We start from the raw sequence: 57,671 nt of genomic DNA on the forward strand, positions 1-57,671 counted from the left end.
CAGTGGGATCATAAAGGCGCCCGCCCTCATCGAGATAAAGCGCATTCATGGTAAAATCCCGACGCAAGGCATCCTCTTGCCAGTTCTTGCCAAAAGCAACCTCGGCGTGGCGTCCATCCGTCTCGACATCGGCCCTGAGGCTCGTCCACCTCAAACGACTGCCCCCTCGATGACCAATGTCACCGTTCCATGCTCTATCCCGGTTGGAATGGCTTGAACCCCCGCCTCTGCGGCCCATTTCACGACAGTGCCCGGATGCGCCGTTGTGGCACAATCGATATCGGAGACAGGCGCACCCAAAAGAGAATTGCGCACAGCACCACCGACCACACGGACCTCTTCTCCATCACGGTTCAGAAGGGCAAACACTGCTTGCAGTTCAGGCATCCGGCGCCAATTGAACGCACGATCCCCGTCGGTAAGAAAGAACCGGTCATCCATGGCTATTTTGCGTCCTTGATCTGGCCGGGAATGACTTTTCCATTCTCCTCGTGAGCAGGAATGTAAGTACCATCAAGTGAGTGATTATTGACCAGCGACATGACGATGAAACCGGCGAGCGAAAGCCCAAGTCCGGCAAGAACGAGCCAGTACCGCGGAGCATCAATCCAGGCTTTGCGGTGCATTTTGTTGGTCAGAAACAAATAGCCTGCATAAACAAGAAATGGCAGCAGAAAGAGGATACCTTGAGTGATGAAAACTCTAATCATGAAGAACAGACCGTTTCGTACAGGTTGTGCAAAATGCCAGCAGTAACACCCCAGATATAATGGTCTTCATAAGGCATTGCAAAATATTCGCGGCGTTTCCCGCGCCATTCTCCAACTTTACGCTGATGATTCCCCGGATCCATCAGAAAACGCAAAGGCACTTCAAAAATATTTTCCACTTCGCAAGGATTTGCCACAAGCTCAAAACCGTCCCGAACGGCTCCAAGAACCGGAAAAATCCGATAACCGGTGGCAGACACATAAGGCCGCAGCTGACCGAAAACATCGACAAATTCAGGTTTGAGACCAATTTCCTCCTGCGCTTCACGCAAAGCCGCAGCGATGGCATTTTCATCCCCCTCATCGAGTTTGCCACCGGGAAAGGCGATTTGCCCCGCATGCGAGGGAAGATGACCGGTCCGCAGGGTCAGGATGACGAAAGCCTCCCCACCCCGATCAACAATGGGAATAAGCACAGCTGCGTCTTTCAAATCCGAGACTTCGCCATCATGCCATGCAGGATCTCTTATTGGAGCCTGATCGGAGAGCACACCGCCTTGTGCCTCATCGCGAGCAAGAACATCCGCAACATGGGCTCGGAATTGGGAAGCGGAAATATGTTTCATTGACTTGCCTCGGATGATGAAATGTCTTCGAGGGCACAGATGGGATAGAAATGACCCGCACTATAAAGACCAAATTGCCCTCTATGGTCCCCCTCCCCCTCACTGGCCAGAGCAACCAGATCATACATCAGGGCGCGGGATAACAACGCTTCCAACTGCCCGCGGACCAGCAGATAGGCCTTGAAGCCATCTGTCTCCTTGTCGATTTCAAATCGCAAGCCTTGCTCGGACTGAAGTCGGACAACATCCCCCACATTGGTCTTGAAAACAAACACCCCATCGCGCCTTGTGTCACCGTCAACCACCATTTCCGACGCCAGAAAAGGTGCATCCTCGACCTCGATGCCAATTTTCTCGACCGGGGTGACAAGATACGTGCGACCATCGGCATCCTTGCGCAGGACGGACGCGAACAGCCGAACCAGCCTTTCCCGACTGATCGGCGAGCCAAGATAGAACCAGCGACCGTCCCTCGCTATCCGGATATCAAGATCACCACAATAATCGGGTTGCCAGGTCTCAACGGGAGGGAGCGCCTTTTCGTTGCTGTCTGTCATCAGGGCTTGCAAGCTCGCGGGAAGACCGGGCATGGCTCCGCCAACGTCTGTTTCATTTGCCTTTTCGGGCATGTCAGATCCACTTTTTTCACTGCTCATCCCGTCTTCAAGGCTCCCCTTTCATCAAACGGGACACATGAGAGACAGATAATCCTGTTCCCACGTCCCAGCTCAAATATAGAAGGCAGACGCTGTGGTGCAAGACAATTCATTTGATTGCAAAATGCAGGTCACCCGAAACAGGCAAAAGCCCTAGGCCGTTACGTGCCCCTTGCAGGCAGAGGCCTTGTCTTCATCAAGCGGCAGGATCAACAGACGCTGAGGATCGACGGGTCCGGGCATCGTAATCTGCCCCATGGGCACGACCTGAAAGCCGAATTTTGCGTAATAGTCAAAATCACCCACCAGCAGAATGGCGCAATAATCAAGCGTCTTGGCCTCTTTGACAGCCCGCTCCATCAACAATTTGCCAGCCCCCTTGTTCTTGAAATCAGGGTGGACAGCAAGCGGGCCGAGAAGAAGGGCCTGACAGGAACCAATCTTGATCGGCGAAAGGCGCACAGACCCGGCAAGATATCCGTGACTGGTAGCGACATAGCTCAGGGACGGAACAGGATCGACCTTTTCCCGCACGCGAAATGCCGTTCTTGCAAAACGACCCGGCCCGAAGGCATCCCGATGCAACTGTTCGATTGCGCTGACATGAAGGGGAAGTTCGCGTTCAAGAGTGAAGTCTAACCGGCACATTCTGGAAATTCCATTTCTCGCCACTTCATTCAGTTCAGCGTGGCGATCCAAAAAGACATGCTGTTGGGGTTCGTATTTCAGCCATCAGCCTCTCCCGGGCATCATTATACCCAAATCATGAGAGCATGCTATTGGCAGCACCTCGGTTAAAGTCCTCGTCGCAGCATAGTCGAGAGCCTCTTGCATCAAAGTTGCCCTGAGCTATCACACTCAGAATAGCCTGTCGATGCATTAGATTATGTTACAAACAAGTTTGACACAGAAATTTATACCGAATTCAACCGATATTCGGCATTAAATTTCATAAACAGCCATTTCATATCGGAGCCCAGAAATCCGATGCCGGCTTGTTCTCAAACAGCTCTTCCAGCCTTGCACGGGTCGCCGGAGTGACATCCTGGGGCAGACGATCAAACGAGAAGAAACCGGCATCGATAATTTCCCCATCCTCTGAGGCAGCAGGTGGCTGCATCCCGTCTTCACTGTCCCAGCGCCAGTCGCGCACGATGTAGCAAGCGATATAGTCTGGAACCGAAAGCGTGTGATTGAAATAGAGCCCGAGAAGTGCGGGTTCTCCAGTAGCAACCATCTTGGCTTCTTCCCTCATTTCACGCCGAGCTGCCTGTTGAGGCGCCTCTCCACGCTCAACACCACCACCGGGAAAATACCATCCCTTCATGTAACTATGTTTGACTAAAAAAACCGCACCGTCTGCACGCAAAATAATCACCCTCGTGCCCAGCAAGATTCCCCGTGTCCCCGACTGAAATCTCAAAGCCAGACTTATCAACCACTTTGGCAGAGAAACTTCGAGACCCGTCTTTCGTAAAACACTGAGAAAAAGAGATTTTTTGACCATTGCATTTTTCTCTTAACTGCCATGCAACATTACGACTATCTTCCTATTGGATAATTAGGAATATGGGCGCAAATTTTAACAAAGTGCTGATTATTTCAGCATAGAATGATCAAAAATTCATCAGATTGGAGCACGGCCATGATGAAATTTCTGAAAAGAGGAAAAAAAGCAGCTCGTTTTCACTGGCGTCCCGCAGTGAACATGTCTGATCGTCGGGTTGTCAATACCCTGATCAATCCAATGAGCTAATTTACAGCCCTTGCCTTTCATCGATCCCGGATTGATGTCAGCTGCAAATGCGGTATCAAAACGGCTGGAGCACATGGATGCCCCGGCCGTTTTTTTGTTTGCCTGCCCTCTTTGCTCCAGATCGAGGGACAAAACACGCCTCCCAATTCCACGAAAAAGAGAATACGGGCTGGACCTGCGCAACAAAAGCAACTATGCGCTATATCATGTTTAAACTGGCCCACATTTCCGATCCTCACCTTGGTCCTCTACCCGACCCAACGGCATGGCAGTTGGCCAGCAAACGCGTCTTTGGCTATGTCAACTGGCGTCGCAATCGCAAGGGAGCCCTGACGAGTAATGTGTTGGACAGGCTGGTCGAGGATCTATGGACACAAGATCCGGATCATCTGGCCATCACCGGCGACCTTGTCAATCTGGCGCTACCGGCAGAGATTGCAAATGCAAGACGATGGCTCAACGAGCTTGGCGCTGCGCGGGACATTTCGATCATACTCGGCAATCACGATGCCTATGTACCAAACTCACGGTTCAAGGCCGAAGAGGCTTGGAAACCCTATTTGCAGGGCGACGAAACTGATCCTGACCTCCAGCATGCTCCATCGTCCTTTCCGTTTCTGCGCATCCGCGATACTGTCGCGCTGATTGGCGTGAACTCCGCAAAGGCGACCATGCCACTGATGGCCACGGGCTATTTCCGCAAGGCGCAGGCAAAAAAACTGGCAGCCATTCTCGATGAAACCAGAGCGCAAGGCCTGTTTCGGGTTGTGATGATCCATCATCCGCCCAACAAGAACGCCACGCACTGGCATAAACGCCTCATTGGTGCGTCCCTTTTCCGCCATATCCTGCAATCACACGGTGCCGAGCTGGTCTTGCACGGACATACGCATCTGGACACCAAGCAAAGCTTGCCAGGCCCTCAGGGATCAATTCCCGTCATTTGCGTGCCAAGCGCCTCTCAGGGCTTTGGAAGCCACAAGCCACCGGCACGGTACAATTTGTTTGAGATAGACAGACAGCAAGGAAACTGGCGATGTAGCCTGACCGAGCGCGGCTATGCGCCGGAGAGCCATAAGATCGAGCAAATCGCGCAGCAGGACCTCATAATCCCCTGACGCTGGCAACACAAGCCGATGGGATAACTTGAGAGAGCGATGCCTTAGAAATGGGTCGGCAAAAACCAGGCATAAAGCACAAGGCCGATCGCGCCAGCCAGAATACCGAAGAAGAACCACCAGACCGCCCCCACGCCTTCTCTTTGCCGTTTGGCCTTGCGTGCATCTTCCGCAGCTTTCGGATTGATTGCCGTTTCAGACATTTTACTGAGCAGATAGTCCGACTCCATCGCCTTCTCACGCTCGATGATACGCTCCGCAAGATAATGCGTAACGGAATCGGCGACATCATCGACATCCTGACTTTCCGCCAACACAACCCGACCAAGCTTGGTATCCTTCAGAAAACGATAGGTTCGCTTGTCGCGAGCCATTTCCACGAAACTTGTAATATCGACCCAGAAGCGCGGTTTACGGCCCGGAATGATTTGCAAGGTGAGCATTTCCATATCGTCAGGCATTTCCTTGACGACATCTTCAAGCGCCTCATTAAGGATTTCCAGTCTGGCCCGTTCGGTATCCCCAAGCTCGACGACGACGCTGTTCTGCTCTACATCAGCGATGCGAACTTCGCGAATGGCGCGACCAAGACTCCGAGCCTGCTCTGATTTAATTTGCTCATCCATTCCGAAACACCGTCCATTTACCCAGCCCTGAAGAGCAAGTCATCGACAAGCCTCAGGCTTCACACTGCTTGGCCAGGACATCGTTCAAGCAATCGTCCCATCTCGTACCACTTGTGCACGAAGCATACGCCCTGTCACCAAAAAGAAGACACGCTTCAATATAGGCTCAGAGATATAATTAAGCAAATGTTAACAGGGAGGCATGGCAGAACATGGTAAATTCGGCGAGCCCACCTTTACCCGCATAAATGAGAGCAGACATAACAGCACACCCTCATGAAAGGGTGCAGAACAGCGACAGATCAGATTTCCTTTCTATCGCCCCGCCCTGACATTCTGCCGAATGAGCGCCAGTGTCGCGCGCGGTCTTTCCAGATGCACCATGTGACCGGCATCCCCGAATAAATGAACCCCGAACATCTCCGGCAGCTCATAAACCTGCGACACCGGGATCACCCGGTCCTTACGGCCCCACAATATCTTGAGAGGAAAGGGCAACGCGGCAATTTCCTCAAGGGGCAACCGCTTCTGACCTGTCCCGTCAAGAATGGCATCAACGGTCTTGCCCAAAGCTGCCAACGCATCAGGCTGGCGCCGATAGGATGCCACATGGTCAGCAAGAGCACGTGGCATCCTGAAGGCCGGGCCAAAAAACTGCTCCAGCAATATGGAGATGGCATTGACGTCTTCAGCGACTGCATAACGTCTTAGCAAAGCCTGATTGATTTCAACTCCGAATCCGCCCGGAGACAGAAGACACAAGGATTTCACCAGGTCTGGACGCTTCAGCGCAAGAATGGCAGCCGCCGCACCGCCCATGGAATGGCCGACAAGATGAACCTTGTCCATTCCAAGAGCCTCAATCTCCTTAATGACAGCCTTGGCCGCGACAACGGCATTGCATGTTTCGGGATACTGAAGCGAGCCGCCATGCCCCGGCAGATCGAAAGCGATGCTGCGCATTGAGCCGGCCAATCCGACCTGAAGATTGGTCCACCCAATCAAGTCACCGGCAAAGCCATGGAGAAAAAGGACCGTCTCCTCAGCCTCCTCAGGCCCCATGGCAACAAAATTCAGCCTTGCTCCATTCTCGCCAGCATCTTCAGAAGTCATAGGGCACCATCAACCTGTCCATTATCGAGTTGCAGGCAATAGTCCCAGATTCTCGAAAAGTTACAACCATTGAAATGGAATAAGGAAGGAAACGGGATGGCGGGTATGTGATGGGTTCTAGCGAATAGGCGGATGCTTGCCGCCCGAATGGCACTCACAAGGAGCACCAGGACTTCGGACGGCGAGCCACTTTCTCGCCTTGACAGCCTCAACCTTGGAGAACGAAGCGGGAGAAATTCAGAGACTCCCGAGCATCATCATCCATCTTCTGCTGATCGGCATTATTGCTGAGATCGCGCCAGACACGAATATCCTTGCCAACCTGACCACCCGATTTCACAAAGGGCTCCATGACAACGGCACCCGTATAGTTGACTTCACGCAGCGCGGTTCCGATCTCATGCCAAGGCAGACGCCCCTTGCCGGGCACGCGCCGGTTTGCTTCCCCCGTATGGAAATGACCAAGAAGTGGCCCGGCTGTTCTGATGGCGGCACCAAAACTGTCTTCCTCGATATTCATATGGAAAGTGTCGAGCATCACCTTGACGTTTGACTTGCCCGTTTCCGTGACGAATTTGACACCCTCTTCTGCGGTATTGATCACATGATTTTCAAACCTGTTGAGAACCTCGATGCACAGATTGATGTCGAGATCAGCGGCAAAATCAGCAAGGCTGGCAATGCCTTCAACACCCCGTTTCCAATCCTCGGTCTTGTCGAGAGGCTTGTTGAAATCAACCGGCCAATAGGAATGCAGCGCTCCGCCGATAATGTGAATGTCAAGCTTGGCGATATTTTGCAGCGTTTCCTCGAAAAAGGCCCGCCCTGCCTTGCGCACATCCGCGTCCGCAGAAGACAGGTTGCAGGCTTCCGAAGGCCCTAGACCTGCGGTCAGGAGTATGCCGTTATCACGCGCGCAACGACCAATCTCATCAAGATGAGAGGCACTGTAATTGTTCAAATGATGCGCGGCAATTTCAATCACATCAAATCCGAGCTTGGCCACCCGCTCAACATATGGAAGGCAATCCGCACTCCATTCTTGTTCCCAGTAGGAATAGTAAATACCAAACTTCATCTGCTTCTCCTTATGATCGGCAATCCCGGCCGTTATTGCTTTTGTTCATGCTTATGTGCGTTGAAAATGACATCTGCGGACCTGCTGCCATGCATGACCAGTTGCCCATTTGGCAGGTCGTTCCCTTCCAGTTTGTGCAGGATCTCACGCTCGCTCAGCCCCAGACGGGTCCATCTTTGACGCAAGCGGCAACGCAATTCCTCTTCAGGAACCTCGACAAACACCGTGAGATCAAAAAACGGAGCAAGGTCTTTCCAGGGGCTTTGATCGAGCAGCAGATAATTGCCTTCGACAATGACCAGATCGACATCGCTCGCAATGAGACGGGCACTGCCTCGGGAAATCTCCAGCTCGCGATCAAAGACCGGCACAGCGATATTGGCCTCTGAACCCTCTCTCAGACGGCCCAGAATGGAGCGCAAACCGCCAACATCAAATGTGTCTGGTGCCCCTTTCCAGGGCAGCCGCTCCATTTGACGCAAAACCGCGTCATCGAAGTGGAACCCATCCATTGGCAAAATGGCAATCCGGCCCGGATAGGCTTGATCAAGCTTATTGAAAAGAGCGTCTGCCGTCGTGCTTTTTCCAGATCCCGGCGCACCGGCGATAGCCAGAAAAACCCGTTTTCCGCTCTCTTTCATCGCCTCACTGGCAATTGTCACAAGATCGGCAAGACGATCAATATTCCTAGGCATTCTTACGATCACCCTTTTCAATTCCGGTCCAGCTTTAGAAAAGGGATGCAGAAGAGCATCTGAGCGCTTTTCGGCACCACGAATATGGCCGCTGAATGAATCCAGCGGCCACGGTGAGTGAACTCTCTGTTCAGGTCTTCCTCACATAACTTGCAAAGGTCCGCACAAGATCCGAGCGCATGACCATGACCGCAATCAGGAAAAGCCCCCAAACCGCTGTTGCAAGATGCTGATTGGCCCCAATCAGGTTGAGCCCTGAGGACAAGATCTGAAGAATGAAGAGAGAGATGATGACCGGTACAACCCGACCCTTGCCACCGAATGGATCGATCCCGCCAAGGAAGCAGGCGAGCACCGTAATCAGCAACAAGGCCTCTCCATGACCGACACGCACCGAATTGAAGCGAGCAGCCATCAGGATCCCGGCAACTGAGCACAGCAGACCTGAAAGGGTGTAGATCAAAACGAGTGTACGCTTGGTATGAAGCCCGGCATATTCAGCCGCCAAGATATTGGAGCCGGTCATATAGACCGAGAAGCCATGTTTGGTGCGCTTGAGCAGAATATGCCAGATGACGGCAACAATCCCGAACAGGATAAGCGGCACCGGAATGTAGAACAACGTCCCATGCCCGATCACGCGCATGTAATCAGGGAATCCCGAGATATCACCGCCTCGCGTCAGAAACTCGCCCAGCCCTTGCAGGAAGACCATCATGGCAAGCGACACCAGAATAGGATGCGCTCCGACATAGGCAATGATCACCCCGATAACGGCACCTGCCAAGAGCCCCACAAGCATGGCTGCAAGGCATCCCAGGATGAAAGCGCCGATCCCGGCATCAGGACCACCAAACTGGATGAGAATCCAGGCGAGGGTAAGCCCCGACATATTTGCCGTGAACACCACCGCAAGGTTGAACCCTCCCGAGACGATTGGAGCCAGCATTGCGAGCGTCAAGAGCCCGAGCAGGGGCATCTGGAACCCCATACTTTCCAGATTGGCCATTGTCAGGAATTTGGGCGAGGAAAAGCTGAACGCAACAGCAACCACGATCAGGATCACAGACAGGCCCGAAGTTTCAGAGCCCAGGTTCTGCAAAAAGGCAAATCGACTATTTTTCATTGTCCACGCTCCTGACGACGCCCGGTCAAATCCGAGAAATTCATGTTCGAAGTTGAGATCGCAACAACGATCGCAGCACCAATGATCATCTGGAATGCAAACGGTGAAACACCGAGCAGGTTGAGGCCATTCTGGGTGACCGCAACAAACATCACACCCAGAATGCAGCCAAGGATCGACCCCTTGCCACCGCCGAGCCGGGCTCCGCCCAGAACAACCGCCGCAAGCACATCCATATTTCGGGTAAAGAGTGCATTGGGCACGACTTCCTGAACGATGTTGATTTGCATCAGCCCCGCAATACCGGCCATCAAACCCATCCAGCCAAAAGCAATTGCCTGCATGGCTGCAAGATTGACCCCGGCCCGCCTGGCACCTTCGGGATTGTCACCAAAGGCATAGAGCTGACGCCCGAGATTGGTGCGACGGATAAGAAACCATGTGGCAATGACACAGACCAGCATGACCCCGACAGAGAGATTGAGCTCGGCCCAGGATCCATCCGCTGCCTGATGTTCGAAAATGAAGATACGGTCCGTCACCCAGTCGGGCAGATCATAGATCGAGCGTCCCCGCGTGAAGAACATCAGAAGCCCGAAAAAGGCGTTGTATGTTGCAATCGTCACAACAATCGTGACGATATTGAAGGTATGGATGAGGATCATGTTGATGAGCCCCAGCCCAATCCCGAGCAGGCCGCAAATCAGGAAACCGAGAACCCAGTTGCCGCCCCCCATACTGAACAGCAGCTCCATGCCGACATACTGCACGACAGACGATGCCACAGCGAAGGAAATGTCGATCCCGCCAGCGATCAGAACAACCAGAAGGCCGACAGCCCAAATCAGGTTGATTGCATTGTTGTTCAACAGCGAAGTCAGATTGCTCAGCGTAAAGAAAGTATCAGTGCTGACAGACAACCCGATGCAAATCAACAACAGCACGACGGCAATACGAAGTTCGATTTTGTTGTCACGAATAAAGCTACGCATAGATCCGTTCCTCAAGCTGATGCACGGTCACGTCATGTGGATTATATTCCGCCACAATCTGTCCCTCTGCCATATGAAGGATACGATCTGCGTGGAACATCACTTCTGTCACCTCATCGGAGATCAGAAGGATCGCCAGACCATTTTCCGCCAAATCACGCACGATTTTGAAAATACCGGCACGCGCACCGATATCGACACCGACCGTTGGACTGTCCAGAATGAGCAACCGGGGCTCCGTGGCAAGCCACTTGGCCAGAACGACCTTTTGCTGGTTGCCACCTGACAGGCTTGAAATGGGATCATCCTGATGCCCGATCTTGACTCCCAACTCGTCAATCCATTTGGAGACAAGCTCTTCCTTTTTTGCAAATGAAAGCAGTGGGAAGCGAAAAAGCAGCTTTTGCAAAACAGAAATGACCGTATTGTCGCCGATAGACTGCTTTTGAAGCAATCCAAGGGTAAGACGATCCTCCGACACATAGGCAAGCCCCTTGCTGATGGCATCGCGTATGGAGGAAGGTTTGTAAGGAGTATCATCGAGTTTCATGGATCCGGCACTAGCCGAGCGCATTCCCATGAGAACATGCGCCAATTCGGTTCGACCCGAGCCGATGAGCCCGGTCAGACCGACCACTTCACCCGCGTGGATCTTGAAACTGACATCTTCGAAATCGCCAGGTCTGCTGAGACCACTGATTTCGAAAACCGGTTTGGCCGCGCTCATGTCACGTGCATTGACCTCATGCTCGATCAGCTTGCCGGTCATCAATTCACCGAGATGGGCCTGGGTCATCCCTTCGGTTTTATAGACACCAACAAGTTTGCCATCGCGCAGAACCGTGACGCGAGACGCAATATCGAGCACCTCTGCAAGACGATGACTGACAAACACCACCGCGACACCATCAGCGGACAATTTGCGAACGATCTCGAGCAATTTGTCTGTCTCTGACTTCGTTAGCGATGCGGTTGGTTCATCCATGAAGATGAGGCGGGCGTCATTCATCAAAGCCCGAGCGATCGCAACCACCTGACGTTGCGCGATTGCCAGATCTTCCAACGGTCTGGTCAGATCGATTTCCACGCCAAGACGCTTGAGAACCGCAGCCGCCCTCTCCCCCATCTTGCGAGACTGCAACGGGCGAAGCTTGAGACCGACCATATCGTCGAATGTAATATTGTCCTGAACACTCATGTGAGGGAACAACGCCAGATCCTGCCAAATGACAGACACACCCAAGGCACGCGCCCTGGTTGGCGAAATGGTAGTGAGTTCTTCGTCAAAAAGTTCGATGAGATCAGCCCTTTCGGGTTGATAAACACCTGTTATGACTTTGATAAGAGTGGACTTGCCGCATCCATTCTCTCCGGCGAGGCAATGGACTTCACCTGCCAGAACTTCGAAATCGACATTATCAAGCGCTTGAAGTCCGCCAAACGCCTTGGATACGCCTTTCAGGCGCAGAGCAAATTGCTCCGTGTTGGCATTCGTCATTTTTTGGAACCTTCGAGATAATTGGCGTGCGAACGTGAGTTCGCCAGTCCGCACGCCAGCTGGGAGGATTGGATTACAGGCCCATATCGGCCAGTCCGTCCACGGTATCGTCGTTCACTTCAAGCAGGTTGTCAGTGATGATGTCACGACCTTCGAAGTCAGGATTGATGACACCAAGGCCAGGGATATCAAGGCCTGCCTTGATTTCTTCGCCATTGGCGAGCATTTTGCCCATGGTCACGAAGACTTCACCAGCCTGTGCAGGGTTCCACATAAAGCCACCGGTCAGAATGCCTTTATGAACCATTTTGCGGCCCTGGCCCGGAGAGAATGGACCAAGCACAAAGATTTCGCCGGTTTTGCGGCGTTCTTCAATCGCACGGGCAGCACCAATCGGTCCCTGGCTACCGAATGCCAAGAAGCCTTTGAGGTCCGGATTGGCAGCAATGAGATCAAGCGCGGTTGAGCGGCTGTCGTCAACATTCTCCGCAACGCCATAACGTTCGCCGACCAGTTCAAGGTCAGGTCTGTTGGCTTTCATCCAAGCGATTGCAGCATCAGCCCATGCATTATGCAATGGAACAGTCAGGGAACCGACATAAACAGCATATTTGCCTTTGCCAGGAACTTTTTCTGAAAGCAATTTGGCGTGAGCCTCACCAAAGCCTTTGGCAGAAGCCAATTCGAAGTTCCAGTCAACATTTTTCAGGCCCGGGCCTTCATGCGAAATGACCAGGATGCCAGCGTCGAGCGCTTTTTTCAGAACAGGTTCCAAAGCGGATTCGTCATTTGGCACAACGCCAATCACATCCACGCCCTTGGCGATCAAATCTTCAATAGCCTGAACCTGAAGTGCAGGGTCAGCGGAAACCGGACCGATCATTTCAGCGTCGACGCCGATTTCGGCAGCGCGTTTCTTGATGCCCATTTCCATGGCATTGAACCAAGGAATACCACCGATCTTTACGACAACCCCCATTGTAGGTTTATCGGCAGCCCCTGCGGCGCTGACCACGCCTACAGCCATAGCGATGCCAGCGATGCATCCTATCAGTTTGTTCTTCATAGTTTCCTCCCAAGGAATAAGTAATTTCCCTTAATGCGATCGTATAATCGCAATCGATTGTGCAATTCGAAACATCGATAACAAGCCAATGTTTAGCTTGTTTTGCTCGAAAAACTTTATCTTCCTGCACAATCGATATTTCACATGAAGCCAAAAATGAGCTAGGATGTCAATATTGTTTTGATTGCAATCGTATTTAAGGCTAAGAAGTCAGACATGAAACGCACGCCTAAAAGAACAATCTACGACATTGCACGCGTCGCCAAGGCCTCCCCCTCAACCGTTAGCGCGGCCTTGAACGGCACATGGAAAAACAGACGGATAAGAGCAGAAACAGCCGAGAGAATTATCGAAATTGCGCGAGAATTCGGCTATTCAACGAATCTGCAAGCCAGGGGCCTGCGCACGGCACGTTCCGGGCTCACGGCACTATTGATGCCTGACTACAACCGCTTTTTCTCAAACCTCGCCGAGGCCTTTTCCACAAAGGTCAGACAAAAGGGACTGTGCCCGGTCATCGTATCAACCGACCGCGACTATGACGAAGAAATCACAACGGTTGAAAAGCTCGCATCCTACGCAGTCGACTCGCTTTTCGTGGCAGGTGCCGCCTGCCCGGAAGAAATCAGCCAATATTGCCACAAGGCCCATATCGACCACGTCTTCATCGACCAGCCCTGCTCACTCGCCCCCTCGGTTGTCACCGACCACAAGAACGGCGCACGCATCCTCACAGAAGAGATGCTGGCGACAAGACGGGAAGTCGGCGACAAAGAACGGGACAGGCCCTACTTTCTAGGTGGTGACTGCCACTTGCCTGCAACAGCCCAGCGCATCGAAGGGTTTCGCGATATCGTGCAGCAACAGCTCGGCGAATTCCACGACGATCAAATCTTTGCCAACAGCTATAACCCAGACTATGCCGAAGAGCAGATCCGCGCCCTTTACGACCGTCTGGGTGGCCTGCCAAGTACCCTGTTCGTCAATTCGATTTCATCCTTCGAGGGAGCCTTGCGATTCTTGCTGACAATCCCGGAAGAAGAAGTCAAAACCTGCTCTTTCGGCTGCTTCGACTTTGAGCCCTTCGGCAAGCTCCTGCGCTTCCCGGTTCACATGATCAGGCAGCGCCACAACGTCCTGATGGACCAGGCCTTTGCCTTGCTCGAAGACAAGGCCGAGCCGGGAACCCTGATCACGATCAAACCCGAGCTTTACAGTGCCCGCGACAGCAACAGCAATATCATCATGAAAAAATGACCTGATCGAGCAGGCCATTTTCAGTAGTCAGTTCTTGTCCTGTGGCATAATCACGTGACATGGAGGACTGAAGGCATCCCGTGCCTCATCCGCCGAGGCATAAAGACCAGCACCCGTGAGCGCAAACATCGACGCTCCAAGCACAGTCGTTTCAGGTTCATCCAAGACATTGATGGGAATTCCAAGGGCATTGGCCTTGAGCTGGGTCCAGAACTGATTGCGCGTTCCGCCACCGACCATGGTCAGTTGTGAGGCCTTGAAATTGCCCACCTGTTCCAGAATTGCCAGACCCTTCTTCAACCTTGTCACCATACCATTGAGCGTAGCCCGCAGCAGGATCCCCCGATCAACATCAAGCGAAAGCCCGGAGATAACCCCCCGCCCGACCAGCATGTCAGGATCAATGATCACTCCGTTACAATCCTCGGGAGCCGCCATCGCTTCCCTGATCATGCTCTCATAAAGCTCAGCCCCCGAAAGTCCGGGATAAAGAAGCCTCGCGAACCATTCGATCACCGCAGAAGCAACATATTGATAGCCAGGATTGAAATAGCCTTTGCAAACATCCCACTCACACGTGAAGGGCTCTTCGAAAAACTCTTTTGACGGTATGTCGATACTTGGACACCGCGCCATCAGAATTTCCCAGGTCCCCGATGACAGAACCGGCTGCTCTGGCGTAGCCCCGGCACCAAAAATGGCGAACTGCGTATCATGACCGGCAGAAATCACCGGCGTCCCGGAAAGAAGCCCCATCGCATCGGCGCTTTCCTTGAGAAGAGGACCAACGACCTCACCGGGGAAAATTGTTTCGGGAAACAGCGAAGCGTCGATTCCGACCGCATCGAGAATCTCTTCGCTGAAATCCTGAGTTTTCAGATCCGTCATCTGCGATGTACCGACAAGAGTGGCATCATTACTCAAGCGCCCGGTCAGGCGATGAGTAAAAAGGGAACTGACAAACAGAAAATGCCGGGCATTATGCAGAATTTCGGGATGATGCTCCCGGAACCAGATAAATTTATTCAGGGTATTGAAGGAGAAATGACCGACACCGCTAATCTCCGTCACCCGGTGGGGATCAATATACCGCTCCATATGCGTTTGGGATTCTATGGTGCGCGTGCATTTCCAGCTGATCACCGGATAGATCAAGTCTCCCGAAGCACTCAGAAAAGTACCATCGCCGCCGAAAGTCGTCACGGTTACCGCACGGATTCGCTTTGCCGATATCGTATCGGTCACCTGCCTTGCGCAACGGAAAAGCTTTTCGCACAAGCCTTCGAAAGACCAGTAATGCCAGTCTTCATGTCCAGGCTCGGAAAAGGTGGCATTCTTTTCAGTGGCGCGCGCAATCACCTTTCCGCTTTTGCTGACAGCGATCGCCCTGACATTTGTACTTCCGCAATCCAGCACGAGGACGGCATCTTCCTCCAGTTCCTCCCTCATTTCTCCCCCTCTCTTTTTTCGATAAACCTCTTGAAACAAGTGTATTTTCCAAAATCACCCGACCTGATCAGGCATCGCGATGCAGCCCCCCATACACCCCATCTTCATCCACGCGGCAGTGAATGAGGCTGCTCTCGTTGATCAGAATGAATCCACCGCGCCCAACCTTGCTCTTGTCACACAGAAGCGCATGCGTGCGTGTAGAGCGCAGCATCGCTTTCTTGACACCCGCATTGAGATCATTGCTATCCCAGGCACCACTTTCGGGCAGATATCCCGCGCAGGAGAGGAAACAGATATCGGCATGAAAATCGAGAATATGACTGACCGTTATAGATCCCAGAAAGGCACCATATTTCTCGAAATATCTCCCTCCGATACCGATGACCTTGATATTCGGCTTCTGTACCAGATCAAATAGAATACGCACCGAGTTGGTCATCACGGTCAATGGCATATCGGGCAAGGCACGGGCCAGATACCAACAGCTGGAACTGGGGTCGAGCATCAGCTTGTCCCCTTCCCGAACAAGCCCGACGGCATGTTCGGCCATCTTCATTTTTGCATCGGTATTCTCAGACTGGCGCGAACCGAAGGCCAGAACCTCATCATTGTCGAGCAGGGAACAGGCTCCACCATGAATGCGCCTGAGATATCCCGCCTCCTCCAGACTGCGCAAATCTCGCCGGATGGTCTCCACCGCCACGCCAAACTGCTCTGACAAATCAGCGACACTGACAGACCCCAGATGATCGACTCGATTCACAATGGCTTGCAGGCGGCTTGGCAACATAGGCTTCTCTAAACGGTCAAAATCGGACCAAAACAGATAGTGGACATGGCTTTCTTCATCCATCACACTGCCAGCAAAAGCAGGATCATTCAATTGGAGAAAGGTAATAGTGGCAAATAATTACCAGATTTGGCGGAAAATTCGCATCAATTCTCACATTTTCCAGAAGTCCCAACCAGACAAGCAAAACCTTGCGCCCAACCGTCACCAGTGATAAAACGGGCATGAACGGGCAAGTCCAAGCCTTTGTAATGAGGAACCATCATGCGCGACACTTTAGAAATTCGGCAAAGCATCATCGACGCCTGCATTGAAATGAATGCATCGGGTCTAAACCAAGGCACTTCGGGAAACATCAGCGTTCGGTGCGAAAACGGCATGCTGATCACGCCATCGGGCGTTGCCTACGATCAAATGAAGCCTGAAGACATCGTTTTCGTCAGCAATGACGGCGAATATGGACAGGACCAGGTACCGTCCAGCGAATGGCGCTTCCATCTCGTCTCTTACAAAGTGAGACCGGATGCCAACGCGGTGGTGCACAATCATGCGATCAATGCGGCAACAGTCGCCATCCTCAACCGTCCGATTCCCGCCATTCATTACATGGTAGCGGTCGCAGGCGGGCATGACATCCCATGTGTCGACTATGCCACCTATGGAACACAAGCCTTGTCGGATCTGGTTGCTGGGGGTCTCAAAGACCGGGCAGCCATTCTCCTGCGCCATCACGGCATGATTGCAACCGGCGACAGCCTCGCAAAAGCAATGTGGCTCGCAATCGAAGTCGAAGCCCTTGCCAAAATGTATCTGAACCTTCTTCAGATCACCGATCAGCCACCATGCCTGCCTGACAAGGAAATCGATATCGTTCTTGGCAAGATCCAGAATTACGGCCTGAGAGAAAAAAGCTGATCGCGCAACGCCAATCATGACGCACAAGGAAAAGCCTGCCGGTTCACCGAGACCGACAGGCTTTTCATATTTGGAAGGTCTGACGCCAATCGCTAACGATCGGCAAAAAAGTCCAGAAGCAAGACAACAGCCGTGAGCAACAGCACGCCATAGATGACATAGGAAGCATACCTGTTTCGTCGATATGCCTTGCGCCTCTCTTCCTCAGAAAGGAAAAGCTCAGCTTCAATCTCGACGGCCGCAGGCACCCCCTCAAACTGCCCGACAACAGCCATCGACCGATGCGCGAGCGGCGACCCGTCCCATAGAGCAACAGCGCCGGGCAGGACAAGCAACAACAGCGCAACAAGATTGCCGGGACCATCAAGCAAAAAAGCCAACACCCCGCCTGACAGGACCAGCGCGGCCCCGGAAAATGCCTGAACCCAGCGACTGCGTTCCGACTCGATCAATATCTGATAGCCGCAAAAATCACAGCAAAACAGAAAACGGACAGCCTGCCCGCCCCAACTGCCACCCCGCGTCGCCCTCTGCGCCTTGAGACCCGCCTCGTGACAGTGTGGACAACGCCGTATCTCTTGCGGCAAATGAACAATATCCATCTCGCTTCCCTTGCAATGCCCAGGCCCAGCCATTGGCCATCACCCCTTTACACATACTGTCACAAAGCTTCAGACTTGGAACCAATATAATGAAATCAAACAAGAACAATCGATCATAGAGAGACATGTGTAGCAAGCAATTCATCAAATCATGCTAAGCATGTCGGACAATCCCGTGCGGACTGAAGACAAGACCAACCGATCAGACAGGTCGCATTGAAGGTCGCATTGACAAGAACAGTCTTCACGGGCAAACGGACATCAGTCAAAGCAGTCAACAAACAAGGCCCGTGAGGGCAAACCTGAAGTAAAAAATTCCATGGCGGACATTCGCAAAATCGCTGAACTTGCAGGTGTTTCGACCGCGACAGTTTCTCGCGTGGTAAACAGCCATCCCCATGTCAACAGCAAAACCCGCGACAGGGTTCTGAAGGTTATTCAGGATCAAAACTATTACCCGAATGCCTTGGCCGCCAATTTGCGCCGAAAAACATCAGATATCATCGGCTATCTGCAATTTGGAAGCCCCAAGCTCGTGGACAGTCGCATGGCCCAGATAGCGGAATCAATCCTGTTCGAGGCTGGCTTCAAGACATTCATGTGCAACGCGGATGAGGATCCCGACAGAGAACAGTTCTTTCTTGACGAAATGATCGGGCGCCGTGTTGCAGGTGCAATCCTCTGTCCGCAAGGACGTGACGAGCGGGCCCTGAAGGCTGCGATACGCCTGCAACAAGCTGGCATCGCAACTCTCCTGCAAAGCACATCTTCAACGAATCCGGGCGTAAGCTCCGTCGCAGTCAATCAGGCGCAGGGTTGGCAAGTCGGCATCACCCATCTCATGGCACTCGGCCACAAACAGATCACCTTTCTCGGCCATGCGCCAACGAACGCGGAAAGGCAGCAATCCATCCTTCAGCCGATGACAGAGATGCACATTCAGCACCTCTGGCTGCGGACAGACAAACCATTCAAAGAGAGCATTGGTCTGGCCATCGACCAACTTCTGAACACCCCGAGCACCGCCCTGATCTGCGCCAGCGAGCAGATTGCAGCCACGGCCATTCAACAGCTCCACAAACGCCAGATCAACGTTCCAAAGCAGATTTCGATCATGTGTTTCGGCGGCAGTGATTTTAGCCGCATGATTCTGCCGCGGATCACGGTCATAAGCCTTCCGGTTGAAGATCTCGGCCTCCTCTGTGCGCAGCAAATGCTCAATCTCATATCAAGGCCAGATGCTCCGGCCAGAAATATCCTGATCGAGAACCAACTCGTCATTGGCGACACCACCGCACATCCTCAATGTCAATAAATTGCAATAAAAGCTGTAATGCTTTTCAAGAAAAGCGCGATATGAAAACAAGAGAAAGAATTTTCATACACCCGCGACAGATCGCCATACCTGCAATGAAAATTAGCGCACTCCATTGAAAAAATGAAGTTTCAATTCCCAAAATCGGCAATTCCCGCAAGTTTATAACCACGAAGTGTCATAAAAGTTTCGCGAAAATTTGCACATATCCTGAAAAGCTTTTCAAGCCCAGATCCTCTCCTCGGGACTATCAAAAGGACGCGTCAGATGACTCGCAAATCACTCCTTCTTTCCGTCGCGCTGGCTGGCAGCATGATTGCCAGTGGTGCCTTTGCATCAGGCCAGTGCACTGCCTATAACGAATCCCCAATCCTCAAAGACGCCGTTGCTTCAGGTGCTCTGCCCGCTGTTGCAGATCGCCTGCCAAGTGAACCTCTTGTCATTAAAGCCAAGGAAATCGGCACGTATGGTGGCACGCTGCGCGACGTTTATTCCGGTGGCCGCCTTGCCGACTATCGCGCCTATGGCTACGACCCGCTTGTCCGCTGGTCCGTCGATGGCTCCGAAGTCGTGCCAAACGTTGCCAAAAGCTGGGAAATTTCCGAAGACGCCACCACCTACACCTTCCATCTGCGCGAAGGCATGAAATGGTCTGACGGCGAACCGTTCACCGCCAAGGATATCCTCTTCTGGTGGGAACATGTTGAGACCAATTCGAAGGTCCTGAAAAAGCCACGCAAGATCTTCTTCGTTGATGGTGAAGCGGCCAAGGTTGAAGCCCTTGATGACTACACCATACGCTTCTCATGGTCCAAACCGAACGGCAACTTCCTGCTTGACATGGCCAGCCCATACGGCCAGCGCGTCGTTCAGTTCCCTGCTCATTATGTTGCCCAGTTCGACATCGATCTGAACCCGGAAGGCGTCAAGAAGATGATGGCCGAAGCCGGTGAAGACAATTACATGAACTGGTGGACCAACCGCGTCGGTTCCTACGGCAAACTGGCCGAACAGAACGACCCGAAACGCCCGACTATTCTGGCCTGGAAAACCGATGCTCCTTTCATCGGTAAACAGCATTTTGTCCTCTCCCGCAACCCTTACTATTTCAAGGTTGATGCGGACTGCAACCAGTTACCATATATCGACAATCGCGACTTCACCGAAATGAAAGAGCCGGAAGTTCTGCTGCTCAAGACCATGGCCGGTGAATTCGATATCTCCGAACGATCAATCTCCACCTCGACTAACAAGGGCGTGTTCTTCGAAAACAAGGAAAAAGGCAAATATCATTTTGTTGATGCAAAAAGTTGCAACTACAACAACATGTTCATCGAACTGCCTTTCAACCATCCGGATCAGAAAATTGCAGACTTCTTCTCCAACAAAGATGTCCGCATTGCCCTGTCCATTGGCATTGACCGTCAGGGCATGATCGATACGGTTTATCTCGGACAAGGTGAACCTTATCAGGCCGCGCCTCGCCCCAACTCCCCATATTACAACGAGCAGCTTGCCCGCCAATATACCGAATATGACCCGGACAAGGCCAACGAGATCCTTGACAAGATCTATCCAAACAAGGATGCCGACGGCTTCCGCCTGTTTGAAGATGGCAGCCGCGTCAGCATTCGTCTCGATGCTGGCGAATTCCGTCCTGAATGGTCTGACCTTCTCGAAATTCTGACCCAGAACTGGGCAGACCTGGGCATTGAACTTCACGCGGCCATCGCTGGCGATGCCTACGAAGTTCGCCGTCGTGAACGTGATCGTCAGATGCTTGTCTGGGTTGGTGAAAACGGGTGCGGCCTGTTCCCGGCCATCAGCCTTACACGCCTGCTGCGTTACCAGTCCAACTGGGACAACTGGATGAACTGGGTTACCAAAATCAACCCTCAGTCCGAAGTTGTTGAAGCAGACGCCAAGGAACCGCCCGAAGCTGTCAAACGCCTTTATGAACTGACCGCGATCATTCCGACCAAGGCGGGTGATGACCGGACCAAGCTAATGGGCGAATTCATGCAGACAATGGCTGACGAGTTCCTCAATATCGGCACTGTTCTTCCAGAAGGCAACTATCGCGTCGTTTCTGATCGCCTGGGCAACGTGCCTGACACCCTGATCGAAGGCTGGCTCTATCCGGGGCCTGCTCCTGCAAACTATTCCGCTTTCTACATCAAGAAATGATGGTGAAACACCTGTAACGAATGACTGCGGGGAGGACTTGTGCCTTCCCGCATTTTCTAAACAACAACCTGTCGTCAATCATCGACAGGATCAAAGGACCACCAGACTATGGGGCGATTTATCCTGAACCGCATGTTGTGGGTCATCCCCACCATGATTGCCATATCCATCGTTGCTTTTGCCATCATCACCCTGCCGCCGGGAGACTATGTCGACCGTTATGCTGCGGTTCTTGCCGCTCAGGGCGACTATATGGATGATGTGCGCAAGGAGCAGATGCGCGAGCAATATGGCCTCGACAGGCCCTGGCCGGTTCAATATGTCAACTGGATCTCCGACGCCGTGCTTCATGGCGATTATGGCTGGTCGTTCGAGCAGGAAAGACCCGTTTCCGAGGTAATCTGGGAGCGATTGAGCCTTACAGCCATTCTCTCGCTATCCACTCTCTTCTTTACCTGGATTGTCGCCATACCCATAGGCATCTATTCGGCTGTGCGCAAATATTCTCTCACTGACTATCTGTTCACGACCCTTGGCTTTGTCGGCCTTGCCCTGCCGAATTTCCTGCTGGCGCTGGCGCTGATGTATATCACCTACCTGATAAGCGGCGAAGCGGCTGGCGGATTGCTGTCACCACAATATCTCGACGCACCTTGGACATTGGGAAAATGCGTCGACTTGCTTAAACATATCTGGATCCCGATCCTCGTGCTTGGCACCGCAGGCACCGCCTCCATCATCCGCACCATTCGTGCCAATCTGCTGGATGAGCTGCGTAAGCCTTATGTCCTGACCGCGCGAGCCAAGGGTGTGCCGGAGGCGAGAGCACTCATGAAATATCCGGTACGCCATGCCATGAACCCCTTCGTCAGCGGCCTCAATGATATCTTCGTCAACATCATCTCAGGCGAGACCATCGTCGCCATCGTTCTTGGCCTGCAAACGACAGGTCCCCTGCTCTATCAGGCGCTGCGGGCAGAAGACAGCTTCCTTGCAGCGACTCTCATCATGTTTCTCGGTATCCTCGGCATGATCGGCACACTCTTTTCAGACATTTTGCTGGCCTGGCTCGATCCGCGTATCCGCCGCCAATTCACTCGACTCGGAAAGGCAGGCTGATGACTGACACGACAGCGACAGCGGCCATGCAGCCGACACAAATCGAACGCCGCAGCCAGTCCGCCCTGATCTGGAAGCGTTTCAAACGGCACAAACTCGGTCTCATCGGCCTGTGGGTTACGCTCTTCATCTATCTGTGCACCCTGTTTGTCGAAATCCTTGCCCCACAAGGTGCCACTGCCTATTCGACAAAACATGCCTATTACCCACCCCAGCGCATTCATTTCTTCACTGAGAACGGCAGCTTCAAACCGCATGTTCTGGGTTACAAGGTGAAATTCGATTATGACACCGGCAGTCGATCCTTTATCCCCGATCCGCGCAAAGTCATCGCGCTCGGTTTCTGGGTGAAAGGTGACAAATATAAATGGCTTGGCCTGATCCCCGGTGATCGCCATCTGTTCGGACCGATCAAGCCGCGCGAAAAAATGTTCCTTGTTGGAGCAGACCGCCTCGGCCGCGATGTCCTGTCGCGAACGATCTATGCCTCCCGCATTTCCATGACCATCGGACTGGCAGGTGTCGCCCTAAGCCTTGTCCTGGGCATCGCCATCGGCGGGCTGTCCGGCTATATGGGCGGCTTCACCGACCAGATCATTCAGCGCTTTATCGAGTTTCTCCAGTCCTTGCCGTCCATCCCCCTCTGGATTGGACTTGCGGCTGCAATTCCGGCCGAAACGCCACCTCTCGAGACCTATTTCCTGATCTCAATCGTTCTGTCCGTCTTGGGCTGGACAGGCCTTGCCCGTGTAGTACGCGGGCGGTTTCTGGCCTTGAAGGAAGAGGATTTCATTCGCGCGGCAACGCTCGACGGTTGCAGCACCTCGCGCATTCTCTTCCGTCACATGCTGCCCAACTTCACCTCGCACATTATCGCCGTTGTGACCCTTGCCATTCCCGGCATGATCCTGGCGGAAACAGCCCTGAGCTATCTCGGCATTGGCCTCAGAGCACCTGTCGTCAGTTGGGGTGTGCTGTTGCAGGAAATTCAGAATATCCGCTCCATGGCAACCGCTCCATGGCTCTTTTTCCCCGGCCTCATCGTTGTAATAGCCGTCCTCGCCCTCAACTTCCTCGGCGATGGCCTGCGCGATGCCGCCGACCCGCACGAACATTGATGAGAGAGTGAGAATAACCAGAATGACAAATCTCTCGAACACCACCGGCACGATGCCAAAGAGACCAGAAGACAACGGAATGGGCGTGAGCGACAATCTGCTCTCCATGCGCAACCTCACGGTCAGCTTCAAGACAGACGACACCAAACTGACAGCCCTCAACAAGGTCAGTCTCGCAATTCCAGAAGGCAAGACCTTATGCCTGGTCGGCGAATCCGGCTGCGGCAAATCCGTCACCGCAAAGGCAATCCTGCGCGTTTTGGCCGAGAATGCCTCGATCGACGAAGGCGAAATGCTGTTCCGCACCAAAAGCGGAGCCATGACCGATCTCGCAAGTATCAGGGATCGCGGTGAAGCGATCCGCAAGCTGCGCGGTGACGAGATCGCCATGATCTATCAGGAGCCGATGACAGCAATTTCACCTCTCTATTCCATTGGCAACCAGATTGTCGAAGCCCTGCGCTGGCACCGCAACATGAGCGAGAAGGAAGCTCGGCGCGAAGCACTCGAAGTCCTCAGGCAGGTTGGCATGCCTGCCCCCGAAAGGCGGATCGACTCCTACAGTTTCGAATTGTCGGGAGGCCAACGCCAACGCGCCATGATTGCCATGGCGCTCATCTGCCGACCAAGATTGCTTATTGCGGACGAGCCGACCACAGCTCTCGACGTGACCACTCAGGCCGTCATTCTCGATCTTCTGCGCAAGATGCAGGAGCAGGACAAGATGTCGATGCTCTTCATCACCCACGATCTCGGCGTTGTTGCCGAAATCGCCGATGAAGTGGCCGTGATGTATATGGGCAATGTTGTGGAACGTGGCCCCGTCGAGCGCATTTTGACCGACCCCGTTCATCCCTACACCAAGGGCCTCATAGCCTCCCTGCCAACACTGAGCAAAAAGGCAGGGGAATCCCTGAAAACCATCCCCGGCTCGGTGCCCCATCTAAAGGACCGGCCAAAGGGCTGCGCATTTTCCAATCGATGCGAGCTTTTCATCGACGGCACCTGCAACCAACTGCCCCCTCTGGAATATGGCATAGCGCCAGACCATGAAGCCTATTGCCATGCACTTGCTCGATGCGATGCGAGCCCGCAGACAGACGCAGCCATCACCAGCAAACTCGCACCACGGAAGAACGAGCAGGACAGCTCCCGCAAGGGTGGACCCGACTATAACGCAGACCCGATCCTCAAACTGCGACACCTCAGCAAGAGTTTCACTCAAAGCAGCGGCTTTTTTTCCAAAACACGCCATATCCATTCGCTGAATGGAGTCTCTTTCGACCTGTGGCCCGGCGAGACGCTGGGACTTGTGGGGGAATCCGGCTGCGGCAAGTCAACCCTTGGCCAAACAGTTCTGGGCCTTCACAAACCGACATCGGGAGCGGTGGAAGTCCAGACGGAAGATGGCTATGTCGATCTTGCGCAACTGCCACGAAAGCAGCTGAAAAAGCACTGGCATGACATCCGCATGGTATTTCAGGATCCGGACGGTTCTTTCAATCCTCGCCTCACGGTCTTCGACATCATCGCCGAAGTTCTGCGCATGGGAGGTCAATCGCTGACAGGCAAAGACATCACGAAGCGGGTCGAGGATGTCATGCAGATGGTGGGCCTCGACAAGGCATTTCTTGACAGATACCCCCATGCCTTCTCGGGTGGTCAGCGCCAGCGCATCGGCATTGCCCGCGCTCTTGCGCCGCAGCCGCGCATCGTCATCGCCGACGAACCGGTCTCGGCCCTTGACGTTTCCGTTCAGGCGCAGGTTCTCAATTTGCTCAAGGATCTTCAGCGTGAGTTGGGGCTTGTCTATCTGTTCATCTCCCATGATCTGAGTGTGGTAAAGCATATCAGCGACCGGGTCGCGGTCATGTATGCCGGTCAGATTGTCGAGATTGCACCTGCCGACGACTTGTTCAATCATCCAAAGCATCCATACACCCGTGCATTGATGGCTGCCTTGCCAGAACCGATCCCGCGCAGCATGCGGGAAACAAAGCCTCACCACATTTCCGGCTCGGTTCCCGATCCTGCCAATTTGCCAAAGGGCTGCCCGTTCCATCCTCGATGCATGTTCGCCACGGATAAATGTAAAATCGAACGCCCGGAAATTGATGCAACGGGATACCAACATGCTGTATCATGTTTTTTTCCTCAACTATCACCAGCAGCGGCCGAATCTGATATTCAATCCCATGCTCATTGAAGAATGGTAGTCCAAGAAAGCCATGGCAGGAATTAAAGATGTAGCCCAGCATGCTGGTGTATCGATCTCGACCGTTTCGAGGGTCCTGAATGGCCACGAGAATATTTCGCAAGCCAAGAAAGAGGCTGTGCTAAAAGCCGCAGAAGCCCTCGGCTATAGCCCCAACGCAGTCGCAGCCAGCCTGAGACGCAAAAGCTCCAACGTTGTTGGTGTCCTCATTGCCAACCAGAGTTCCCCCTTCGGATCGACCTTGCATACCGCGATTGAAGCCGCTCTTGCAGAAAAGGGCTATCTGGCAATGGTGTGTTCCACCCTCTCCCAGGTGAAGCGGGAGAGGGAATATATCCGGGTTCTGATGGAAATGCAGGTCGGCGGCGTGATCATACGTCCGGCATCCGGCACGCTGTCCAACACCGCGCGCCATGCAGCCTTGCTGCAACGCGCCGGCATTTCCGTTGTCTATGTCGAAACGACACCGACCAAGAGCCGCGCCACCAGCTCAGTCATTTCCGGCAGCTTTAGCGGTGGCCAAATGGCCATCCGCAAGCTGTTCGATCTGGGACACAGGGACATCGCAATTCTGATCAGAGGATATGACCGCAGACATACCAGCACCAATCCCGTTACTCTCAGGCTGAAAGGTGCCTTGGAAGAAGCGCGCCGATTGGGCATTTCGAATCGTATTCTGATCAAGGAAGGCTTCCCGGGTCAGCGGTTCGATTTCGGGCACGGAGCCATGGCCTCGGTGCTGGAGACAGACCCGCAGGTCACCGCAGTCTTTGCCTCGACAGATCTCATCGGAATTGGGGCCATATCAGCCATTCGCGAAGCTGGCCTTGACGTACCAACGGACATTTCCGTCATAGGCTATGACGGCCTTGCAATTTCGGAAATGACCTTGCCCGCCATGACAACCATCTCACAACGGATTGATGACATGGGGCAAAAGGCTGTTAATCTGATGATTGAACCATTTGACCAACAGCGCCGCCAAGCCACAAGAAATCATCCTGGAACCACAGCTGATCGAGCGAGAAAGCACAGGCTTTGTTCCAACATGTTAACACCAACAAAGAAGCAGGATCCAAAATGAAAAGCCAAGGCCCAAACAAGACACCCAACTCAGACAATTCAACCGGCCTGGGATTGGATCAGCTGCCTGAAAAGCTGGACGCCCAAACGGCCCTTTTGGCTCGACAGCTCGCGCCCATTTTGCTTTGCGACAAAAACGAGCCCTTCAAACCGGTTGCCGTTGGCATTACACACCTCAGACCCGGTCAGCCATCTCCGAGCTTCGGCCACATCAATCCTGCAACCCAGGCCCCTACGGGAACCGACAGCATTCTTGAATATGAAATCTGGTGGGATGGCGACATTCAGCATCTTTATGAACTGGAGCATGTCTGGATCTATCTTGACGAAAACAACGCCGCCATTCATGTCACGGCCAGTGCACACGGCAAGATGCTCGACATGAGCCAGTCAATCTGGCAAGACCGGCAAGTTCGCCTCTTTTGCGAGCCCGGCAAACATGCCCACAGCCCCACATCGGCGCAAGTCATCGAAAGACGGGAAGCCCTCGACAAGGCCTGCTCCGATCTGGAAGGGGTTGGAGACATTCTCGTGCAGCCTTTCTTTGCCCAGCAACTGGCTTTTCTTTGCCCTTATGACCACTATCTGGCCTTTGATCACCTCAGAAATCTTCGCTTTAAGCCAACCTACAGCTTTGAGAAAAGCTTCGATCTGTCCCCATCTTCCCTTCATGAGCTGGCGTGAGCTCAACAGCTACATCCCGCGCTATCTGCGCGAACAGACCGAAATGCTGCGCCGGACGAAAAAGGGCGTAAAAGCGATATTTGTCGATAGCGGCGACACTCTGATCGACGAAGGGTCACAGCTATTCAGTGAAGACAGAAGCGATCTGGTGCTCTCGGCTCGGCCCATCGACACCAGTCGCCAACTGATCAATGAACTCAAGGAACGCGGCTATCTGGTTGCGCTTGTGGCCGATGGGCTGGAACAGAGTTTCCGCAATGTCCTGAGAGCCAATGGCTTCTGGGATCATTTCGACGCCATGGCGATTTCCGAGAATTGTGGTGTCTCCAAGCCGCATCCACGCATGTTTCAGGAAGCGATGCTCGAACTTGGACTAAGACCGGAAGATGCCGAAGGCATCATCATGTTGGGCAACAACCTGGCCCGGGATATTCGGGGAGCCAACGCGCTGGGGCTGACAAGCGTCTGGATCGACTGGGTTGACCGGTATGACAAAACGCCAAAAGACGATATTGAAAAACCCGATTTCACCATATCCAAACCTATCGAGCTTCTTGAGGTCATCGAAAAAACTGGAGCAATAGGACCCGAGCTTCTGACCACATCATTGCCTGTTGGCTTTTCCCAGAGCCAGCAGGCCCCTGCTCCATCGCGTGGCAGAGCCGAGTATCAGTGCCCGTTTTCGGAAAATCAGGTAAAAGAAAGGCGTAAAACTGATAGCAGACGAAAATTTTTAATAAAAAAATATCCTCTTTGTGGAATAAACCAACCACCTACCGGGTAACTTCCCTTCTATTTGTTATAAATTAGTCGATGTCATCCCCTAATACCCAAAAATGATACAGGTTGTATCGTATTATGGGTTGATCTTTTCCCGACTTCTAATTACTTGTAGATAAGATGAACATCATAGCGGAATCGTCATGTCTTCAAAAGAAAAAGAATCAACCTCTCGTGGCGGAATTCAAGTCATCGCAAGAGCAGCGGACATTCTTCGTGCATTAAAAACAAGTCAGTCCGGAATGAGCCTTGGGCAGATTGCCCAACGGGTCGATCTGCCACGTTCGACCGTTCAGCGCATCGTCAATGCCCTACAGCATGAGAATTTCATCATCACCGACTCTCAGGGCGGCGGACTTCGTCTGGGGCCGGAACTCAACGCATTGGCAGAAGCAACGCGTTATAATATTGTCGAATACTGCCGACTTTTGCTGACCGAGCTGACCCAGTCAACCGGCGAGACCTCTGACCTGTCCGTTTTCAGAAGAGATGCCATGATCTTTCTGGATCAGGTTCCCGGAACCCATCGTTTGCGCACGGTTTCTGCGGTTGGAGAGGCCTTTCCTCTTTCCAGCACGGCAAATGGCCGCGCCTGCCTCAGCTTGATGGAAGAATACAAGGCACAGCAACTGATTGCAGGAGAATGGGAACGCTGGGGTGTGATCGGCGACATGGACGCCATGATGGCAGACTTGCGCAACATCAAGGCCGATGGTCTTGCCTTTGATGAAGACCAGCATACACCAGGCATTTCCGCCATTGGCTTTGCGTTCCGCGACTGGTTTGGTGATCTTCATGCCATTTCGGTTCCCGTGCCCTCCTCCCGCTATGCCGACAAGAAGAAAGAAATCGACGAGGCATTGCGCAAGACCGCTTCTCACGTCAAAAAACGAATGACAAGACGGAATTCCTGATTTCCATCAATTGTTTCCTATTGAGCAAAAGCCCTTCAGATGAGGGCTTTTTCTTTTGCCAAACCATAGGACAATATCATGCCGTTACCGCTCTGGTTACTATCGCCCGAGTTTTGTGCTTTTCACGGGATTTCAGGCAAATTGTCCGTGGAATTGCCGCTAGGCACATTGACCGCATAGTGGTTCTATTGTACCGTTATTTGGTGCAAAATAAGACACAACTCGGCGACATAGCCAAAGACACAGTATGTGTTAAAGCCGGAGGAGCAAACCATCATGACCAACGTAGTTATTGCGTCCGCAGCGCGTACCGCTGTGGGCAGTTTTTTAGGTTCTTTTGCCAATGTTCCAGCCCATGATCTGGGCGCTGCCGTACTCAAGGCAGTTGTGGAACGCGCTGGCGTAGACCCCGCAGAAGTTTCAGAGACCATCTTGGGACAGGTCCTGAATGCCGCACAAGGACAGAATCCGGCCCGTCAGGCACATATCAACGCAGGATTCCCCATTGAAAGCGCCGCTTGGGGCGTAAACCAGGTATGTGGATCAGGCTTGCGCGCTGTTGCTTTGGCTGCACAGCATGTCATGCTCGGCGATGCCAAAATCGTCGTGGCCGGCGGTCAGGAATCCATGTCCCAGGCTCCCCATGCAGCCTATATTCGCCAAGGCCAGAAGATGGGCGATCTGAAAATGATCGACACCATGATCAAGGATGGTCTTTGGGAAGCATTCAATGGCTATCACATGGGCCAGACCGCTGAAAATGTTGCCAACCAGTGGGGCATTACCCGCGAAATGCAGGATGAATTGGCAACCGCTTCGCAGAACAAGGCCGAAGCAGCTCAGAAAGCCGGTAAGTTCGATGATGAAATCGTGCCTTTCACCATCAAACATCGCAAGGGCGACATTGTTGTCGACAAGGACGAATTCATTCGTCCAGGCACAACCATTGAAAATCTTCAGAAACTGCGCCCGGCATTCACCAAAGACGGCACGGTCACCGCAGGCAACGCCTCCGGTATCAATGATGGTGCTGCTGTTACCCTTTGCATGACAGCTGAAGAAGCCGAAAAACGTGGCATTGAACCTCTTGCACGCATCGTCTCCTATGCCACAGCGGGCCTGGACCCCAAAATCATGGGCGTGGGCCCTGTTTATGCGTCCCGCATTGCGCTGGACAAAGCAGGCTGGACCGTTGACGATCTCGACCTGATCGAAGCCAACGAAGCGTTCGCAGCTCAGGCTTGTGCGGTGAACAAGGAAATGGGCTGGAACCCGGACATCATCAACGTGAATGGCGGCGCCATCGCAATCGGCCATCCAATTGGTGCGTCCGGTTGTCGCATTCTGAACACTCTGCTGTTCGAAATGAAACGCCGTGACGCCAAAAAAGGCATTGCAACGCTTTGCATCGGTGGTGGCATGGGTGTTGCCCTGTGCGTTGAACGTCCGTAATCTCTTGGAAAATTTGGCAAGACTGGTATAAACCTAGTCGCGTTCTCTATACAGGCGGGTCTCGAAGAGAAGGTTCGAGATCCGCCATTTTCATATGTATCCAGACTGTTATGACCAACAAAGCTGGATCTACAAATGAGTCCCACCATGCACCCCTTTCGGAGCATCAAAGATGTCAGATCAATTCATATTTGAAAATAAGACCTACGACGAAGTCCAAGTAGGCGACACCGCCAGCCTGACAAGAACGGCAAGAGAAGAAGATTTCCTTGTCTTTGCCAATGTGTCAGGAAACCTCAATCCCTACCACCTTGCAGCCTATGCCCAGGAACAGGAAGGCCTGCCAGAAACTTTTGCTCCGGGCCTTTGGGTCGGATCATTGGTCTCCGCAGTACTTGGCAACCATCTGCCCGGCGCAGGCACAATCTATCGCAGCCAGCATCTGAAGTTCCATGACATGTGCCGCGCAGGCGACGAGCTGTTTGTGGAGGCCAAGGTTATTGCAAAATTGCCGGACAATGTGGTTCGCCTAGACACCAAAGTCGTCAGAAAATCCGACGATGCGCTGATGATGTCCGGTGAAGCGGAAGTTCTTGCACCAACCAAAAAACTTCGCTTTGATGCCCTGCCCGCTCCAGAGCTGATCCTCGACCATCATCCACATTTCGAAACCATCATCGAACAGGCTCAGAAACTGGCTCCAGTCACCACCGCAGTGGTTGCGCCTGAAGAAGAGAAATCCCTGGGCGGTGCCCTGCTGGCTTACAAAAAGGGGATCATCACTCCGATCCTGTTTGGTTGCACGGAGAAAATCAGAGCAGCGGCAGAGAAGATCGGCATGTCCCTTGACGGCATCGAAATTGTCGAAGAGATGGATCATGCACGTGCAGCAAGCAAGGCTGTCGACTGCATCGCCGATGGCAAGGCTGGTGCCTTGATGAAAGGCCACCTGCACACGGACGATCTGCTGCGCGCCGCACTGCGCAAGGAACGTGGCCTGCGTGCCGGACGCCGTTTCACTCATGTATTCGTGCTTGATGTTCCTGGCCTCAACCATCCGCTTCTGGTAACCGACGCCGCGATCAACATCCAGCCGGATCTGAAAACCAAGGCCGACATCGTCCAGAACGCTATCGAAGTCGCCATCTCCATCGGCATCGAAGTGCCCAAAGCCGGTATCCTTTCCGCCGTCGAGACCGTCAATCCGGACATTCCATCATCCATGGATGCAGCTCTGCTCTCCAAAATGGCCGAACGCGGCCAAATCAAGGGCGGGATTGTCGACGGGCCTCTCGCAATGGACAACGCGGTCGATCTTGCAGCAGCTCATACCAAGGGCATCACCTCAGAGGTGGCAGGCAAAGCCGAAATCCTGGTTGTTCCGAACCTTGATGCCGGGAACATGCTGGCTAAAGAGCTTGCTTACATTTCCCACGCAGAACCGGCAGGTCTCGTTCTTGGTGCCCGGGTTCCGATTGTCCTGAACTCCCGCTCGGATGGGGATTTGGCTCGTCTCGCATCTTGCGCAATCGCTTCCTTGCATCATGCCCGTATTGGCAAGAAGGGCTGCTAAGAGCGCGAGCAGATTTGCAAATTGAAAAGCCTCCTGCCAGATCTGGCAGGAGGCTTTTCTCATGTCTTTTTCAATATGCGCTTAGACGCTTTGCCCGAGGGGCTGACTGCTAACCAGTCAGCCCCAAACCAATACGCTCACCACGCATAATCCAAATCAGGATATGATCTAGAAATTGACCTTGTCGCCGCCCTTGAGATCAAGCATTTCACGAGCTTCATCAGGTGTTGCGACTTCGCAGCCCAGATCCTCGATGATCCGGCGAATTTTGGCAACCTGCTGAGCATTGCTTTCAGCCAGTTTGCCGCGCGAAATGAAGAGGCTGTCTTCCAGACCAACGCGCACGTTGCCGCCCATCTGGGTCGCAGTGGTACCAAGAGACATCTGAGCATTCCCGGCACCCAATACTGACCAGCGATAGTCATCGCCGAACAAACGGTCAGCGGTGCGTTTCATGAAGATCAGGTTGTCAACATCAGGACCGATACCACCCAGAATACCAAAGATGAACTGAATGAAGATCGGAGCCTTGAACAGACCGATATCCATGCAGAATTTCAGGTTGTAGAGGTGGCCGACATCATAGCATTCATGTTCGAACTTGATGTTGTGCGGAGCCAGCTGAGTTGCGGCATTTCTGATATCGGCAAAGGTATTGCGGAAGATATAGCCTTCGGAATTCTCGATATATTCTTTTTCCCAGTCGAACTTGAAACTGTCATAGCGCTTTGCAAGGCCATGGAAGGAAAAGTTCATGGACCCCATATTCATCGAGCACATTTCCGGAGAATGAGCCAGAGCCGGAGCAATACGTTCGTCGATGGTATTGAGAACACTGCCGCCGGTGGAGATGTTGATCACGGCATCGGTTGATTGCTTGATGCGTGGCAGATAGGTAGCGAAGTCGGCTGGGTCAATAGAGATATAACCATTTTCCGCTTTGCGCGCATGGCAGTGCAGAATAGCTGCACCGGCTTCAGACGCAGCAATTGCTTGGGCAGCCAGATCATCTGGCGTATATGGCAAAGCATCGGACATGGTTGGCGTATGAATGCCGCCGGTGATTGCGCAGGTAATCACAGTTTTCTTTTGACGTGCCATTTTCGGCTCCCTTTCAATCTCGATTTCCATTGCGATCCGTCAGGATGAATGGAAACAGTTCATTTAGTCTGGCTGATCGGCCTTCATTCAAAGGAATTGGCAAATCCGGTCGATCAGCGGATTCAAGGATCCCCCTCCGGGAACGGTACGACCCGGAGGGGGTAGATGACTTTGCAGTCACTTAAGATAGTCTGAGGAGGGGGACTGCAAAGCCGGGGAAGAGCTGGTTTCGAATGGAAACCGTATCTCTTTTGGGACCATGTCCGGGCCTAGCTTTTTTTGCGACCTGCTCTGACAAAAATCCCGACGACGATGACGGCGGCATAAACAACCATCAGGCCCATGACCATCATCATCCAGTTAGCTTCAAGACCCATGACTTTCTCCTCCTGTTTTGGATGCATTTCCGCGTGAACGAGAATACGCAGATAGCCCGGCACCGACCAGCATGACTACGACAATGATAGCCAGCGTTTGAATGAACAAATTCCAGAATAACATGGTATTCACTCCCTATTCTGCTGCAAGTGCGTCAGGCACAGACAAAGCGTCGCGGTCTTTGAACAGTCCCGGTTTACCCGGCAGAATGGCCGTCAGGACAATGCCAAGGCCAAGGCCGACGATGAGGCAAGGATAGACGTTAGGCTGTCCCTGCATTCCAACCATTGCTGGCAGTTCGGTAAAGCTCCAAAGGGAGTTCACGATCCAGGTAACAGCCAGGGTAATGGTCGCTGCGGCAGAAGAGCGTTTCCAGAACAGACCGATAATGATCATCCAGAAGACCGGAGTCATCCAGGCGAACAGCCAGTTCATGGCTTGCACGATTGGAGGCAGATAAGCCGCAACCATGAAAGCAGCAACACCCAGAATAATGATCATTGTACGGGTGACGACACGTTCTTCTTTTTCACCGGCGTCCGGATTGAAGAAGTTTTTGTAAATGTCGATCGTGAAGATGGTTGCAGGGGCCATGACAGCCATGGCAAAGCTGGACAGAACGGCAGCAAGAAGAGAAGCCATCAGCCAGGCTACGAGCCAAGGTGGCAGGGTCTGAAGCAGCATGGTCGGAGCGGCCAGTTTCGGACCCAGTTCGTTGAAGGCCGGGTTAGCTTTTGCAGCCAGACCGATCGAGGCGATGAACACGCAGAACAGGCCGTTCAGAGGCACAGCCAGCCAAAGCGTTTTACGGATGGTGCTTTCACTCTTTGCAGACATTGCAGGCTGGATCAGCTGCTGGCTGATAGACTGACAGAATGTCGTTGACAGAATGGTTGCCAGAGCGAAAGAGATCAGGAGTTCAGGACTTGCGAAAATCGACAGCATTTCTGCTTTGTCCTGATCGATGTAGAATTTGGAAACCCCTTCCCAGCCGCCTTCAGGCAATGCACCGGTCATGAAGACCATGGTCAGGATCAGACCAACATACATGATCGCACAGTTGATCAGGTTGACCCAGCCGATTTCTTTCATGCCGGCAAGGATCACATAGAGGATACCAAGAATCCCGCCGATCACTGCACCCTGTTGAATGCTCACACCGGTAACAGTCGCAAAGACGATACCAATACCCTGAGATTCCAGAGTCAGAATACCGAAGATCAGACCGGCCATAACGCAGCCGACCATCAGCCGAGGCGTTTCACCAAAGATCAAGGAAATGAATTCCGGCATGGATGTGACATGCGCACGACGAGCCCACAAGGCCGTCGAGGTAATGGCCACCACAAGCAGCACAGCATGTGCGATACCAAACCAGATAGCATTAGCACCCAGGAACCACGTCATTTCGAACACGCCGAAAATATGTGGTGTACCGAGCACGGTCAAAGCAAGCGTAACAGCAACGACGGCAACCGGAAGGTCGCGGTTGGAAAGCAAAAAGCCTCCCTCTTTCTTTTGATGTTCTTGCTTACGCGCGAAATATAGCCCCAAGCCTACGATCAACAGCACCTCGTAGGCCAAAACGCCAATGAGAATTCCCCAGTTCACTTTAAATCCTCCTGTTCCCTGAGATCATCTATTATGAGCAGGACGAGAAACAGACCCGGCCAGCCTAGATTTTGTCTTGGAGCGAAATGCCTGGCACCACGCTCCAAATTTTTCCGGCCGATGTCCAACACCTGCCAAGGTCCCTGCCCGGAACCTTAATCCTCCAGAATTCCCTCAAGCTTGCGTAGATGGCTCGCAACACGGTTACGCACCTTGTCCGCTTCTTCCGGAGTCCATTTGCGGAAGCCCTCTCCCGTCTTCATGCCGAGTTTCCCCTCAGCAACGAGCTTTTCAAGATAGGGCGATGGTCCCTTGCGATCCTCGAGGTCCGCAAGAATTGTTTTGTGAATATCAAGCGTCAGATCGGTACCGACCAGATCGGCATTCTCCAGCGGACCCAAAACCGACAAGCGACGGCCAAAACAGGACTTGATCACGGTATCGACGCCCTCGGCATCGCAAATACCCTTCTCGACCAGACTGACAGCCTCACGCCAAAGGGCATGCTGCATACGGTTGCCGATAAAGCCCGGAACGTCCTTGACGACCAACACAGGCGTTTTCCTGGCATCCTTGAGCAGGGCCATCATGGCCTGCGCGGCCTCATCCTCGGTCCATTCGGTTTTGATCACTTCCACCAACGGGATCATGTGAGCCGGATTCCACCAATGTGTCCCCAGCGCACGACCCTTCAGTTTCAGATTCTGCATGATGTCTGTAATCGGAATAACCGATGTGTTGGACGCCAGAATGCAATGCTCTGGCGCATGTGCTTCGACCTCAGCAAAAATCTTCTGCTTGAGTGGCAGCTTTTCAGGGGCTGCTTCAAACACAACATCTGCATCGGACACCGCGTCAGCCATTTCCGCAGCAACAGAAACGCGCGCGGCAGCAGCATCGATCTCAGCCGCCTCCACACCCATTGCCTGTAAGCTCTGACGAATCCGATCGATGACTGAAGCAAGCGCTTCAGCCACCGGATCGGTGATAACGACATCATATCCGGCACGAGCCATCGTCAGGGCAATTCCATGCCCCATCAGGCCGGCGCCAATGACGGCTATCTTGCGAATAGTATTTGCCATTGATTAGCCCGCCGTGTATCCGCCGTCGGCATAAAGGATATGCCCGGTATAGAAATCACAAGCCTTGGAAGCCAGGAACAGCAAAGGACCGGCAAGGTCTTCCGGTTCGCCAAGGCGACCAATTGGCACGCGAGACAGGAAGCCTGCACGAACGGCGTTTGCATTTTCGTTGTCTTCGAACATCCATGCGGTCAGCGGAGAACGGAACACGGTCGGAGCAATCGCATTGACAGTGATACCGTCTTTGCCCAATTCGCAACCAAGCGCCTTGACGATACCGTCAACGGCAGATTTGGAAGCGCAATATGCGGTGTAACCGGCAGGATGACCAAGAAGGCCACGAGCAGAAGACATCAGCACGATTTTGCCGCCGTCACCCTGCTTTTTCATCTGAGCGGCAGCAGCGCGAGAAAGCAGCCAGCTCTGATTGACGTTAGCGTCCATCACAGCCTCAAAGGTGGATGGTTCCATCTCGGTGATTGGAGCAACCTTGTTCATGCCGGAAGCGACAACAAGGATATCAAGGCGACCATAGGCATCGACAGCCTTCGCAACCAGATCGTTACAGACCTCTTCCGTTGTCGGACGAGAGTTGATCGAAGTGACATCAGCGCCCATTTCAGTGCATTCTTTGGAAATTTCATCCAAAGCGGTCTGGTTCCCAGCAACAAGAACCAGCTTGCAGCCAGCGCCGGCAAGAATACGAGCAGCAACCATACCGAAAGCGCCCGAAGCACCGGTAATCAAGGCCACATTGCCTTTCACATCGAACATGGAAAGTGGATTAGCCAATACATTCATAATTTCAAGCCTCCGGAGGATAAGGAATAACGACCATCATCTTTGCGGTCATGTTGGTACGGTTTTCGAGCACGCGAACCTCGCCGGGCTGAATAACGCAGGAATCAAGAGCTTTCAGAACAGTTTCCTGGCCATCGATAATCAGGGTCATTTCCCCTTCAATCATGATGTAGACTTTTTCGAATGGAGTAGAATCCGGCCCAGCGCCACCACCGGGGAAAAACTGACTAAAGCCAATCCATTGATTTTTGGGACCATTCTCCTCAAAGCCCTGAAGACGCAAACCGTAACAACCAAAATGGTTTGGCGCTTCATAGGCCGGAGCATCTGCGAAACGTTTAAGATGCATAACCTTCCTCCACGAGTAGTTTTTAAAAGCCTTCGCAGGAGCGAAGGCGACCCAATTTCTCACCATCCGTCTGGACCAGTGAGAGAATTTCAAGGACAGTCTCCCGTCAGGCAAACCTCTAGCGTTCACCGGCCACGCCGATGCGCCCATAGTCGAGATTTGTAAGGACGGAACCTCCCCTCCTGTTCCATATTACGGTACAAGTACGCTCACAAAAACTCAAGCAATTGTCCCGGATTGCGATACACAAATACTACATCATAGGAGAAAAGTTCACTAGATTTTCTTTTGCATTGCACATAACCTAACTAGAACAGCGACTTTACAGGTTTTTACTTACAAAACCAAACCGCATTCATTGTATCACAATATGATACAATGAGCGAATTGTGCCCACTTGCTGTCCCATGAGGCGAACTCAATCCTGTCGAACAACCAAATTGCCTGCAAAAACCTCCCTTCGAGCAATCGATTGATAACACGCACCCCAAGAAAAACCCCGATCCTGAAAGTTCGGGACCAGGGTTTGGAAGTTTGTCTGCAAACTATTTTTGACTATCTTGCAAGCTTTTAAAGTGGAATTGCCTTAAAGAGCCATCTGTTTGACATCATCAGGAATGATCAACTTGGCAGCTGTTGCCTCTACTACTTGCTCAACAGTTGTATCTGGCCCCAACTCGCGAAGCACCAGTCCTTCGTCCGTCGGCTCAATAACAGCCATTTCGGTCACGATCAGCGAAACGCGACGGGCTGCGGTCAATGGCAACGTGCATTCAGGCATGATCTTCGGATTTCCTTTGGCGGTGTGAACCATGGAAACGATCACCTGCTTGGCACCGGCAACAAGATCCATTGCGCCACCCATGCCGGGCACCATTTTGCCGGGCACCATCCAGTTGGCGAGATATCCGCGTTCATCAACCTGCAAACCGCCAAGCACGGTCATGTCAAGATGGCCACCACGGATAAGACCGAAGGAGACAGCCGAGTCGATTGAGGCGGCCCCCGGTATAGCGGTGACTAGTCCACCACCAGCATCGGTCATGTCCTTGTTTTCAAATCCTGGCATCGGGCTACCACCCATTCCGACAACGCCATTTTCGGCCTGAAACATGACACTGACATCAGCCGGAAGAAAGTTTGCGACCATACTGGGAAGGCCAATACCAAGATTCACCAGCATGCCGTCTTTGATTTCCAAAGCCACACGGCGGGCAATGATTTCCTTAGCGTTCATATCAAAGCTCCCGTTCCAGAATGTGATCAACCAAAATACCAGGTGTTTTAACCGCATCCGGTGGGATTGCCCCGACAGGAACAATCACTTCAGCCTCTGCGATAACGGTTTCCGCAGCCATAGCCATGACGGGGTTGAAGTTGTGAGCTGTCAGCGAATAGTCAAGGTTGCCCAGATAATCAGCCTGTTTGGCTTTCACCAATGCAAAGTCGCCTCTGATGGGCTCTTCAAGCAGATATTTCTTGCCCTGCACTTCAACGATCTGCTTGCCTTCTTCGACCGGAGTACCGATACCTGTTGCAGTCAGCACGCCGCCAAGGCCCACGCCACCTGCGCGGATCCGCTCGACAAGCGTTCCCTGAGGCACGAGTTCGACATCGATCTCGCCTTCAATCATCTTTTTCTGGGTTTCCGGGTTGAGGCCGATGTGACTCGCAATGACCCGTTTCACCAAACCCGCAGTGATCAGCTTGCCGATACCGCAACCAGGCAAGGCCGTGTCATTCGCCACGACAGTAAATCCGCCAACCCCACGTTCGACCAATGCATCGATCATGCGCTCCGGCGTTCCGACCGCCATAAATCCACCAATGAGCAGAACTGCTCCCTCGGGGATCAGAGCAGCAGCATCTGCTATTTTCGTTGCTGTCTTCATCGGCAACTCCTATTTCCTCCGCTTCAGCATTTTCGCCCTTTGGTTCTCATGCCAATGGCAACCGGCTAGGGCATCCGATTCGACCGTTCGTTGTTTCAAAAAACCTTCATCACACCAACTCGGCCAAAAAATCCACATTACGGTACAAGCGAACCACAATTCGGTCAACTGGGTAAAATGGTGCAATTGCCGGCAATTCGCCTAAAGGCAGGTACCACCGACATTTTTTACCTCAGTTTTTTATTGGATAATTGTCGCACAACTATCGTCTATGGAACCAGCTAGCCGCATCGTGGGCAAAATCGCGATCGCCGTGCCGGATTCTCAGTCTTTGTTGGCGTCAAATGAAGACTTGAAACGAAAGGCTTTGCGGTATTCTTTTTGAGCTTCGCCATGCTTGAATTGCCGAAACCTTTTGGCAATTTTCGCGCGTCTTCTCTCTTTGCGCATTTGCAAGGCATCAATCAGAACGATGATGGAAGCTTGCATTTCCTTGCGCCTTCCAGAGCCATCTTCGGCTTCGAGCGTCTTGATGAATTGCTCCAGATAGGAGATCTGCACCGCACAATCATTAAACCGACCCAAAGCATCAAGAAGGCGCTTAACCGGCTTCACAAGATGATGATAGTCGGATTTCGGAAAACCTGACGCGACGAAAACCATGAGATACCGAAGCTTTTTGCATTGAATTCGAAGGGCATGCAGCTTCTCGTCCGCCTCGTTCAATCCAGTCTCAAAACCAAGCTTGCAGAGGGCTTTATAGCGTTTCCAGATTTGAGAACAGATGAAAGACCGTGCAGGCAGATCGGCATTCTTCCCCTTGGCCAACAAAGGCTGGCCGCTTAGCAAGCGATCAAGATCTTTGATCTCATCGAGATAGCCGACACTACAAAGATAGTCGGACAGACGAACGGCTTCCGCTTCGCGCCGATTGCCAACGCGCTCAAACATCTCGTCAAGCCCGTCGCGGAAAGCCTCGGGAACCAGATCGCGCACCATGTGCCTTTCCAGAAGAAAGACATCAAGATCTCTCAGTCCTCCCGTTCGCGCCATCAAGGCAGAAAACCGCTTCTTGAGCATCTGGACGTCGTCCTCGCCCAAAACACCCTTGAAGAGACTCAAAACAGACCGGATCTTACGCAAGGCTATGCGATAATCATGTAAAGACTCGGTGTCTATATCCTCGATCACACCCCGCTCGTGACCGCGAGCCAGAGCAAGATTCCGCCGCATGAGTTCGAGTGCCACCTCATATGCGCTGTTCTCGTCCGTCAATTTGATTTCGGGGTTTGCAGCGAACTCGGATGAAGCTTTTGTGGTTCGATAGAATGCGCCCATGCCACAATGAGTAGACCCCAACTCCGCCAGCATATTGAAGAAGGCTACACACCGGTCATCGGTAATGTCGCCTTCACATATCGAGACAATAAAACCCCGCCCACCATCGTTTCCTTCCACATCGATCAGCCGCAGACCGAGTGCAATCTGGCCAGCTTCGTCAAGAAGCGCCACATGCCTTGAGGCTTGACGAAAGCGAGTAAGGTGCAACAGCATTTGAGAAGCCGAGAGTTCTTCCAGCGCAGTCCTTGTGGGGCCTTGTGGCATCTCATGGACAGATCCGCCCGAGATCTGCCCTGCCTGAACGTGGCGCACGCCTCCCGGCAACAATAGTTCATACTGATGCTCATGAGCCAACAGCAGCCCTCGCGAGCGCAGCAAAGCTCGGTCAGCCAAATCGAGCAGACAAACCGTCTCGAAAGATGTCCTGGCGGAAAAAATCGGCCGCAACGTGCCGAAAGCCTCCCCCAGCAAACAGTCTGACGAGCGGTTCGGAATAAAAATCAGGTCAGGAGCGCTTTGTTTCATGCGGTATAGTCTTGCAGCAAATGCCTTATGACGCAATTCAGCAATAGGCGCACAATGTGCATATACACAAATGGACAAAAAGCCTGTCGCCAAATGTCACCAGATACAAAAATGCCCGACAGACCTGCCGGGCATCTTGGCAAATGGATTCTCCTGTCCCCTTCAGGTGACAGCTAAAATCTCGATACCGTCAAAATCGCCTAATATGCTCTTGTTGAAAGCCTCAAGAGCCGACTTCTCCACCAGAGCCACAACCGAGCCGCCCCAGCCTCCGCCGGTTTGCCTTGCACCAAGAGCCCCACGTGACAGGCAGGCTTCGACCATGGCATCCGTTTTCTCGACCGTTATCTCATAATCATCGCGTTGCGAACCATGGCTATCATGCATCAACTGACCAAATCGGACCATGTCATTCTTGCGCAAGGCATCAACGCCCTCCACGACACGCTGATTATCCATGATCACATGCCGCGCCCGTCGGTTCAAGGGTTCGGCAATCTGGTTGACCCGGTCAAGATCGGCAACACCCAGATCGGAAATTTTTTCAACACCCAACGCTTCGCAAGCAGCCAGACATTCAGCCACACGTGTTGCATAGCCATTTTCCGTATGCTGATGGCTCACACCCGAAGCGATAATGACAAAGGCATAATCCTCTGGTGTTGCAACCAGTTCATAATCGAGGCTTCTCGTATTGAGGAACATCGCAACACCCGGATCGCCAACCGAGGATGCAAACTGATCCATGATCCCGCAAGGCATACCGATGAAGTTATTTTCGATGGACTGGGCGAGAATTGCCACATCAACCGGATTGAGCTTGCGCCCGAAAAGCTCGAGCGCGCCCTTGAGCGAAACGACCTCCAGTGCCGCCGAGCTGGAGAGCCCCGCCCCCATGGGCAAGGTCGTCGCCAAGGCAACCCGCAGACCAAACTCTTCCACTTCCTCATACACGACAGCCTTGAGACAGCCGAGCAGATAATCCGTCCAGCGCCCCTGCCGCACGTCCTCTATCGAGCGAGTCTCGACCTCGTCAAACGTATCCGAATAGGCCTTGATAACACCCGGCTCATCACCCTTTGCAAGAGCAATGGAAACACCCAGATCCCTCAAGGCCATCGGCAGCACATAGCCACCATTATAGTCTGTATGCTCACCGAGCAGATTGACGCGTCCCGGAGAATAGGCCGTCACCTCAGGCTCAATACCGAACTGTTTGAGAAAGGCATCAGCAACAGCCTTTGTTTCAACCACTTCACTCATCGACTTCTCTCCCTAAATCGCCGACTTGAAATGAATATCCGGCAAGGAACGCAACCGTTCCGCTGCCGACTCCGCAGTCAGATCGCGCTGTGCTTCCGACAGCATTTCGTAGCCAACCATGAATTTGCGCACAGTGGCGGACCTGAGCAATGGCGGATAGAAATGAGCATGAAGCTGCCAGTGATCAAAGCTGCCGGCTCGCGTTGGTGCACCATGCCAGCCCATTGTGTAGGGAAATTCGGTTTCGAACAAATTGTCATATTTGGTCAGCAGCCGCTTGAGCGCATCTGACAGACCGTTTCGTTCCCTATCGGAAAGATCAGGCAGGCGCAAAACATGGCGTTTTGGCAACAGCAAGGTCTCGAACGGCCAGGTTGCCCACCAGGGCACAACAGCGATCCACTCATCATTTTCAACGACAACGCGATCCTGCTTCTTCGACTCTTCCGCCGCATAACGGACCAGCAGAACCTCGCCATGTTCATTGAGGTAGCGCGCCTGATGTTCGTCTTCGGTCGTCACTTCATTCGGCAAAAAGTTCGAGGCCCAGATCTGTCCATGCGGATGGGGCTGCGAGCAGCCCATGACGGATCCCTTGTTCTCAAACACGGCAACCCAGTCATAACGAGCCCCCAGATCGACGACCTGATCGGCCCAGGTGTCGACAACCTTGCGAATCGCATCAAGCGGCAATTCCGGCAAAGTCAGATCGTGACGTTCCGAAAAGCAGATAACCCGAGCCGTGCCGCGCACATTCTCAGCCCTGAACAGGGGATCGCCAACGGTCCCACCTACAGGCGTATCTTCCAGCAAAGCGGGAAAGTCATTGTCGAACACATAGGTGCCTTTATAGTCAGGATTGACCGCACCGGAGTTCCGCTTATTGCGTGCGCAAAGATAGCAATTGGGATCGTGCCGGGGCTTTTCCTCCAGAACCACCTTTTCTTGCTGCCCCTGCCATGGACGTTTGTTCCGATGCGGCGAGACCAGAACCCACTCGCCCTTGAGCGGATTGTAACGTCTGTGAGGTGCATCGGTAGAAACGGAAAGGTCTTCCATTTGCCAATTCCTTATTTTTTTGACCCGGCGAAGGGACCATATTTCGGATCGTGATGCCAACGCCATGCGGTTTCAATGATGGTTTCGAGGTCGTCAAACTTTGGCTTCCAGCCAAGCTCGGACTTGGCTCGAGAACTGTCGGCAACAAGCACGGCGGAATCGCCCGCCCGCCTCGCCGTCATCTCATATGGAATGTCGTTGTTGGTCAGTCTCTTGGCGGTCTCGATCACTTCGAGATTGGTGAAGCCGTTGCCATTGCCGAGATTGAAGCTGTGAAACCCTTCATGGCTGTCCATATAGTCAAGCGCCAACAAGTGAGCCGAGGCCAGATCGAGCACATGAATATAATCGCGAATGCAGGTTCCATCCCGCGTTTCATAGTCACTGCCGAAAACCGAAAGCTTTTCACGAATACCCATGGCAGTGAAAAGAACAAGCGGCACAAGGTGGGTTTCCGGATAATGCGCTTCACCGATCAGCCCGTCAGGATGTGCCCCTGCCGCATTGAAATAGCGCAAGGCGACGGAACGAAGACCGAAAGCCGTGGCATAGTCGGCGAGGATCTGTTCGACCATTCGCTTTGACCAGCCATAGGGATTGATCGGTCCCAATGGATGGGTTTCATCAATGAGTTCCGATTGCGGATTGCCAAAAACCGCTGCCGTGGACGAAAAGACAAGTCGCTCGACCCCGGCCTTGCGCATGGCATCAAGCAGATTGAGCGTACCCGTGACATTGTTTCGATAGTAAAGATCGGGTCGTTCGACTGATTCTCCCACAGCAATCAAGGCCGCAAAATGAATGACTGCATCAATTTTGTGCCGTGCAAAAACAGCCTCAAGATCTTCGGGGCGCAACAGGTCGCCACGCTCCAGCACCGCCCCCTTGATCGCCTCTTCATGTCCCGAGGACAAATTATCAAAAACAACAACATCATGACCCTCTTCAAGAAGAAGCTGAACCATGTGCGAACCAATATATCCGGCTCCGCCACATACCAAGATTTTTCGTTTTGTCATTCCAAATGTTCCCTCGCAAAACGCCGCCATGACGATCAGATGGCGCATCCTGCACCTCGCATCAAAACCATTCCGGCAATTAGGGATCCTAACTGAAAATTTGTTCAAAGTAAATATTTACTACATAATTATCTTAATCTATACTCTCACTTGTCAATCCGCGCCTGCCCGGCAGAATTGAGGCCACGAATGCACTCCTCACAAGTCGGGAGAGTCAGGCCCGGAGTGACTTGAAGGGAAAAGAGATGGCGACAATCAAGGACATTGCAAAACGAGTGGGTGTCTCTCCGACAACGGTCTCACGCGTGCTCAATTATGACGCCAGCCTGTCCGTCTCGGAAACCAAACGCCGCCAGATCATAGAAACGGCGCAAGAGCTGAATTACGCGCCGCCCCGCATGCGCGGAAAAAGACATCAGGCACCGGAAGTCGCCCCGGTCTCGATCACCCTCATGCATGCCCTCGACCCGGCCGAAGAGCTCGCCGATCCCTATTTCATCACCATACGCCACAGCATTGAAAAGCGCCTCAGCGAAGCGGGCATGAAGATTGATACGCACCTCAGCGCCATAAGGGAGATGCCCGAGGATCTGCTGCAAACGACCGGAGCGGTCATCATTGTCGGTCCGCATGGCAGGAAAATCATCGACGCACTAGTTGCCGCCGGGCTGCCCTTCGTCTGCGTCGATTTTCCTTCGGACAGACCAGACGTCGATTGCGTCTACCCCGATCTGGAGCGGGCAACACTTGATCTGCTGGACGCGATCTGGGCCAAGGGCTTCAGAAAATTCGGTTTCATTGGTGCTCTGTCCGGCGAGGAAAATCCCCGCCGCCCCTATCCTGACTTGCGCAATAGAAGTTTTATGCAATGGTTCAGCCAGCGCGACCTTGATGCCCCTGCCAATGTCCGCTTCGAGCGCCTCACACCGATCAGCGGCTTTGAACTGACCCGCCAATTGCTGGAAGCAGACTCCCCGCCCGAAGTGATCATTGCCGCCAACGACACCATGGCAATCGGGGCCATTCAAGCAGCCTCCAGCCTTGACCTGAAGGTTCCGGACGACATTCGAATCGTGGGGTTCAATGACATCCCGGCGGCCAGCCTTATCGAGCCAAGCCTGACCACGGTCGCCATCCCCGCCGAGGAAATCGGCAAGACTGGCGTCGAACTTCTGCTCGAGCGCCTCAATGGTCGCTCCTTTTCAAAAAAGGTCGTTCTGGGCACTCATCTGTGCTGGAGAGAGAGCTGCTGACGCAGCCTCCCATCTGGAAGCCTTGATACAGAAAAGGCTGGCCAAGTGCGGCCAGCCCTTCAGTCATCTTCATGCTCGAGAGCAAAACCGACCTCACGACAAGGCCGGCAGATCATCTGCGCTTCAGGAAACAGGCGTGATGTCGGTCGCCCCACCATGGGCACCCGACCATGCGAGAGGATCATTGAGGAAACTCTCGACCCCATCCAGTGTCTTGGTATCGAAATATCCATTGGCCTTGGAAACCTCAAGCACATCCCGCCAGGTTGCGAGATAATGCAGATTGAGATCGATCTTCTTCATGTTTTCCAAAGCTTCCGGGAAAATGTCGTAATAGAAAAGAACGATTGTGTCCTTCACCTCTGCTTCTGCCTTGCGCATGGCCTGTACGAAATTGATCTTGCTGCCGCCATCGGTCGTCAGATCCTCGACCAACAGGGCACGCTTGCCCGCAATGGGAGCCCCCTCGATCTGGGCGTCCCGACCATAGCCCTTTGGCTTCTTGCGCACATAATTCATTGGCAGAGCGAGCTTGTCTGCGATCCAGGCCGCAAAGGGAATACCGGCCGTTTCACCACCGACCACCACATCGATACTCTCAAAGCCGATATCACGCATGATGGTTGCTGCGCAAAATTCCATCAGGCTATTGCGGATGCGTGGATAGGAAATCAGTTTGCGACAATCGATATAGGTCGGGCTGGCAATACCGGATGCCAGTTTGAACGGCTCATCGGTACGAAAATGAACGGCCCCAACTTCGAGCAGCATTTTCGCGGTCATTTCAGCCATCAACGCACGATCAGGAAAAGAAGAAGTGATCATAAAGCTATCCTTCTGATGCAAAGAGCTGGAAACCCAGCTCAATCGGTCACGGCTTCATGCCGCCAGTAAAGTGGAAATCCGGGATCAAACAAAACAACGCTGTCCTCTCCCACAGCAATCTCGCCGGGGAACTCAACAGGATCGGCACCCTTGAAAAAACGAACGCGGTCTTCATTGAGAGGCAAGCCATAAAAGGACGGCCCATTGAGAGAAACAAAGGCTTCAAACTGATCCAGAGCCCCATCCTGCTCAAAGACGTGGGCGAGACAACTCAATGTGTTGCTGGCACTGAAAATCCCGGCGCAGCCACAAGGAGACTCCTTGGCAGAAGCCAGATGCGGTGCCGAGTCTGTGCCGAGGAAAAACTTGCCATCCCCCGAGGTTGCCGCTTCGCGCAGGGCAAGACGATGTTTCTCACGCTTTGCCACCGGCAGGCAATAATAGTGCGGTTTGATGCCACCGACCAGAATGGCATTCCGGTTGATAATCAGGTGATGAGTGGTGATGGTGGCGGAGGTCCGATGACCGGCCCCTTTGACGAATTGAACCCCGTCTTCGGTCGTCAGATGTTCCATCACGATCCGCAAATCAGGAAACCGTTCCCTGATAGGTGAGAGGACGCGTTCGATGAAAACCGCTTCCCTGTCGAATATGTCTATCTCCGGATCGGTCACTTCACCATGCACACAGAGGGGCAAGTCAATCTCGCTCATTTTCTCAAGCACCGGATAAATGGCCTCGATGCTACGCACGCCGCTTTCGGAATTGGTCGTCGCCCCGGCAGGATACAGCTTGAGCGCCTTAACAAGACCTGAGCGCGCCCCTTGCTCGACATCATCCGGATCAGTGGTCTCGGTAAGATAGAGCGTCATCAATGGCTCGAAATCGTGATCACCGGGCAACGCGGCCATTATGCGCTCACGGTAGGCGCTGGCATCCCGGCATGAGACCACGGGAGGAACCAGATTGGGCATGATGATGGCACGGGCGAAATCCGCACTGGTTTGCGGAAGAACGGCTTTGAGCATCTCGCCATCACGTAGATGCAGATGCCAGTCATCGGGGCGGCGAATGACAAAATCTGTTGAGCTCAAGGGAATCTCCATAGGCAGGCAAATTGCGCTACTTCTAGCAGCATTTTACACGAAATTCCTAGCCTTTCCTTTGTCTTGTGGAAGGCAGGACCAAGACCAGCCGCAAACACCAACAAAAAAGCCCGAACCGTCGAGACAGTCCGGGCAAGGTTCAATATTTAAACTTATTGCCTTTGGGATTGAGAGCAGAACATTAGTCCTTGGCCAGATCGCCCGCAAAGGCGCCGATCCGTTTGTAATCCTCGTAGATTTCATTATAGAGCTTGTGCATTTCAGGATTAGGCTCAAAGCTCTTTTCAATCGGGCTCAGCATCGCGCTCTTGGCTGCATGGATGTCTTCATAGGCACCAGCAGCAGAGGCAGCAAAGATGGCAGCCCCTCTCGCACAAGCCTGATCCGACAGAACCACATCAACCTTGCGATTCATGACATCGGCACAAACCTGAGAGATGAAATCGGATTTGCGTGCAATGCCGCCAATCGCAACAATGCTCTTGACCGGAATGCCCTGCTCTTCAAAGCGTTCAACAATGGCACGAGAGCCATAAGCCGTTGCCTCAATCAGGGCGCGATAGATGGACGGAGCTGTCGAGCCAAGATGCAGACCGGCAAGGATCGCTTTGACGGTCTGGTCCGCATCTGGTGTCCTGCGACCGTTAAGCCAATCGAGCGCCCGCTCGCCATAGGCTCCCGGCGGCAGTTCAGCCGCTTCCCTTTCAAGCTCAGGCAACAGGGAGCCCGCTTTGCCGCGACCGGAACGCCCCCACTGAAGCAGGCGTTCGAACCAGGCAAACACATCCCCAAAGGAGGACTGCCCTGCTTCAAACCCTGTATAGCCCGGCAGGACACTGTCTGGCACCTGCCCGCAAATACCGCTGACCAGCGTATCTTTGACTTCCTCAGGTGGAGCAACGAGAATATCACAGGTCGAAGTTCCCATCACGCGAACCAGAGAATAAGGCTCGATCCCCGCACCAACGGCACCCATGTGGCAGTCAAATGCACCGACTGCAATCGGAATACCGGCCTGGATACCAAAACGCCCAGCCCATTCTGATGTCAGCGTTCCGGCAACCTGATCGCTGGTACGGGTTTCGCTGAACAAGGGCGTTGTCAGGTTGCCAAGGCACGGATCGAGCGCCTGCAACCAATCCCGACTGGGAAGACCATCAAATTCGGGATGCCACAACGCTTTGTGTCCGGCAGCGCAACGCGAGCGAACAATTTTGGATGCGTCGGTCACCCCGGACAGCACCGCTGGCACCCAGTCGCACAACTCCACCCAGTTTGCAGCAGCCCGGAACACGGTCGGGTTCCGACGTCCGACATTGAGGATTTTGGCCCAATACCATTCGGAGGAATAGATACCGCCGACATATTTCGTGAAATCGGGAAATTTCCCAGAATGGCAGAGATCGTTGATTTCCTGTGCCTCGGCGACCGAAGTATGGTCTTTCCACAAGATGCACATCGCATCCGGATCGGTCGAAAAACCATCCTTGAGGGCAAGCGCAGTGCCATCTGCGGTTACAGGCATCGGCGACGAGCCGGTTGTATCAACGCCAATACCGATAATATCAGGCTGACCGTCAAGATCAGCAACAGCCCCGCGCACCGCAGCAACCATTGATTCGAGATAGTCGGCCGGATGCTGGCGGAATTGTTGACGAGCCGGATCACAGAATTGCCCCTCGGCCCAACGAGGATAATTCGAGACCGCAGAGGACAACTCCTCCCCGTCTTTCACCCGCACAACGACGGCACGCACACTGTCGGACCCGAAGTCAAGCCCGATGACACAGCTATCATTGGATGCATTCATTCGATTTTCCTCCCTACACTGAAAGCAACTGCTTGCACTCATACCATGGAAAATTCTCCTCAGGTCTCTTCCATGGCACCGCTTTCAATTTTGCCAAATCTAGTTTACAATATGGACGATCCTGATATTTCACAATGCAGCATCGGGCTAGAGACATGGACGATCATTCTTATTTCGATCCCACCCAAGATCCTCAGGTGCAAAGGATTTTCAACAAGCTCTCCTATCGTAATTCGATCAAGAAATACGACAAGGAAGTGGCTCCGCTATTTCCCGGTTTCGAGTTCGGAATCCGCCTTGTCGCAGGCATCACGCCGATTGAGCGCGATGGTCCCCTGGACTTCCATATCGACCGTCCCAATGGCATGCATGGCTGGATTCTGAACCTGACCGTGGATGGCAAGGGCCGCCTGTTCGAAGGCAGAAACTCAACGATCGTGGAACCGGGCGACATTGCACTATTCCCGCCTGACGCCCAGCATTTCTATGGCCGGGACGCTTCCGCAGACAAATGGTGGCACCGCTGGATCTATTTCCAGCCACGGGCCTTCTGGAAACCCTGGCTTGAATGGGACGAACAGATCAATGGCGTCTTCATCATGCGCCACAAGGATGAAAGCCGCTTCAGCGAGCTGTTTCGCCTGTTTGTCGAGGTGGAGAAATGGGCAGGTCTTTCCGACAGCCTTTCCGCCGATCTTGCCTTCAACCGACTGGAACATATCCTGCTATTCTGCGCTCGCATCAATCGGTCAGAGAAAAAATCGAATATCGAGATTGACGAGCGCGTTCTTGCTGCATGCACACTGATTTCCAACAATCTGGACAAACCTCTGACGGTCAACGACATCGCCAGCCATGTCTGTCTGTCTCCCTCGCGCCTGTCGCATCTGTTCCGTAAATATATCGGAACCGGCATCGTTCAATGGCGCGACGGACAACGCATCCAGTATGCCATGCAGGTCCTTCGCGTTTCGAACGTTCCCATCAAAGCCCTCTCGCAAATGGTCGGCTATGAGGATCCCCTCTATTTCTCGCGTGTTTTCCGCCGACACACCAACATGAGCCCGAGAACCTTCAGAGAGCGCAGCCTCGCCATGATCGTTCGTTCCGAGGGAGAACAGGTCGATACAGCGCTGGACAAGGCAACGGCCGTCTTTGCAGCAGAAGTCCCGCTACCCAAACCGGGAGGCCAGCCTTCGTCGAGCTGAGCCAAAGCGCATAGATGCCCCGCATAACAAAAAGCCCGACCAAAAGGCCGGGCTTTCTTTTTACTCAAAGAACAGGTCAATCAGACCGTGAAGCCTTTGGCCAGATGCCAATAGACTTCGTTCATACGCAAATCCTGCTTGAACTGTGACAGGCTCGTATTCTCGTCAATCAACGCCAATTCAATGCCAGCAATCGTTGCGAAGTCATCCAGCATTTCCGGTGTTACATCAAGGCTGTATGCTGTGTGGTGCGCTCCACCGGCTAAAATCCACGCTGCACACGCAGTTTTGAAATCTGGCAGACATTGCCAAACGGCACGAGCAACAGGAAGTTTCGGCAGATCCGGATGCTCAACAGCATTGACCTTGTTGACCACCAGACGGAAACGGTTGCCCATGTCAACAAGGCTCGCATTGAGCGCCGGGCCGGTTTTGGAATTGAAGACCATACGCACCGGATCGGCCTTGCCGCCGATACCCAACGGATGAATTTCCAGCTGTGGTTTACCTTCCGCAATGGTCGGGCAGACTTCCAGCATATGAGCGCCCAGCACAAGCTCCTTGCCCGGAGCCGAAATATCGTAGGTATAATCTTCCATGAAGGACGTTGCACCACTTTTGCCATGTCCCATAACCTTGAGCGCACGGACAAGAGCGGGGGTTTTCCAATCGCCTTCACCAGCGAATCCATAGCCCTGTTCCATCAGACGTTGAGGCGCCAGCCCCGGCAGTTGATTCAGACCGTGCAGATCTTCAAAAGTGTGAGTGAAGCCTTTGTAATTCCCCGCTTTCAGCATGGCCGAAAGGGCCAGTTCCTGCCGCGCGGCATCAAGCAGTGAGGAGCGCTTTTCGCCCCCTGGCTGCAACTCTGGCACAAGCGTATATTGCTCTGCATAAGCATTGGCCAACGCTTCGACTTCTGCATCGGAGAACTCGGCCATCTTGTCGACCAGATCACCAACACCATAGCCATCAACCTTGAAGCCGAATGCCATCTCTGCCGCGACTTTGTCCCCTTCGGTCACAGCAACATTGCGCATATTGTCACCAAACCGCATGATGCCAGCGCCTTGCCAGTCATTCCACGCCCGCGCAGCACGCATCCAGCTATCGATCCGATCCTGAACTTCCGGATCGCTCCAGTGACCAACAACCACCTTGCGACCAAGCCGCATACGGGTATGCATGAAGCCTGCTTCGCGGTCGCCATGAGCTGCCTGATGCAGATTCATATAATCCATGTCGATGGAATCCCAAGGCAGGCTTCCATTCAGCTGGGTATGCAGATGAAGCACCGGTTTGGTCAGCTGACTGAGGCCGCGGATCCACATCTTGGCCGGAGAGAAGGTGTGCATCCAAAGGATCAAGCCACCGCATTCAGGATCGGCAGATGCGCGTCGGCAAATGTCCGCGATCTCGTCTCCGGTGGTGGCAACACCTGCAAATTCAATCGGCAAGACAAGGCGACCATCTTTTTCGAGCCCGCTTGCGACCGTGCGCGCCCCATCGGCAACCTGTTCCAGCGTTTCTGGACCATATAGGTGCTGCGAGCCGCAGACGAACCAGAATTTCAAAGGATTTAGCCCAATCATTTCCATGCCCTTTCAGTAATTGACGCGAGCGCAAAGCGCCGCAATCTGACAAATGACGCGCCTCGGGACCATGGTCTATGCTCCTCCCCTTAGCACGAAGAAACGGTTCCGAAATGCCATTCGGCACCCCTCTTTTCGAAACCGCACGTAAAGTTATTTACCCTGACCGTACCAGGCGTTTGCACCATGCTTGCGCTCATAGTGATAATCGAGCACATATTGCTCAAGCGGTGGCAGCGGACTGGTAATGGTGGCAGTGATGGTTGCCATATGGGCAACCTCTTCCAGAATGACCGCGTTTCGAACGGATTCGTCAGCATCCTTGCCCCAGGCAAACGGCCCGTGGCCAGCGACAAGAACCATCGGAACCGCAACCGGATCCAGTCCTTCAAAACGCCGGATAATCGCTTCTGCGGTCGTGGTTTCGTAATCGCGATTGACCTCTTCCTCACTCAAGGGTGCTGTGCATGGCACAGGACCGGAGCAGTAATCGGCCTGCGTCGTTCCCAGACACGGAATATCCCGCCGTGCCTGAGCCCATGCAACCGCATGCCGCGAATGCGTATGGGTCACGCCGCCAATCTGCGGAAAAGCCTTGTAAAGAGTGGTGTGGGTCTTTGTATCGGACGATGGCTTCTTGTCACCCCAGACCACATTGTTATCGAGATCCACGACAACCATGTCATCGGCGCACATGTCTTCATAAGGCACACCCGAAGGTTTGATCACCACCAATCCCTTGTCGCGATCAATCGCGCTCACATTGCCCCAAGTATAGACAACCACCCCACGATCATTCAGCTCAATATTGGCGCGAAACACCTGTTCTCGTAATTCTGCTAACATTTGATGATCCTCCTCACTCTGGCCATTCGGGTTCAAACGCAAAAAGATCCGTTCAAACAGCCGCACCTATTCTGTTGTCACCCCAACGACCGTCAGATCTTGCGATAAACTGCCGCAGACTCTCATGCAAAATATGGACGGATCGCTAGCTGACAGTTAGAGCCGATAAAGTCATACTTATGGATAATCTTGCTATCCGCTTTCCGGTCAAATCGTCGTTGATTGGCATTATTCTGCTGCGTTGCCCATGCGTTTGACAAACCCAGATCCCGACCCGCGACGCGTTGGCCAAGACAGCAATCCGATATTGAAGAGACCCTGCCAGCAGTTGTTTCAAAAAGAAAAGGGAGTGAGATACCCCACTCCCTTCCGCGCCCGGCTTTCTTAGCCAGCTTTTTTCTTGTTGTACACGTCGAAGATAACGGCAGCCAACAGAACAAGGCCTTTAATGACCTGCTGCCAGTCAATGCCAATCGAGAGAATGGACATGCCGTTGTTCATCACGCCCATCAGGAAGGCGCCGATGATCGCACCAGTCACCGTGCCGACACCACCCGTCGTCGAAGCACCACCGATGAAGACAGCGGCGATAACATCAAGCTCGTAGCCATAACCGGCTTTCGGGGTTGCCGTATTCAGGCGCGCTGCAAAGACAAGCCCTGCAAAAGCGGCCAGAAGGCCCATATTGGCAAAGGTCAGGAAGGTCAGCCGCTCGGTATTCACACCCGAGAGCTTGGCAGCCTTGACGTTGCCACCCAGAGCATAGATGCGACGTCCAACCGTGGTCGAGGATGTCAGGAAGCCATAGGCAGCAACCAGCACAGCCATCACGATCAGAACGTTCGGATAGCCCCTGTAGCCAGCCATGATGTAGGACAGATAGTTGATGGCGAACACGATCAGAATATTTTTCAGTACGAAGAAGGCAAATGGCTCTTCCAGGTTACCGAACTTGTCACGCTCCTTGCGGTCCTTCCAGCTGGCATAGAGCAGGAAGACGCTGAGCACGATACCCAGAACGATGGTCAGCATGTGAGGACGACCAACACCAAACAGATCGGGAATGAAACCCGAGCTAAGCTTCTGGAAACCGGTCGGGAACGGGCCGATCGACTGACCATTGAGCAGCGCAAGGGTAAGACCGCGGAAACTCAACATGCCTGCCAGCGTCACGATAAAGGCCGGGATCTTGTAGTAAGCAACCCAGAAGCCCTGTGCCGCACCAATCGCGATACCAACAATCAGGCACACGACGATCGTGATCACATAATTGATCTCGTAATTGACGATCATCACCGCCGCCAGGGCGCCGATAAAGCCCATGACCGAGCCAACAGACAGATCGATATGACCTGCCACGATGATCAGCAGCATGCCGATCGCCATGATGACGATATAACTGTTTTGCAGAATGAGGTTGGTCAGGTTGAGCGGTTTCATCAGAATACCGTTGGTAACAACCTGGAAGAAGATCATAACAGCGATCAAGGCAATCAAAAGGCCGTATTCGCGTACGTTTGACTTCAGATAACTGGCGACGCTGACAGTATTTTCCGCGTCAGAGTTTGCCGGAGACGGGTTTTCCACCTGTGCCATTGTTTCAGCCTTTGTCCTTGATGATCATCCGCATGATTTTTTCTTGCGAAGCGTCCTTCGTCGGCATTTCGCCAACCATTCTGCCCTCATTCATGACATAGATTCGATCTGTCATGCCCAGCAGTTCTGGCAATTCCGAAGAGATGAAAATAATGCCCTTACCCTCTTGGGCAAGCTGGTTGATGATCGTGTAGATCTCATATTTGGCATTCACATCGATACCGCGCGTCGGCTCATCAAGGATAAGCACATCCGGGTTTGCGAACAGCCATTTACTCAAAACGACCTTTTGCTGGTTGCCGCCAGACAGGTTGACCACCTGCTGCATCAAGCCAGAGCATTTGGTATTCAGTTTCTGCTTATATTCGAGACCAACGCGGGTTTCGGCATTGTCATCGATGACGATCCCCTTGGAAACACCTTCAAGATTGGAAAGCGTTGTATTGACCTTGATGCTGTTTTCCAGCACCAGCCCATATTCCTTTCGGTCTTCGGTTACATAGGCCAGACCGTTTGCAACGGCCTTGTTGATCGTGCTGACATCAATCGGTTGGCCACGCAGCTCAACTTCCCCTGAGATTTTCTGGCCGTAGGCACGCCCAAAAAGGCTCATGGCAAGTTCAGTTCGCCCGGCGCCCATCAAGCCGGAAATACCGACGATCTCGCCTGCGCGCACATTGAAATTGACATCACGGATCAAATGGCGATCTGCATGCACCTGATGATAGACATTCCAGCCCTTCACCTCGAGCAACATATCGCTGATATTCGGAGTCCGTTGTGGGAAGCGGTTGGTCAGCTCACGCCCGACCATATCCTTGATGATCCTGTTTTCCATTTCCTCGGACTTGTCACAATCGAGCGTACTGACGGTCTGGCCGTCACGCAGCACGGTGATCTTGTCCGCAACTTTCACAACCTCGTTGAGCTTGTGGGAAATCAGGATCGAGGAAATACCCTTGGCCTTGAATTCAAGCAGCAACTCCAAGAGCGCAGCGCTGTCCTGTTCGTTCAGGGAAGAGGTCGGCTCATCAAGGATAAGCAGCTTCACTTCCTTGGACAGGGCCTTGGCAATCTCGACCAATTGCTGCTGGCCGGTACCAAGGTTGGTCACCAGCGTGCCGGTCGGCTTGTCCAGCCCGACAATCTTGAGCAGCATTTCGGCTTCGGAGTGCGCAACAGGCCAGTTGATCACGCCATTCTTGGCACGCTCGTTGCCAAGAAAGATATTTTCGGCAATTGACAGAAGCGGAACCAGAGCCAGCTCCTGGTGAATGATGATGATGCCCTTTTCTTCACTGTCGGAGATGGTAGCATATTTCTGGACCTCTCCATTATAGACGATATCCCCTTCATAAGTACCATAGGGATATACGCCGGAGAGAACCTTCATCAGCGTAGACTTGCCAGCGCCATTTTCACCGACCAAGGCATGAATTTCACCCTCGCCAACCGTCAGGTTCACATCACTCAAGGCCTTTACACCTGGAAAGGTCTTGGTGATTCCTCGCATTTCTAAGATGGTGTTCATGTCAGCCTCAAGCAAACAGTCTCGTTTTTGTTCTTTTGGAACGATTGGAGGGGGTGAAAGAACTCCACCGCCCTCCTTCGGGAGGACCTTACTTGACCTGATCCATTGTGTAGTAACCGCTACCGATCACGATTTCTTCCCAGTTGGAAGAATCGACGGGAACCGGTTTGAGCAGATAGGAAGGAACCACTTTGACACCGTTGTCATAGGTTTTGGTATCGTTGATTTCAGGTTCGCCACCTTCGAGCAGAGCATTCACCATGCCGACAGTCACGCGAGCAAGCTCACGGGTGTCTTTAAAGATGGTAGAATACTGTTCGCCAGCCAGAATGGATTTGATTGACTGAACTTCTGCGTCCTGACCGGTCACGATTGGCATTTTCATGTCGCCAGAACCGTAGCCAACGCCTTTGAGCGAGGACAGGATACCAATGGACAGACCGTCATACGGAGCCAACACGCCGTGTACGGTTTTGTCGGTGTAGAAAGCGGAAAGCAGGTTATCCATGCGTGCCTGTGCAACAGCACCGTCCCAACGCAGGGTACCAACTTTGTCCATGCCGAACTGTTCGGAAGGAACTGCAACTTCGCCAGCATCGATCATAGGCTGGAGAACAGACATTGCGCCGTTATAGAAGAAATAGGCGTTGTTGTCGTCCGGAGAACCACCGAAGAGTTCAACATTCCATGGTTTTGCATCCGGGAAGCGTTCTTTCAGACCAGCAACCAGACTGGAAGCCTGCTGAACGCCAACCTGGAAGTTATCGAAGGTTGCGTAATAGTCAACATTACCGGAATCACGGATCAAGCGGTCATAAGCGATCACTTTGATGCCGTTTTCAGCTGCGAGTTCCAGTGCGCCGGAAAGGGTCGTGCCATCGATGGATGCGATAACAAGAACATTAACGCCTTTCAGGATCATGGTTTCGATCTGACGAAGCTGGTTAGCAATGTCGTCTTCTGC

At 53.0% G+C, this 57,671-nt stretch carries 54 protein-coding genes (2 of these 54 only partly in view); 16 read left to right on the top strand and 38 right to left on the bottom strand.

Translation table 11 applies throughout. From position 1 onward, the window contains the following. The 8 genes from ACHZB8_RS11050 to ACHZB8_RS11085 all read right to left on the bottom strand — a co-directional run. Positions 1–154 carry the 5' portion of a CCA tRNA nucleotidyltransferase gene (locus ACHZB8_RS11050; protein ID WP_316860323.1) on the bottom strand. 803 nt of this gene lie to the left of the window's left edge, so 154 of the gene's 957 nt are visible here — the first part of the coding sequence; the start codon lies at positions 152–154; its stop codon lies off the left edge, out of view. Next, positions 151–441: a hypothetical protein gene (locus ACHZB8_RS11055; protein WP_316860325.1), complete on the bottom strand. Its 291-nt coding sequence runs from the start codon at positions 439–441 to the stop codon at positions 151–153. The genes ACHZB8_RS11050 and ACHZB8_RS11055 overlap by 4 nt, the downstream gene beginning before the upstream one ends. 2 nt (positions 442–443) lie before the next feature. Beyond that, entirely contained in the window at positions 444–710 is a 267-nt protein-coding gene (locus tag ACHZB8_RS11060) for a DUF6111 family protein (protein ID WP_316860326.1), read from the bottom strand. Continuing rightward, entirely contained in the window at positions 707–1,336 is a 630-nt protein-coding gene (locus ACHZB8_RS11065) for a CoA pyrophosphatase (RefSeq protein ID WP_316860328.1), read from the bottom strand. Before ACHZB8_RS11065 ends, ACHZB8_RS11060 begins: the two co-directional genes overlap by 4 nt. Beyond that, positions 1,333–1,992, bottom strand: a complete 660-nt coding sequence (locus ACHZB8_RS11070; protein ID WP_394706181.1) for a DUF1285 domain-containing protein — start codon at positions 1,990–1,992, stop codon at positions 1,333–1,335. The genes ACHZB8_RS11065 and ACHZB8_RS11070 overlap by 4 nt, the downstream gene beginning before the upstream one ends. Before the next feature lie 153 nt (positions 1,993–2,145). Further along, complete coding sequence (locus tag ACHZB8_RS11075) at positions 2,146–2,640, bottom strand: N-acetyltransferase (RefSeq protein ID WP_316860330.1); 495 nt, start codon at positions 2,638–2,640, stop codon at positions 2,146–2,148. 316 nt (positions 2,641–2,956) lie between these two features. Next, positions 2,957–3,370 carry an NUDIX domain-containing protein gene (locus ACHZB8_RS11080; protein WP_316860332.1) on the bottom strand — a complete coding sequence of 138 codons (414 nt, stop codon included), beginning with the start codon at positions 3,368–3,370 and terminating at the stop codon, positions 2,957–2,959. 249 nt (positions 3,371–3,619) lie between these two features. Further along, the gene (locus tag ACHZB8_RS11085; RefSeq protein WP_316860333.1) at positions 3,620–3,880 is read right to left on the bottom strand and encodes a hypothetical protein; all 261 of its coding nucleotides are present in this window, start codon (positions 3,878–3,880) and stop codon (positions 3,620–3,622) included. Positions 3,881–3,954: 74 nt separating this feature from the next. Between ACHZB8_RS11085 and ACHZB8_RS11090 the strand changes: the two genes are divergently transcribed. Then, positions 3,955–4,866 carry a metallophosphoesterase gene (locus ACHZB8_RS11090; protein ID WP_316860334.1) on the top strand — a complete coding sequence of 304 codons (912 nt, stop codon included), beginning with the start codon at positions 3,955–3,957 and terminating at the stop codon, positions 4,864–4,866. Positions 4,867–4,910: 44 nt separating this feature from the next. Here ACHZB8_RS11090 and ACHZB8_RS11095 read toward each other — a convergent pair whose 3' ends face one another. The 8 genes from ACHZB8_RS11095 to ACHZB8_RS11130 form a co-directional block, all read right to left on the bottom strand. Next, positions 4,911–5,492 carry a hypothetical protein gene (locus ACHZB8_RS11095; RefSeq protein WP_316860335.1) on the bottom strand — a complete coding sequence of 194 codons (582 nt, stop codon included), beginning with the start codon at positions 5,490–5,492 and terminating at the stop codon, positions 4,911–4,913. 315 nt (positions 5,493–5,807) lie between these two features. Further along, positions 5,808–6,605 carry an alpha/beta fold hydrolase gene (locus tag ACHZB8_RS11100; protein ID WP_316860337.1) on the bottom strand — a complete coding sequence of 266 codons (798 nt, stop codon included), beginning with the start codon at positions 6,603–6,605 and terminating at the stop codon, positions 5,808–5,810. A 208-nt stretch (positions 6,606–6,813) separates the two neighbouring features. Beyond that, entirely contained in the window at positions 6,814–7,683 is an 870-nt protein-coding gene (locus ACHZB8_RS11105; RefSeq protein ID WP_316860338.1) for a sugar phosphate isomerase/epimerase family protein, read from the bottom strand. A gap of 32 nt (positions 7,684–7,715) precedes the next feature. Then, positions 7,716–8,378 carry a nucleoside/nucleotide kinase family protein gene (locus tag ACHZB8_RS11110; RefSeq protein ID WP_316860339.1) on the bottom strand — a complete coding sequence of 221 codons (663 nt, stop codon included), beginning with the start codon at positions 8,376–8,378 and terminating at the stop codon, positions 7,716–7,718. Between the two features lie 130 nt (positions 8,379–8,508). Further along, positions 8,509–9,504 carry an ABC transporter permease gene (locus tag ACHZB8_RS11115; protein WP_316860340.1) on the bottom strand — a complete coding sequence of 332 codons (996 nt, stop codon included), beginning with the start codon at positions 9,502–9,504 and terminating at the stop codon, positions 8,509–8,511. Next, entirely contained in the window at positions 9,501–10,496 is a 996-nt protein-coding gene (locus ACHZB8_RS11120) for an ABC transporter permease (protein WP_316860341.1), read from the bottom strand. The genes ACHZB8_RS11115 and ACHZB8_RS11120 overlap by 4 nt, the downstream gene beginning before the upstream one ends. Continuing rightward, positions 10,489–11,994: a sugar ABC transporter ATP-binding protein gene (locus ACHZB8_RS11125; RefSeq protein ID WP_316860343.1), complete on the bottom strand. Its 1,506-nt coding sequence runs from the start codon at positions 11,992–11,994 to the stop codon at positions 10,489–10,491. Before ACHZB8_RS11125 ends, ACHZB8_RS11120 begins: the two co-directional genes overlap by 8 nt. Positions 11,995–12,067: 73 nt before the next feature. After that, positions 12,068–13,021 (bottom strand): substrate-binding domain-containing protein, encoded by a 954-nt coding sequence (locus ACHZB8_RS11130; RefSeq protein WP_316860763.1) that lies wholly within the window; start codon positions 13,019–13,021, stop codon positions 12,068–12,070. Between the two features lie 255 nt (positions 13,022–13,276). On the opposite strand from ACHZB8_RS11130, the gene ACHZB8_RS11135 reads away from it, so the two are divergent. After that, positions 13,277–14,317, top strand: a complete 1,041-nt coding sequence (locus ACHZB8_RS11135; protein WP_316860345.1) for a LacI family DNA-binding transcriptional regulator — start codon at positions 13,277–13,279, stop codon at positions 14,315–14,317. A gap of 27 nt (positions 14,318–14,344) precedes the next feature. Here ACHZB8_RS11135 and fucK read toward each other — a convergent pair whose 3' ends face one another. Together fucK and ACHZB8_RS11145 are read right to left on the bottom strand one after the other, a co-directional pair. Next, complete coding sequence (gene fucK / locus ACHZB8_RS11140) at positions 14,345–15,766, bottom strand: L-fuculokinase (RefSeq protein ID WP_316860346.1); 1,422 nt, start codon at positions 15,764–15,766, stop codon at positions 14,345–14,347. A gap of 67 nt (positions 15,767–15,833) precedes the next feature. Then, the gene (locus tag ACHZB8_RS11145; protein WP_316860347.1) at positions 15,834–16,559 is read right to left on the bottom strand and encodes a DeoR/GlpR family DNA-binding transcription regulator; all 726 of its coding nucleotides are present in this window, start codon (positions 16,557–16,559) and stop codon (positions 15,834–15,836) included. A 264-nt stretch (positions 16,560–16,823) separates the two neighbouring features. Between ACHZB8_RS11145 and ACHZB8_RS11150 the strand changes: the two genes are divergently transcribed. After that, a complete protein-coding gene (locus ACHZB8_RS11150; protein WP_316860348.1) occupies positions 16,824–17,474 on the top strand; it encodes an L-fuculose-phosphate aldolase in 651 nt (216 codons plus the stop codon). Positions 17,475–17,566: 92 nt separating this feature from the next. Here the strand turns inward: ACHZB8_RS11150 and ACHZB8_RS11155 are convergent, their stop codons facing one another. Beyond that, positions 17,567–18,076 carry a hypothetical protein gene (locus tag ACHZB8_RS11155; protein ID WP_316860349.1) on the bottom strand — a complete coding sequence of 170 codons (510 nt, stop codon included), beginning with the start codon at positions 18,074–18,076 and terminating at the stop codon, positions 17,567–17,569. Positions 18,077–18,395: 319 nt separating this feature from the next. On the opposite strand from ACHZB8_RS11155, the gene ACHZB8_RS11160 reads away from it, so the two are divergent. From ACHZB8_RS11160 to ACHZB8_RS11210, 11 genes are all read left to right on the top strand, one after another. Beyond that, entirely contained in the window at positions 18,396–19,391 is a 996-nt protein-coding gene (locus ACHZB8_RS11160; RefSeq protein ID WP_316860350.1) for a LacI family DNA-binding transcriptional regulator, read from the top strand. Between the two features lie 267 nt (positions 19,392–19,658). Beyond that, the gene (locus tag ACHZB8_RS11165; protein WP_316860352.1) at positions 19,659–21,578 is read left to right on the top strand and encodes an ABC transporter substrate-binding protein; all 1,920 of its coding nucleotides are present in this window, start codon (positions 19,659–19,661) and stop codon (positions 21,576–21,578) included. 108 nt (positions 21,579–21,686) lie between these two features. Further along, on the top strand, positions 21,687–22,697 hold the full coding sequence (locus ACHZB8_RS11170; RefSeq protein ID WP_316860354.1) for an ABC transporter permease: 1,011 nt from the start codon (positions 21,687–21,689) through the stop codon (positions 22,695–22,697). Next, a complete protein-coding gene (locus ACHZB8_RS11175) occupies positions 22,697–23,815 on the top strand; it encodes an ABC transporter permease (RefSeq protein ID WP_316860356.1) in 1,119 nt (372 codons plus the stop codon). Before ACHZB8_RS11170 ends, ACHZB8_RS11175 begins: the two co-directional genes overlap by 1 nt. A gap of 22 nt (positions 23,816–23,837) precedes the next feature. Then, positions 23,838–26,021 carry an ABC transporter ATP-binding protein gene (locus ACHZB8_RS11180; RefSeq protein WP_316860358.1) on the top strand — a complete coding sequence of 728 codons (2,184 nt, stop codon included), beginning with the start codon at positions 23,838–23,840 and terminating at the stop codon, positions 26,019–26,021. A 22-nt stretch (positions 26,022–26,043) separates the two neighbouring features. Then, positions 26,044–27,114 carry a LacI family DNA-binding transcriptional regulator gene (locus ACHZB8_RS11185; protein ID WP_316860359.1) on the top strand — a complete coding sequence of 357 codons (1,071 nt, stop codon included), beginning with the start codon at positions 26,044–26,046 and terminating at the stop codon, positions 27,112–27,114. Further along, on the top strand, positions 27,111–27,797 hold the full coding sequence (locus tag ACHZB8_RS11190; RefSeq protein ID WP_316860360.1) for a hypothetical protein: 687 nt from the start codon (positions 27,111–27,113) through the stop codon (positions 27,795–27,797). Before ACHZB8_RS11185 ends, ACHZB8_RS11190 begins: the two co-directional genes overlap by 4 nt. Continuing rightward, positions 27,784–28,581: an HAD family hydrolase gene (locus tag ACHZB8_RS11195; protein WP_316860362.1), complete on the top strand. Its 798-nt coding sequence runs from the start codon at positions 27,784–27,786 to the stop codon at positions 28,579–28,581. The genes ACHZB8_RS11190 and ACHZB8_RS11195 overlap by 14 nt, the downstream gene beginning before the upstream one ends. Before the next feature lie 139 nt (positions 28,582–28,720). Continuing rightward, the gene (locus tag ACHZB8_RS11200) at positions 28,721–29,491 is read left to right on the top strand and encodes an IclR family transcriptional regulator (protein WP_316860363.1); all 771 of its coding nucleotides are present in this window, start codon (positions 28,721–28,723) and stop codon (positions 29,489–29,491) included. Between the two features lie 276 nt (positions 29,492–29,767). Further along, positions 29,768–30,943: an acetyl-CoA C-acetyltransferase gene (locus ACHZB8_RS11205; protein ID WP_316860365.1), complete on the top strand. Its 1,176-nt coding sequence runs from the start codon at positions 29,768–29,770 to the stop codon at positions 30,941–30,943. Between the two features lie 172 nt (positions 30,944–31,115). Continuing rightward, a complete protein-coding gene (locus tag ACHZB8_RS11210; RefSeq protein ID WP_316860367.1) occupies positions 31,116–32,516 on the top strand; it encodes a bifunctional enoyl-CoA hydratase/phosphate acetyltransferase in 1,401 nt (466 codons plus the stop codon). A gap of 168 nt (positions 32,517–32,684) precedes the next feature. Here the strand turns inward: ACHZB8_RS11210 and ACHZB8_RS11215 are convergent, their stop codons facing one another. From ACHZB8_RS11215 to galE, 11 genes are all read right to left on the bottom strand, one after another. Then, entirely contained in the window at positions 32,685–33,617 is a 933-nt protein-coding gene (locus tag ACHZB8_RS11215) for a 3-keto-5-aminohexanoate cleavage protein (RefSeq protein ID WP_316860369.1), read from the bottom strand. 513 nt (positions 33,618–34,130) lie between these two features. Further along, positions 34,131–35,606, bottom strand: a complete 1,476-nt coding sequence (locus tag ACHZB8_RS11220) for a sodium:solute symporter family protein (RefSeq protein WP_316860371.1) — start codon at positions 35,604–35,606, stop codon at positions 34,131–34,133. Between the two features lie 155 nt (positions 35,607–35,761). Further along, positions 35,762–36,691, bottom strand: coding sequence for a 3-hydroxyacyl-CoA dehydrogenase NAD-binding domain-containing protein (locus ACHZB8_RS11225; RefSeq protein ID WP_316860373.1), 930 nt, complete (start codon positions 36,689–36,691; stop codon positions 35,762–35,764). Between the two features lie 3 nt (positions 36,692–36,694). After that, positions 36,695–37,492 carry an SDR family oxidoreductase gene (locus ACHZB8_RS11230; RefSeq protein WP_316860374.1) on the bottom strand — a complete coding sequence of 266 codons (798 nt, stop codon included), beginning with the start codon at positions 37,490–37,492 and terminating at the stop codon, positions 36,695–36,697. Between the two features lie 4 nt (positions 37,493–37,496). Continuing rightward, complete coding sequence (locus ACHZB8_RS11235) at positions 37,497–37,841, bottom strand: cupin domain-containing protein (RefSeq protein ID WP_316860376.1); 345 nt, start codon at positions 37,839–37,841, stop codon at positions 37,497–37,499. A 586-nt stretch (positions 37,842–38,427) separates the two neighbouring features. After that, on the bottom strand, positions 38,428–39,078 hold the full coding sequence (locus ACHZB8_RS11240; protein WP_316860378.1) for a 3-oxoacid CoA-transferase subunit B: 651 nt from the start codon (positions 39,076–39,078) through the stop codon (positions 38,428–38,430). A gap of 1 nt (position 39,079) precedes the next feature. After that, positions 39,080–39,733 (bottom strand): 3-oxoacid CoA-transferase subunit A, encoded by a 654-nt coding sequence (locus ACHZB8_RS11245; RefSeq protein ID WP_316860380.1) that lies wholly within the window; start codon positions 39,731–39,733, stop codon positions 39,080–39,082. Positions 39,734–40,057: 324 nt separating this feature from the next. After that, positions 40,058–41,599: a CHAD domain-containing protein gene (locus ACHZB8_RS11250; protein ID WP_316860382.1), complete on the bottom strand. Its 1,542-nt coding sequence runs from the start codon at positions 41,597–41,599 to the stop codon at positions 40,058–40,060. Between the two features lie 162 nt (positions 41,600–41,761). Continuing rightward, complete coding sequence (gene galK, locus ACHZB8_RS11255) at positions 41,762–42,862, bottom strand: galactokinase (RefSeq protein ID WP_316860383.1); 1,101 nt, start codon at positions 42,860–42,862, stop codon at positions 41,762–41,764. A gap of 12 nt (positions 42,863–42,874) precedes the next feature. After that, complete coding sequence (locus ACHZB8_RS11260; protein WP_316860384.1) at positions 42,875–43,921, bottom strand: UDP-glucose--hexose-1-phosphate uridylyltransferase; 1,047 nt, start codon at positions 43,919–43,921, stop codon at positions 42,875–42,877. Between the two features lie 11 nt (positions 43,922–43,932). After that, entirely contained in the window at positions 43,933–44,940 is a 1,008-nt protein-coding gene (gene galE, locus ACHZB8_RS11265) for a UDP-glucose 4-epimerase GalE (RefSeq protein ID WP_316860386.1), read from the bottom strand. A 245-nt stretch (positions 44,941–45,185) separates the two neighbouring features. Between galE and ACHZB8_RS11270 the strand changes: the two genes are divergently transcribed. Then, a complete protein-coding gene (locus ACHZB8_RS11270; protein WP_316860388.1) occupies positions 45,186–46,193 on the top strand; it encodes a LacI family DNA-binding transcriptional regulator in 1,008 nt (335 codons plus the stop codon). Positions 46,194–46,316: 123 nt separating this feature from the next. On the opposite strand, the gene ACHZB8_RS11275 is transcribed toward ACHZB8_RS11270, so the two are convergent. From ACHZB8_RS11275 to ACHZB8_RS11285, 3 genes are all read right to left on the bottom strand, one after another. Continuing rightward, the gene (locus ACHZB8_RS11275) at positions 46,317–47,018 is read right to left on the bottom strand and encodes an orotate phosphoribosyltransferase (RefSeq protein WP_316860390.1); all 702 of its coding nucleotides are present in this window, start codon (positions 47,016–47,018) and stop codon (positions 46,317–46,319) included. Between the two features lie 38 nt (positions 47,019–47,056). Further along, on the bottom strand, positions 47,057–48,046 hold the full coding sequence (pyrC, locus tag ACHZB8_RS11280; protein ID WP_394706186.1) for a dihydroorotase: 990 nt from the start codon (positions 48,044–48,046) through the stop codon (positions 47,057–47,059). A 259-nt stretch (positions 48,047–48,305) separates the two neighbouring features. Further along, positions 48,306–49,934, bottom strand: coding sequence for a ribulokinase (locus ACHZB8_RS11285; protein ID WP_316860394.1), 1,629 nt, complete (start codon positions 49,932–49,934; stop codon positions 48,306–48,308). 155 nt (positions 49,935–50,089) lie between these two features. Between ACHZB8_RS11285 and araC the strand changes: the two genes are divergently transcribed. Then, positions 50,090–51,142 (top strand): arabinose operon transcriptional regulator AraC, encoded by a 1,053-nt coding sequence (gene araC, locus ACHZB8_RS11290; RefSeq protein WP_316860397.1) that lies wholly within the window; start codon positions 50,090–50,092, stop codon positions 51,140–51,142. Between the two features lie 80 nt (positions 51,143–51,222). Here araC and araA read toward each other — a convergent pair whose 3' ends face one another. From araA to chvE, 5 genes are all read right to left on the bottom strand, one after another. Then, positions 51,223–52,734, bottom strand: a complete 1,512-nt coding sequence (gene araA, locus ACHZB8_RS11295; protein WP_316860399.1) for an L-arabinose isomerase — start codon at positions 52,732–52,734, stop codon at positions 51,223–51,225. A gap of 153 nt (positions 52,735–52,887) precedes the next feature. Beyond that, a complete protein-coding gene (araD, locus tag ACHZB8_RS11300; protein WP_316860401.1) occupies positions 52,888–53,580 on the bottom strand; it encodes an L-ribulose-5-phosphate 4-epimerase AraD in 693 nt (230 codons plus the stop codon). 384 nt (positions 53,581–53,964) lie between these two features. Beyond that, positions 53,965–55,176, bottom strand: coding sequence for a multiple monosaccharide ABC transporter permease (mmsB, locus tag ACHZB8_RS11305; RefSeq protein WP_316860402.1), 1,212 nt, complete (start codon positions 55,174–55,176; stop codon positions 53,965–53,967). A gap of 4 nt (positions 55,177–55,180) precedes the next feature. Continuing rightward, positions 55,181–56,707 (bottom strand): multiple monosaccharide ABC transporter ATP-binding protein, encoded by a 1,527-nt coding sequence (gene mmsA / locus ACHZB8_RS11310; RefSeq protein ID WP_316860404.1) that lies wholly within the window; start codon positions 56,705–56,707, stop codon positions 55,181–55,183. A gap of 88 nt (positions 56,708–56,795) precedes the next feature. Further along, a protein-coding gene (gene chvE / locus ACHZB8_RS11315) for a multiple monosaccharide ABC transporter substrate-binding protein (protein ID WP_316860764.1) crosses the window boundary here: on the bottom strand, positions 56,796–57,671 show its 3' portion. Its footprint extends 177 nt past the window's final position; the window shows 876 of its 1,053 coding nt (coding positions 178–1,053); the start codon falls outside the window, past its right edge — the gene reads right to left on this strand; its stop codon occupies positions 56,796–56,798.

The organism is uncultured Cohaesibacter sp. (assembly GCF_963556055.3).
Lineage (GTDB): Bacteria > Pseudomonadota > Alphaproteobacteria > Rhizobiales > Cohaesibacteraceae > Cohaesibacter.

What these genes read in the sequence shown, in the direction of transcription:
- ACHZB8_RS11145 (WP_316860347.1), bottom strand. Translation starts at nt 16,559, where the DNA reads ATGTTGCCAAGCCGCCTGCAAGCCATTGTGAATCGAGTCGATCATCTG.
- ACHZB8_RS11120 (WP_316860341.1), bottom strand. Translation starts at nt 10,496, where the DNA reads ATGCGTAGCTTTATTCGTGACAACAAAATCGAACTTCGTATTGCCGTC.
- ACHZB8_RS11170 (WP_316860354.1), top strand. Translation starts at nt 21,687, where the DNA reads ATGGGGCGATTTATCCTGAACCGCATGTTGTGGGTCATCCCCACCATG.
- ACHZB8_RS11055 (WP_316860325.1), bottom strand. Translation starts at nt 441, where the DNA reads ATGGATGACCGGTTCTTTCTTACCGACGGGGATCGTGCGTTCAATTGG.
- mmsA (WP_316860404.1), bottom strand. Translation starts at nt 56,707, where the DNA reads ATGAACACCATCTTAGAAATGCGAGGAATCACCAAGACCTTTCCAGGT.
- ACHZB8_RS11070 (WP_394706181.1), bottom strand. Translation starts at nt 1,992, where the DNA reads ATGAGCAGTGAAAAAAGTGGATCTGACATGCCCGAAAAGGCAAATGAA.
- galE (WP_316860386.1), bottom strand. Translation starts at nt 44,940, where the DNA reads ATGACAAAACGAAAAATCTTGGTATGTGGCGGAGCCGGATATATTGGT.
- ACHZB8_RS11205 (WP_316860365.1), top strand. Translation starts at nt 29,768, where the DNA reads ATGACCAACGTAGTTATTGCGTCCGCAGCGCGTACCGCTGTGGGCAGT.
- ACHZB8_RS11130 (WP_316860763.1), bottom strand. Translation starts at nt 13,021, where the DNA reads ATGGCTGTAGGCGTGGTCAGCGCCGCAGGGGCTGCCGATAAACCTACA.
- ACHZB8_RS11240 (WP_316860378.1), bottom strand. Translation starts at nt 39,078, where the DNA reads ATGAACGCTAAGGAAATCATTGCCCGCCGTGTGGCTTTGGAAATCAAA.
- ACHZB8_RS11270 (WP_316860388.1), top strand. Translation starts at nt 45,186, where the DNA reads ATGGCGACAATCAAGGACATTGCAAAACGAGTGGGTGTCTCTCCGACA.
- ACHZB8_RS11245 (WP_316860380.1), bottom strand. Translation starts at nt 39,733, where the DNA reads ATGAAGACAGCAACGAAAATAGCAGATGCTGCTGCTCTGATCCCCGAG.
- ACHZB8_RS11235 (WP_316860376.1), bottom strand. Translation starts at nt 37,841, where the DNA reads ATGCATCTTAAACGTTTCGCAGATGCTCCGGCCTATGAAGCGCCAAAC.
- ACHZB8_RS11180 (WP_316860358.1), top strand. Translation starts at nt 23,838, where the DNA reads ATGACAAATCTCTCGAACACCACCGGCACGATGCCAAAGAGACCAGAA.
- araA (WP_316860399.1), bottom strand. Translation starts at nt 52,734, where the DNA reads ATGATTGGGCTAAATCCTTTGAAATTCTGGTTCGTCTGCGGCTCGCAG.
- ACHZB8_RS11090 (WP_316860334.1), top strand. Translation starts at nt 3,955, where the DNA reads ATGTTTAAACTGGCCCACATTTCCGATCCTCACCTTGGTCCTCTACCC.
- ACHZB8_RS11115 (WP_316860340.1), bottom strand. Translation starts at nt 9,504, where the DNA reads ATGAAAAATAGTCGATTTGCCTTTTTGCAGAACCTGGGCTCTGAAACT.
- ACHZB8_RS11250 (WP_316860382.1), bottom strand. Translation starts at nt 41,599, where the DNA reads ATGAAACAAAGCGCTCCTGACCTGATTTTTATTCCGAACCGCTCGTCA.
- ACHZB8_RS11135 (WP_316860345.1), top strand. Translation starts at nt 13,277, where the DNA reads ATGAAACGCACGCCTAAAAGAACAATCTACGACATTGCACGCGTCGCC.
- ACHZB8_RS11160 (WP_316860350.1), top strand. Translation starts at nt 18,396, where the DNA reads ATGGCGGACATTCGCAAAATCGCTGAACTTGCAGGTGTTTCGACCGCG.
- ACHZB8_RS11285 (WP_316860394.1), bottom strand. Translation starts at nt 49,934, where the DNA reads ATGAATGCATCCAATGATAGCTGTGTCATCGGGCTTGACTTCGGGTCC.
- mmsB (WP_316860402.1), bottom strand. Translation starts at nt 55,176, where the DNA reads ATGGCACAGGTGGAAAACCCGTCTCCGGCAAACTCTGACGCGGAAAAT.
- ACHZB8_RS11075 (WP_316860330.1), bottom strand. Translation starts at nt 2,640, where the DNA reads ATGTGCCGGTTAGACTTCACTCTTGAACGCGAACTTCCCCTTCATGTC.
- ACHZB8_RS11215 (WP_316860369.1), bottom strand. Translation starts at nt 33,617, where the DNA reads ATGGCACGTCAAAAGAAAACTGTGATTACCTGCGCAATCACCGGCGGC.
- ACHZB8_RS11125 (WP_316860343.1), bottom strand. Translation starts at nt 11,994, where the DNA reads ATGACGAATGCCAACACGGAGCAATTTGCTCTGCGCCTGAAAGGCGTA.
- ACHZB8_RS11195 (WP_316860362.1), top strand. Translation starts at nt 27,784, where the DNA reads ATGAGCTGGCGTGAGCTCAACAGCTACATCCCGCGCTATCTGCGCGAA.
- ACHZB8_RS11165 (WP_316860352.1), top strand. Translation starts at nt 19,659, where the DNA reads ATGACTCGCAAATCACTCCTTCTTTCCGTCGCGCTGGCTGGCAGCATG.
- ACHZB8_RS11065 (WP_316860328.1), bottom strand. Translation starts at nt 1,336, where the DNA reads ATGAAACATATTTCCGCTTCCCAATTCCGAGCCCATGTTGCGGATGTT.
- ACHZB8_RS11150 (WP_316860348.1), top strand. Translation starts at nt 16,824, where the DNA reads ATGCGCGACACTTTAGAAATTCGGCAAAGCATCATCGACGCCTGCATT.
- ACHZB8_RS11210 (WP_316860367.1), top strand. Translation starts at nt 31,116, where the DNA reads ATGTCAGATCAATTCATATTTGAAAATAAGACCTACGACGAAGTCCAA.
- ACHZB8_RS11200 (WP_316860363.1), top strand. Translation starts at nt 28,721, where the DNA reads ATGTCTTCAAAAGAAAAAGAATCAACCTCTCGTGGCGGAATTCAAGTC.
- ACHZB8_RS11190 (WP_316860360.1), top strand. Translation starts at nt 27,111, where the DNA reads ATGAAAAGCCAAGGCCCAAACAAGACACCCAACTCAGACAATTCAACC.
- ACHZB8_RS11275 (WP_316860390.1), bottom strand. Translation starts at nt 47,018, where the DNA reads ATGATCACTTCTTCTTTTCCTGATCGTGCGTTGATGGCTGAAATGACC.
- ACHZB8_RS11155 (WP_316860349.1), bottom strand. Translation starts at nt 18,076, where the DNA reads ATGGATATTGTTCATTTGCCGCAAGAGATACGGCGTTGTCCACACTGT.
- ACHZB8_RS11100 (WP_316860337.1), bottom strand. Translation starts at nt 6,605, where the DNA reads ATGACTTCTGAAGATGCTGGCGAGAATGGAGCAAGGCTGAATTTTGTT.
- galK (WP_316860383.1), bottom strand. Translation starts at nt 42,862, where the DNA reads ATGAGTGAAGTGGTTGAAACAAAGGCTGTTGCTGATGCCTTTCTCAAA.
- ACHZB8_RS11105 (WP_316860338.1), bottom strand. Translation starts at nt 7,683, where the DNA reads ATGAAGTTTGGTATTTACTATTCCTACTGGGAACAAGAATGGAGTGCG.
- araD (WP_316860401.1), bottom strand. Translation starts at nt 53,580, where the DNA reads ATGTTAGCAGAATTACGAGAACAGGTGTTTCGCGCCAATATTGAGCTG.
- ACHZB8_RS11230 (WP_316860374.1), bottom strand. Translation starts at nt 37,492, where the DNA reads ATGAATGTATTGGCTAATCCACTTTCCATGTTCGATGTGAAAGGCAAT.
- ACHZB8_RS11110 (WP_316860339.1), bottom strand. Translation starts at nt 8,378, where the DNA reads ATGCCTAGGAATATTGATCGTCTTGCCGATCTTGTGACAATTGCCAGT.
- ACHZB8_RS11175 (WP_316860356.1), top strand. Translation starts at nt 22,697, where the DNA reads ATGACTGACACGACAGCGACAGCGGCCATGCAGCCGACACAAATCGAA.
- ACHZB8_RS11260 (WP_316860384.1), bottom strand. Translation starts at nt 43,921, where the DNA reads ATGGAAGACCTTTCCGTTTCTACCGATGCACCTCACAGACGTTACAAT.
- ACHZB8_RS11095 (WP_316860335.1), bottom strand. Translation starts at nt 5,492, where the DNA reads ATGGATGAGCAAATTAAATCAGAGCAGGCTCGGAGTCTTGGTCGCGCC.
- ACHZB8_RS11225 (WP_316860373.1), bottom strand. Translation starts at nt 36,691, where the DNA reads ATGGCAAATACTATTCGCAAGATAGCCGTCATTGGCGCCGGCCTGATG.
- pyrC (WP_394706186.1), bottom strand. Translation starts at nt 48,046, where the DNA reads ATGCTCAAAGCCGTTCTTCCGCAAACCAGTGCGGATTTCGCCCGTGCC.
- ACHZB8_RS11185 (WP_316860359.1), top strand. Translation starts at nt 26,044, where the DNA reads ATGGCAGGAATTAAAGATGTAGCCCAGCATGCTGGTGTATCGATCTCG.
- fucK (WP_316860346.1), bottom strand. Translation starts at nt 15,766, where the DNA reads ATGAGGGAGGAACTGGAGGAAGATGCCGTCCTCGTGCTGGATTGCGGA.
- ACHZB8_RS11060 (WP_316860326.1), bottom strand. Translation starts at nt 710, where the DNA reads ATGATTAGAGTTTTCATCACTCAAGGTATCCTCTTTCTGCTGCCATTT.
- araC (WP_316860397.1), top strand. Translation starts at nt 50,090, where the DNA reads ATGGACGATCATTCTTATTTCGATCCCACCCAAGATCCTCAGGTGCAA.